This window comes from Paenibacillus sp. JT22N7 (assembly GCF_059383875.1).
This window is the reverse complement of the sequence record NZ_JBXENY010000001.1, coordinates 749041-806711: the sequence shown is the minus strand read 5'-3', so window position 1 is coordinate 806711 and position 57671 is coordinate 749041. Positions and strand designations below refer to the sequence as shown.

Below are 57671 nucleotides of genomic sequence, written 5' to 3'. Positions count from 1 at the left end.
CTGCATGCATCAGCGTATTGCCTTGACGGAAAAATTGGCCAGGCTCTGTCCAATCTCCCCCTTCCGTAGCTCTTGCAACCTTCTCGGTTGCCACACGGGAAATGAAATTAAAGGCTTCCACCGTTTTGGGTTCTTCTAAATTTTGCTTATCTCCTTGGGTAAGACTTGCTTCATTAGAGTACAGCGCCTGTTCCATCAGCCCGCCTTGTGAAAGTCCCCATCTGTCCAGCTTCCCATCGTTATTCGTATCCTTGTTGGCCTCTTTGGCAACTTGAATGAACGTATCCCAATTCCAATTATCTTCATTTACATAATCCTGAAGCGGCTTAAGTCCTAGCTGATTCAGCAGAGTACGATTATAGAAAATGCCAGAAATCAGATCAGACTGATTTTCCGTAAAACCATAGCCTCTGCCTTCATACTGCATAAACTCATTTGTAACCTTCTGGTTGAATACCTTCGTATTTTTCGTATACTCATCAATCGGCCAAATTAAATCTTGTTGGACCAATGTCGGAATCATATAGGCTTTACCCAGTCTGACGATATCGCCCAGTGGCTCGCCTGCCACCAAAGATGCGACAGCTTTCTGCTGATACTCACCGTAGTCAACAGCGACGTATTCCACTTTAAAATTATGCTTCCTCATTAGATCTTCCAGATTTTTCTTGCGCTGAATGTTGTCTGGATTGTCCTCGGATATCGTCATGTCCCACCACGATACGATTTTGATCACCCGTCCGCCCATGTCGAAATCCATCTCTGGCGTCGACAGCTCATCTCCGGTTTCCGTCCCAGCCTCATTAGTTCCAGCTGGATCGGCTGTCTCCAAACCTTCGTTTACGCTTGCCTCTGCTTTTTCCGTATTGCCGTTACCGCCGCTGCTTCCAGTGGCATCACCGCCTGAATTTCCGCTGCATGCTGCCAATGTAAATATCAACATTAAACTTAAAAAAACGACTGCCATTTTTCTCACTTGCACATGGATCCCCCCTGAAAATGGATTACATAAAAAGTTTAGCGCTTACATTTCTGAGCAACAACCTGCCTGTATCTAGATCAATTACCCGCCAAGGTATAGATTCGGATGAAATCGCTTTCTCGCTTTGCCTCTCTCGTTTTCAAATGGTAAACAAATGGTTGAGGGATAAAGAAATGCACGTTGTGGCGAAGCCGCACGTTGAACATAATGGAAACATAATTACTTTATTCGTGCGGAAATTCACCCGCAGACTACTATCTATTATGAAAGTGAGGTTCTTACCGTGTATAAGATATTGCTTGTTGATTCAATGATTCATTCGAGGGAACGAACGCAGAACATGCTTGACTGGAGCCATTTAGGTTTTATCATACAAGCGTATGCGGACAATTCCTCGGACGCCCTGGCTTTATTGGATAGGGAGCCACTTTCCCTTGTTCTGATTAATATTAAAAACACTCAAGCTGATAGCATGCTGCTCTGCGAGCATATCCGCGAGCAGAGCCGTGTTCCCATTATCCTCTTGGAGGGCAGCGATGATTTCCAGTTGGCGAGGAAAGCTTTGGCTTATCAAGTAAGCGATTACATTTCACAGCCCGTTCTCGCAAGCGATTTAACGGCAAGTTTACTTGCTGTAAAAAAAGAGCTCGATTCCTTTTCAGATGATCCACCTCTTGCAGCTTCAGCGCCGCTTCCCTTCAAGAGAAAACCTCATGCTGCGTCCATTATCGATGTCGTGAAAAAATACGTGGAGGAAGAACTGCACCTTAACATTACGTTGAAAAAAATATCAGCCCTATTGCACTTCAACTGCGCTTACTTAGGTCAAAAATTCAAGGATCATGAAAACATGTCGTTTAATGAATACCTCCTTCAGCAGCGGATGGAAAAAGCAAAGCTGCTGCTCGAAAAAACGGATATGCGCATCTATGAAATTGCTAATGAGGTCGGTTACACCGAAATCGATTGGTTCTACAAAAAATTCAAAGCGTATACAGGAGCCAGTGCGAACGAATATAGAAAGCAAATCTCTTAAATTCATCGCTGTAATGGCAAGCATAAAAATACAGGCCAGCTTCCCTTGGGTGAGGAAGCTGGCCTGCTGCATGTGTGGTAACGTTAAAATCCAGCAGATAGATTGACAACCTCGTAATAGGCGCCTTTCGGCCGCTGCTCCGTATCAAACAATAGCGGCCAATTTTTGCGTCCTCTTACCGGGAAATAATCCAGCCACGTATAGTCGTCTGCTGCTCCCCAGAAGGTAACGCCGGTCAGCACATCCCGATATTCGCGGAAAAGCTCAAAAAACTGCCGGTAACGTAGTTCCTGCTGACGCAGCATTTCGGCTGTCGGTGCTGCCAAATCCGTACGTCGGTCGTCAAAGGCGAAGACCGACACATCCATCTCCGTTATTTGCAGCTTCAATCCAAGCGATGCATAACGCTCGATTGCCGTGCGAATGTCAGCCAAAGACGGCTCTGTTAAATTCCAGTGCGCCTGCAGACCGATGCCATGTACTGGCGCTCCCTGCTCAAGCAGCGATTTGACGAGCCGATAAATTTTCTCTCGCTTGCCCGGGTTGCACTCGTTGTAATCGTTGTAGAACAACAGCGCAGCAGGATCGGCTTCATGGGCAAAACGGAATGCTTGGACCATATAATCGTCGCCAATGCCCTCCATCCACCTCGAGGGCCGCAGCCATTCCTCCCCATCGTCAGTGACCGCTTCGTTGACGACATCCCAGCAGTAGATCGTATCGCGGTAACGCTGTACAACTGTCTCGATGTGAGCCTTCATCCGGGCAAGCAGCGTTTCCCGAGCTGCCGAACCGCCGTTTCCATCGTCGAATACCCAATCCGGCGTCTGATTATGCCACACCAACGTATGTCCACGCAGCTTCATGCCATGCTCGCTGGCAAACTGGGCAATTCGGTCAGCCTCCTCGAAGGTATACGTATTTTCAGCAGGGTGAACGCTCGCGAATTTCATCTCGTTCTCCGCCGTTACACTGTTATAGTGCCTCACCAGCAGCTCGCGTTGGCTTACGATTGTGTGACTATTAACCGCAGCACCGATCAGAAAATCATTTTTGAAGCTTCCCGCCAGATTATCCGTCGCATTCATATGGTTCGTCTCTGCCATTCTTCTGCCACCTTTCGCTTCTTTATATGACGACGCTACTTTCCGTTCACGCCCGTCAGCTTCAAGACCCCAAAGCCGAATGTATTCTGGTACGACTGTCCGGACCGATCATTCCAGACGGCCACACTATCGCGGTCTCCGTCGCCATCCTCGTCATTGTTGACCTGTACGTCGAAGCCGATTAGATCTCCGGCTTTTGGCGCCTTTCCGATCCACGCGATAGATGATTCCACTACATAACCATTCGCCGTCCGCTTCGCAGCTGAGATCAGATTCTCGCTTAGTGAAACCGGACTGACACTCTGCTCATTAACGAAGTTAATCCGGTACTGTCCGTCATCGGACTCGTAGTGGCTGCTCGCTGCATTATTTTGATCGATGAAAATTTCCACCGAATCCTGCTCCCACGCATTAGCACTCTTTTTCGATAGCAGCGAGTCCGTTACTTCGGCCAGCACGTACAAACGGCGGCCGTCCCATAACGTCCTGACCTTGGCCTTCGATCCGCTTGATCCATTGACCCAGCGTTCGGTCACGATTGATTTTGCATTTGCCCATACCGCATCAATGCTGCCATCAATGACTGGCGTACCTTTTACAGCTTTAGCGTATTGAGGTCCTTCAACCAGCTGTAAAACACCGAATTTGGACGTATCGGCATCCTGCGAATTCGTCGTGTCATTCCAAGATGTCTTCGTTACTATGCTGCTGGATTTGTCAACGATTCGCACATCAATCCCAAGCTCTTTGCCAAGCACCAGACCGTTTATTGGAACCGCAGCTTCTATTCGGTAGCCGCCAGCCGTCTTGACTGCTATATAATTCACGGTTTTATCCTTATTCGCTCCACTGCGCCGGAATGTATATTTTTTGTCGTCCGCCTCGTAAGACGTTGTCTTGCCATTGTTGGCGTCCATATAAAGCTCGACCGCATCGCTGCCATTCGTCGTTTTATCCAACACATCTACCGTTACATAAAGATACCTTTTATCCCATAGCGTCTTAATCTTGGCAATCGCATCGCCTTCCTTCAGCACGGATATGAGCGGTGCTCTATTCCACGCCTCCTCCAGCTTGCCATCGATCTTCGCGCTTCCCTCTGTCGCCGTTGCTTGCATCGTTTCGACTGGCACCTTGCTCGGATCAACGAGTGCCCAATACGCGAATTTCGCCTGAAGCCGTTCATCGAACAATAGCGGCCAATTATTGCGCGTGACAGGGAAGGTACGGAGCCATGTATTAATGTCGTCCTTGCCCCAGAAGATTACTGCAGTGATCTGGTCCTTGTGCTTCTTAAACACTTCGAAAATTTCCTTGTACCGGTTCGCCTGCTTAATCTGCAGCTCAAGCGGAAACGTATCATAGGAATCCGTGTCATTCGTATAGACACTCATATCCAGCTCCGTGATCTGCTGCTCAATGCCTAGGTCCCGGAAAGCCTGAAGCATATCATCAAGAGACTGAATGGACGGATCCGCAATGCCAATATGTGTCTGATGGCCGACACCGTCCACAGGGATGCCCTTATCCTGCAGGCGCTTGATCAAATCATGCAAATATTGCCGTTTTTCAGGAATATTCGTATTGTAGTCGTTAATGAACAGCTTGGCCTCTGGATCTGCTTCATGCGCATATTCGAACGCCTTCTCGATAAATTCCTCGCCAGCTATTTGATACCATAAGCTGTTGCGCAGGCCGTTCGGCTTCTGGTCACCGGGCTCAAGAACCTCATTTACAACATCCCAAGCGTAGATTTTGCCTTTGTATCGGCCGACTACCGTCTCAATATGCCGCTTCATCCTTGCAAACAGCAATTCCTTGCTGGCTAAGTTGCCGTTCTCATCGTAGAACACCCAATCCGGCGTTTGGGAATGCCAGATGAGCGTATGGCCGCGTAAGGCAATGTCATTGTCTAAAGCGAAATCAACGATCTTATCCGAGCGTGTAAAATCAAATTGTCCTTCCTTCGGCTCGGTAGCATCCCACTTCAGCTCATTGCCTGCGGTCAGACTGTTGAAATGCTTTTGAAGCAGCTGGGCATCTGGCCCGGCAGCATCTTCAATTTCACCCACGAGCAAGGAGGATCCGAGTAAAAAATCATCGGCAAATACATCTTTTAGAGCTGGAATATCCTTTTGAATTTCAATGGGTACCGAATCTGGCATACGCTCAATAACAACATCGTCCACATTAAATTCCAGTTTCGCATGATCTATGGATTCAAAGTAAACACCTAGGGTCTCAATCGGATGGAGCAAGCTGTACGCGCCAGTTAGCTTCACCCAGCCGCTTTCTGTTACCGTTTTGGCAGCAACTGGCTCATAAAACATATTCCCATTCGTTTTCCGCTCAATCATCATAGAGATAGATGAATCAGGCATTCCCGCAGGCAGGCGAACCCAGGCCGAAAACGCGTAGGTTTTGCCAACCTCCATAAACGATGCCAGATCGAGCATCGGACCGTTCCATCCTTCCGCTCTCCCCGTAACCTGAAGACCGTATGCTCCCGAATGGGCGGCCGAGGAGGCAGCTGTCAGACTTTCGTTGCCGCCGCGTCCATGCCAGCCTTGTGTAGTGCCGTCTTCAAAATCCGTCGCGAGCCGTTCCGCCTCGCTTGGCGTCTCTGCGCCAGCTTCCGCATTCGTCTGCTTTGGCAGCAAACTAAGCGACAAGGCCGTCATCATCAAAATGGTAACCAATAACAATGAAATAGAGCGTTTCAATCGATTTTTCTTCATTAAAGACACCTCGCCTTTCAACTTTTATTCCATAAAGTCCCCACTCGGGGCGTGTCATGGCAGCCTTTTAACCAAATCCACCCTGATTCAGCTCCTCCATGAAAGTATAGCGCTTTCATATTTCAGCAACTACCCGTCGATCTTTGTGAATTTACCCGATAAATCATAGATGCTAAAGCGTAGCAACAGGAGAAAAAAGCAAACGAGCGGCCCCTGCGCACAGGCCGCTCGCTCATTTGCTTCATCTCATCCAGTATATGCTCAGTTATACTTCACATCACCCGGTAAAAGCTAGATTGTACTACGTTAGATAATCTTGCAATAACGGAAATAATCGAAATCGACATATCCGCCTGCTTGCTCGGTGGCGTAATTAAACAGCCCAATCCGATAGCCCATAAAATGCTCCAACCTATATTTCATAGGTAAAGAACGGCCGACTCGTATCCATTCCACTCCATTCGCAGAATAGTAAAAGTGAGCGATATCCGCACTGTCCTTAAAATTAAAATCGATTTTCAAATGTATTTGGCTGCCTTCGAATGGACTTTGCTCAACCGCTTCTTCACCGCCGTCGCTCTGATTCATACATGTGACCACATAGCGGTCGCCATTGTCCGCAGCCCGAATGCCTACTGTCCCGAATAAATGCTGCAAGGCAACCAAGCCTGCATAGTCACCCGGTTTCATCTGGGAAACATCCATCATTGTCATCCCGCTGCAGACCGGGCCTTCCGTCCGCTGTGTTAACGTATTGCGGGCATATGCAATACTGCTTGCCGGATTCCCCGTCATCAATCGCAAAAAACCCGGCCTAGCCGTTACGGACCAAAGTCGATTATCCGGGTTATGGTTCCACTGCCAGTTCAAGGCCAGTTTGTTTTCCGCATACTCAAACTCATCGCTAATGACTAACGGTTTAGGCTCCGAATTCGGCAAGTGCACGTCAAATGCTGGGGGAACTTCACCGTCTATGCCGATAACCGGCCAATCATCTATCCAGGAGACAGGCAGCAGGCAAGGGATTCTGCCTACGGCATCATGGTCTTGAAACAGTATTGCAAACCAGTCTTCTGCGGGTGTGTCGACAATGCCGCCTTGCGCGATGCCATTGTTGCGATAGCCCATATCATCATCTAGCAGCAGCTTGCTCTCATAAGGGCCCAGAAGCGCTCGGGAACGGTAGCATAGCTGTCGTCTGCGCCGATTTCCGGTATTCGGCCATTCGATGAAAAACAAATAATAGTACCCATTCAGCTTGTAAGCATGACAGCCCTCGCAGCGCAGCCCAATTCCATCCCGCTCCGTCTCAAACAGCAATTGATCGATCCCGCTCGGTTTGAGAGCCGTCGCATCTGCTGTGAGCTCCGTAATACGGATATCCCCGTTCCCGTGGATGACATAGACGCGTCCTTCGTCAAACAGCATGCTCGGGTCATGATGGAGTCCTGGAATGGCGGAGCGTTCCCAACATCCATTCTCGATATCCGTCGTCTGGTAAACATAGAACTGGTTCATGTCGAGGCTCGAGAAGCATACATAAAACCTGCCGTTATGATGGCGCAAGCATGCGGCCCACGAACCTTTGCCATAAATACCTTTCCCGTCAAGCAAATTATGAGCAGCATTATCCTCGAAAGTATCGAACACATAGTTTACAATTTCCCAATGCAGTAGGTTCTCCGACTTCATAATTGGGCACCCAGGCATCGTGTGCATGCTTGTGCTAACCATATAGAAGGTCGTTCCCACTCTAATGACGCTTGGATCAGGGATATCTGCCCATATGATTGGGTTGGTTATCATCGTCTTGCTCACACGATTCACTCCTCAAGCATTATCGTATTTATATGCTATGCTTTGCTTTCCTTCGCATAAGGATCGATCATCTGAATCGTCCCGTCCTCATTGTAGTGCAATTCTGTAAATTTAACACAGCGCTTGTGATTGACGCCTTCAGAGAGGGAGCTGTCGTGATAGAATAAATACCATTTGTCCTCGAACTGCACGATAGAATGATGGGTTGTCCAGCCGATTACCGGCGTAAGAATGGTCCCTTTGAACGTATAGGGACCCATCGGGTTACGGCTAACCGCGTAAACCAGCTTATGCGTAGTCCCTGTTGAGTACGACAAATAGTACCAGCCGTTATACTTATGCACCCAAGGTCCTTCGAAATATCGTCGATCCTCATCACCAGCTAAAATCGGGCTGCCGTTCTCGTCGAGAATCGAAATCTCCTGTTGATCCTCTTGGAAAGACAGCATATCCTCGCTCAGCAAAGCGACACGCGGACCCAGCGCTGTCTCCCCCTCATTCGGACCTGCTGCGTCTGCCTCGAAGACGCCGTTCTGCCATTTTTCCAATTGTCCTCCCCAAAGACCTCCAAAGTAGATATAGGACTTATCGTCGTCATCCACGAATACAGCCGGATCAATACTGAAACTGCCCGCAATGTAGTCTGGCTCTGGGGCAAAGGTACCCGCTGGTGTCGTGCTTGTGGCTACGCCAATTCGAAATATCCCTTCATGATCCCGAGCGGGAAAAAACAAATAATACAGATTGTTCTTATAGGCAGCATCCGGCGCCCATAGCTGCTTGGAGGCCCATCGTACATCCTTTAGATGCAAAACCTCGCCATGGTCAACAACAGCCGTTTCAAAATTATCTAGGGATAGCACATGATAATCCTCCATCGCGTATTGATCCCCATTATCGTTGTCAGGGCCATCGTGGTCGAGGTCATGAGACGGGTAAATATAGATTTTGCCTTCAAATACGTGTGCAGAAGGATCTGCCGTAAACATATGGGTAACAAGTGGTTGATTAGGTACTGGTGCATGAGACATAGGAATTCTCCTCCAATTCAAGGTCATTTCAAGCTGATATACCGCTTATTCGCCAAACTGCCAATCGTAAAATTTAAACAATGGATTGCCAGGTTCCCCGCAGAACACAAAGTACAAATCGTGCACACCGTCAGCACCCGAGACTTCTGTTTGCCATTCCATCCAGCCCTGACCGGTCATGTTCGGAATCGCGAGCGTCCCAACCAGCTTTCCGTCCGGGGCATTCAAGCGGAGCTCCATTTTGCTAGCCGCACCTACATTCAAGACTGAAGCCTTAAAAGCCGCGGCTCCTTTCCCCCCAAATTCCACCTTGGATAAAGCGAGCCAATCCCCGTTATTAATGTCCGTTACAGCCATTAGCGGGCTTTGCGGATCGTTCTCGCTTGCGATGGCTTCCACAGCAACGCCCGCACTCCACCCCATCGTCACCGCGCCAACACGATCGTAGGGATTAAATGCCTTTACTTGCCGGACACCTTCATAATCAGCATGGATTTCTTGAATCAAACCATCCTTAAACGCAAGCTGGTTCAGGTGCGTGGAGCGATAGCCGTTCGGAACGCCAAGCGTTTTGGATAAGGTCTGGGCATGATAAGCGATATACCAAGCATCATGGAACTGGAAAATGGCATGATGGTTGTTTCCGCCAATACCGAAGAAGTGCACTGGATTTTTGAGAATCGTTCCACGATAAGTCCATGGCCCCATCGGCTTGTCGCTTGTCATATAGGCAATTTCGCCTGCGGGCGGACTCCCCTCCAGGCGAGCGCCATTATAGAAGTTCGAGCAATAGGTATAGTAGTAAATCCCATCCCGCTTATTGATGCCGGCATCCTCGAACATATACGGGGCAGGAATGACGGCTGCCTCGCCGACAACGCTCGTCATATCATCACCTAACTGCATGACGCGCGCAGTATTGGGCATCTCATCCTTCCCCTCGGGAACGCCCCCGCCAAAATAGATATAGCCCTTTCCGTCATCATCGACCAATACGGCAGGATCGAAAAGCCACGTCACATTCTCCACGCCAGGCGTTGATCTCGAAATTAAGGGCTGCCCAATGGGATCAACCCACGGGCCTACCGGGCTATCGCTTGACAATACGCCAATTCCGCTTGCATTGTTGGCAAAATAAAGAAAATATTTATCCTTGCCGTCGATTATTTTATGCGCTGCTGCTGGCGCCCACGACTGCGTGGCCCATTTGGCTGCGCCCTGCGGGCCTGCCACCCGGATTTCGCCATGATCCGTCCAGTTCATCAAATCATCCGAGGAAATAACCGTGATTTTGTTGATGGTTCCATACGTATTTTCTTTCATATTTCCATCTTCGCCATATTCCAAAACATCGTTCGTCATATAGAGATAGACGCGCTTCTCTACTACTAAGGCATACGGGTCTGCTCCAAACTTGTGGGAGACAAGCGGATTGCCTTGTGGCGGCACCTTCCCGAATGCACTCGCGGGCAATAGGTCATTCATTTCATATTCTCCTTGTACGTTCGCTTTCATTTATTCCTGTAGGAAAGGTATCCCGATATTCTTGCGGCGTTATTCCCGTAGCCTTCTTGAAAAAGCGCGTAAACGAATGTGCCGCTTCGTAACCGACGGCGGACGATACTTCTCGAATTTTAAGCTCCCCGTTCCTTAGCAGCTCTCTCGCTTTTTTCAAGCGGCAGCTATCTATATATTCAGATAAATTCACTCCGCGCTCCTGCTTAAAAAAACGGGATAAGTAGGATGGATTAAAATAATTAATTTCCGCCAGCCGAACTAAGGACAAATCCTCGCTTAAATGTTCTTCGATATATCGGCATATACGGTCGATTACACTGGTTGCCCGCTCTAGCTCGCCGTTATGCTTAACTTTGAATAGGCGTTCGGCAATGACATGCAAATAGGCAATCCCCTCCTTCATGGATGAATGCTCATCCAGACGCATCAGTTTTCCATAATCACCGATCTGGTGATAAAGTCCCCCGCGATTAATGGAAGAAAGCAGCACGAGCGCGATAGAATAATAGCTCTCTATCGTTCGGTGAACATGGGCCGTTGCATGCAGCATGCTGGCCGTCAATTCCTCCAGCACTTCACAAAACTTATCTTTCCTCCCAGCCTCAAGATAGGCTTCCATTAACTCTATTTTTTGAGCAAGCATACCGTCTTCTTTCCTGTTTGAAGGCTCAAGCTGCTCCGTGCGATCCATTAAAATAATGGATAATCCGTCGGCAATGGTCATTTGATGCAGCTGGCGCAGCCTTTCATATTGCTGTGTTACCGCTTCCCATTCACAAGAAGCACCGCTTATGGTGAAGGCAATCGTTAAGCCGAGCGATTCCAAGCATGTCTCCTGGATGAGCTCCAGCGTTCCTTCCAAATAACGAATCAAATGATTATATAGCCTCTCCTCGACATGTTCTGAAGGCTGAAGCAGCCATAACAAATCTCCGTGCTTATCAACAATTCCAATATGCCGCGTCTGCTTTGACAAATAGGAATGCCAGATTATTCTGGTGGAATGAACAAGCTCGCTTCTATCGGAGTAAGGAGTCTCAGCTGGATATGACAAATGACCAACTACCATTACAACCGGAATCAAAGGATTCAGATCGATGTTCAGTTTGCCGAATTCCTTGACCAGCACCTCTTGCTCAAGGCATAGAAGGTGGCTTTGTTGCAGAAGATGTCTGATATACTCTCCTTGCGCCATAAATTCAAGCGCATCAACCTGTTCGCGGGATTGCTCGACTAATGCGCTCAATTGATTGTTTTGATGAATCTCTTGAATGACTTCCTGTACAACTTCAGTAACTTTCGCATACCCTTCTGTTTTCAATAAATATCGAACATTGGACATTTGAATCGCCTTATAAGCATACTGAAACTCGCTATAGCCCGTTAGGAAGATGATTTTGCATCTTGGCCAATACATCTGAATCTCATCCGACAATTCTAAACCGCTCATGCCTGGCATGCTAATGTCAGTCAGAACGATGTCAATTCGGGTACGTTTCAACCAATTTAGCGCTTCTTTGCCAGAGTACGCTTTACAGACATCGAGCTTGTCTGGCATCCATTGCTGGAACACTTCATATAACCCATCCGTAATGATGTCTTCATCATCTACGACTAGCAGTCTAAGCAATCTCGTTCTCCTCCTTCAGCTTGATGCGAATGACGACCTTGAGACTATTCAGCTCGCTTCTAGACAGATGCAAACCGCTATTTCTTCCATACGTTAAAATAATGCGCCTATGAATGTTCATCATGCCTGTCATTTCATAAGACTCTGTAGTGCTGTCTAGGCGATGCTGTAAGTCTTCGATCTCGGTATCGCTCAGTCGATTCCCATTGTTCTCCACGATAATTTGAGCTGCAGTCTCATCCAGCTCAAAAGCAACTCGAAGCAGACCATCTTCCGTCATTTTCTCTAGACTATGCTCATATGCGTTTTCGATAATAGGCTGAATGATAAGCCTGGGCACATGGATATTCGCCATTTCCTTTGGCAATTCATCAAATTCCACACGAATCCGCCTTGAAAACCGGAGCTTCTGAATTTCGGTGTACATGCGGGAGTGCTTCGTTTCCTCAGCTAGCAGCACATTATCCTCCCCATTACGGGTAATGAACCTGAAATATTCCCCTAGCATATTTGTAAATTCTTCAATGCGCTCCGTATCTCCGGTTCTAGCCAAGGAATTGAGAATAAAAAAGCTGTTATAAAGAAAATGGGGATTGATTTGAGATTGAAGCTGCTTCAGCTCTGCCCGCTGCATCATCAGCTTTTGCTTGAAATCCTGATCAATCAGTGCCTGCAATTTATTCAGCATTTGGTTGAACCGATTATACAGGTAGCCGAATTCATCCTTTTCCTCATGCTCAATATGAATATCCAATGCCCCTCCTTCCATTCTCCTAAAGCTCTGAACGAGAAGCAGCAATGGTTTATGAACGAATTTATAAGTTGAATAAGAATAGATAGCGATGGCAATGAAGGTCATGATCGCGAATAGCCAAGCCCAGATTACAAATTTGCCCAGCGGTTTGCGTACGGTTTCCTCGGGCAAATACGAAGCGACGGTAACACCCAATTTATCCGAATGTGCTTTGTCAATATGATACTTTTTGCCATCAATAATCAGCTTGGTCGTGCTGGCTTCTTCTACTTCTCTTATATCGCCTTGAAGCCTTCCACTTAATTGCTCGTCGCTCATCAATACAAATCCCGTTGTATCCGAAATGAGAAATGACCCGCTTTCCGGATAAATATTGACTTGGTCCAAGGCATATCTCAGCTTTTCCCTATCTAATTCAATTTGTATGACGAATAGCGGCTCTTCTCCCTTCATGCCGTTATACTTTGAGGTGCTAAGATGAAGAGTGTTCCCCCACTTTACAAGTCGCTGCTCGCTCCTCCCAATACTGAAGCGAAAGTAATTGAACTTTTCAACGTCAAGATCAGAGATCGCATTGCCGAACGAAATTGTTTTGTTAACAGGACGGATATGCACATAAACATCTTTAATATAAACACTGCTATTTTTAAAAGAAGTTAAGCGACGGATCAAATAATTTAAGCTCGCTCTTTTTTCAACATTGTCCATCATTTCCCAAGTGACAACGAGCCTATTCAATTCATTATCTTCCAACAAGTCGAACTCCTGCAGCTCCATCCATTCAATTTCCCGATTAAAGGCTTCCAAATAATTCGATAATTGCGCCTCGGAAGTTCTTGACAGGCCTTCACTCGCATTTTTATAGCTCCAATTATACAAATAGACGCCTAGCAGGATGATAGGCAGAATCACAATGAGATAAATAATGACCTGTCGTATAAATATCGTATTTCGCCATGAATGGGCGGGAAATTTAAGCAAACCAATTCCTCCGATGCTGCTTTAATAAGTGATGAGCAAGTGTCTTGTCTTCTAGCATACAGAGTCGAAGGAGAGTCTTCTTACTTAAAATCACTGCCTCTTTCTGCATACCACTGATTTACCTCCGCTGTTATACGACTCCCGCCCAGCTTATTCCAATCGTCTACAAACCGATCAAACTCGTCTATGGGACTGCCAAGTATAATATTCACGAACGTTTCGATCTGTTGATTATACAAAATGGCTTGCTTCACTATCATCGTTTCCGTTGGAGGCCCTACAAAGCTTTCGTACAATAGCTGATTATTCTTCATGTATTGATCAAGGATCGCAAAAGCCCCATTCGGCCCATAGGTCCGCTCCCATCCCCATCCTGACTCCTTGTTCACATGGCCAGTACGGTAGGCTTGAATGTTTTTGTAGATGGAACTGGCTTCATCCTTTAAGACAGAATGATCGCCGGTTCTTTCTGACTCAGCAATTTGGCGATACGCCTCCAAGTTTTTCATCGCTGGAAAAGGGGTAACCGGTGAAAGCTTCCATACCGGTAATGGAGAGCTGTAATAGGTTTCATATTCAGCCGTTTCCCCCCAGTTTTTCTCCAAATGCAAATTAAAAAGCTTAACGATTGCTTCAGGATGGGGATAAGCTTTTCTAACGGCAAGAAACTGGCTCGTGCTGAACCGCAGCGGTACCATCGGCTCTTCTCCTGACACAGAAACGATCGGAAATGCCTGCCACTCTGCATTTGGTTGAGCAGCACGGCTGGTTTGAGCTAAAAAAGACCCCCATTGCTCTCCATAAAACATGCCAATATGGCTCTCAGCAATTAGCTTTTCTTCTTTCAAACCATCCTTAAGCCCAAACTCGCTATCGATTTGACCATCCCGATACATATTTTGAAGCACCTTTAACGCCTCTTTCACTTCGGGTTGAATCCCGCCATATAAGAGTTTTCCCGACTTGTCCTTGATCCATAGGTTAGGGTAAGCCTCATAGCCTGCCATAAAGCCTGCCAAGCCCATAACGGGATCGAATAAATATTGGGTCACGGCTAGTCCAAACGTATCATTAATGCCATTATTGTCAGGGTCATTTTCTGTAAACGCTTTCGAAATAGCTAAAACGTCGCCCATCGTTTTCGGCGGTTTTAAACCGACTTGCTCCAACCAATCTGTACGCAGCCAAATAAACATCGCCCCTTCAATAGAAGAGCTGGTCTCTGGTATTCCCATCAGCCTACCATCGACCGTTGCCGCTTCGAAAGGGCCCGTCCCTTCTTGGCTTAAAATTTTCTTCGTAAACGAAGAGGCATATTGCTCGTAAGCAGCAGATAGATCTTGAATCAGTCCAGCATTGCTGAGCATCCTCAGCTGCTGCGCATTGACTCTGACGACATCGGGTATATCTCCTGAAGCAAATGCACCGCTTAGTTTCTGATGATAAAGGTCCCCCTTGGCAACCCAATCATATTTAATTTTAATGCCCAGCATCTGTTCATATAGTCGATTCCACCTATTATCCTCAAACGTTTCTTCTGGCAATTGGCTGATTAAATTCTCCAAGCTATCGTCGCTTTCTCTTGCAAAGGTTAATTCAATAGCTGGATTATATTGGCTTAGCGCGGCACCCTGATAGGCAGTCTCTCCTTCAAATTCACTAGATACTTCTTTGTTGGTGCCGCTGCTATAGTCGCATGACGCAAGGAGTTGAACTGACAATAATGCAGTAAGCAAAAGCTTGACCTTGTTCATTATTGGTATTTTCAACAGGTGTGACCCCATTTCACATTTGAAAATATCGATCCATTTCCATTCTATGCTTCTAATTATCCGAATTACGGGCTGATAACACAATACACATCTCTTTATTTTGTTACCCGTCCTTTACTTAAAAAATAAATCATCCGCCCATCTCCTTTATTGGATGATGGACGGATGTGTTTGAAACTTCTTCGTCAGATGAAATAGGGCCGAAATAAACGCTAGTAAGAAACCACATGCTGACACCGGCATGCCTACACACCCGAACAACTCCAAAAATTAGATTAAATCCGACTTCTGCAGCAGCAGCTGCACCATCTTGGCAACCTCGGCCCTTGTCACCTGCGCTTTCGGAGCAAGTATAGCTTCATTTCTACCAGTTACGATGCCCGCTTGTATGCTGTCCGCTATTCCGCTTTTCGCCCAGTCAGCCACCTCCGATGCATCGGTATAGGGCTTTAATAGCTCGCTCGCAGCTTGACTGGAAAGCTTCGCTTTCTGACCGGTCATGACCATCGCCTTTGCTAAAATCGTCATCGCCTGCTCGCGAGTAATTTTCTCTTTCGGCCGGAATGTGCCATCCTCGAATCCTTGGATAAGTCCGTAGGCTTGGGCAGTCATGACCGCGCTGCTGTACCAATCCTTCGCCAAAATGTCCGAGTATGGAGGTGTGCCGCTTTCCAGCTCCAATCCCAGTCCCCTTACAATGATTGCTGCGAATTCGGCCCGTGTGATGGCTGCACTTGGGTTAAACAAATTTTGGCCGATGCCATTAATGACCATTCTTGAGCCCATATCGTTGACGGCATCCTTTGCCCAATGATTTGCGACATCCTTGAACATTACGGGATGATAAATAATCGAGTAGGTGCTGTTCGACAAGCTGTTCAGCAACGCATAATACTTGCCGTCCACCTGAACGATTTTAGTTGGCACATGACGAACTATTCCATCAGGCTCTATTACAATGCCTGTTGTTATTTGGTCCGGATGAATACCCTCTGGAAGAGTAATTGTCCGCTGGACATAAGCATTGAACTTCGTCAGATGAATGACAGAATCTTTATTTATAAAACTAATTTTAAAATCAATTGGCGGTATGACTAGGTTAAATCCCTCCCGAGCAGCCGCATTCTCTACCACTTTTGCCATTTCCTCGGACGCTTCTGCAATTTCAAATTGCATCGTCGTATCTTGTAAATTGATCATGGCCCCCAGCTGACCGATTATCACGTTCCTTTCGATTTGCTGCACAGGCACAGTATAGGCTGCCCGATCGGTTTTGATCTCGATTACAGCTTTCTTCTCTCCTAAGCCTTTTAGCATTTGCGCATTCAACTGCCCGATAACGATGTCGGAGCCGTTATAAACGGGAATCGTAATGACCGCATTGTCCCCCAACGAAGCAAGCAGCTGCTTCAGCTTCTGCTCGTCAAACACAACCGTTGTAACGGTTTTCCCATTTTTATTTGTCACATCGGCAGTTCCAGTTCCGGCACTCACAACCTTGCCGTTGATTAGGATGTCGATACTGCTGCTTCCTGTCCCTGGTGTAGCTGCTGGTGCACCGCCACCGCTGCTTCCTCCGTTGTTTCCACCATTGCTGCCACCATTACTGCCTCCGTTGTTTTCGCCCGTTACCGTAATTTGCGTTACCGCTTTTTTCTCTTTGCCTCCGGCAACAGCAGTTAATGTCAGCGTCCCTAATCCAGCCGACAAGCCTTTAATGGTTACGGCAGCTTTGTTGCTGTCGCCTACGATGCTAATAGAACCGCTAGCCTCCCATTGATAAGCGGGGTTGGTTGCATCAGTTGGATCAAGCGCCGAGTTAACAGCCAATTGCTCATTCACTTTAAGGGTTTGTGCCCCATATGAAATGCTGACGGATTGCAGGGGAATGTTTTCCTCCGTTTCAAGAGCGGTGAATTTCCAATCATCCATATTAAAAAGATTGCTCTCGCCTTCTCCTTTGAACATCAAGAAAACATTGTGAACCCCTTTAACAGAACTTACATCTGTTTTTATCAGCTTCCAAGCTTGCTCCCCGCCTGTAGAAGCCGCATCAAGCGTACCTATAACCTCACCAATAGGACTATCTATACGAATCTCAATTTTCCCGCCTACGACTGAAGCAATATTGGCTTCGAATGACCCGGCCCCATCATTGCCGAAATCAACATTCGCAACCGCCAGCCAATCCCCGTTATGAATATTTGTGACATTCAGATTAGGGTTTGTGCTTTGGCTGCCTGGCGCTTCAAATATTTCTGTCAAAATGCCTGCTTGCCATGCAATTGTTTCTGCTTCCGTTCTTTGATAGGGATCGAGCGTTTTCAGTTGAGCGACACCTTCCATATCAGCTTGAATCTCTTTCATTCGTCCATTCTCATAAAATTCAACCTTATTAATATGAGTGGAACGATAGCCTTTTCCGTCCCCTATAGAAGCTTTGCTGACGGTCTGCGCATGGTAGGTAACATACCACTCTCCATTAAACTCGAAAATAGCATGATGGTTATTGCCGCCAACCCCGAAAAACGTATACGGATTTTTCAGAATTGGGGCGACATACGTAAACGGCCCCATAGGACTGTCGCTCACCATATAAGCAATTTCACCTGGAGGCGGTGTGCCTTCCGGATGAGTACCCGCAAAATTCGAACAATAGGAGTAATAATATTTTCCATTATACTTATGAATGCCGGAATCCTCGAACATGAAAGGCGCATCGATCGTAACCGCCGACCCTACTGTACTGATCAAATCATCACCCAGTTGAATTACTCTGGCGGTGTTGGGATGAGCCATTTGTTCTGCGGTCGAGTTAGGTTCACCAGGAATGCCCCCGCCAAAATACAAATAACCTTTGCCGTCGTCATCAACCAGTACTGCCGGGTCAAACAGCCAGACGACGCCGGGAACGCCAGGCTTATTTCCGGTTATCAACGCTTCTCCGAGCGGATCAATCCACGGTCCGAGCGGGCTGTCCGCAGTCAGCACGCCAATTCCTCCTGCACCATTAGCAAAATAAAGGAAGAACTTATCCTTGCCGTTTATTTGCTTATGAGCAGCTGCCGGCGCCCAAGAAAAAGTCGCCCAGTCCGCAATGCCGCCCGATCCCGCCACTGGAATTGCGCCATGATCCGTCCAGTTCACCATATCTGCCGAGGAAATCACATGTACTTTATTCAAATTAGCGAACGAATTATCTTTAATATTTCCGCTGCTATCATATTCGAAGGCGTCACTCGACATATAGATGTAAACTCTTCCATCAAAAACTAATGCATACGGATCAGCTCCCAGCTTGTGGCTCATCAGGGGATTGGAGTAGCCCGGGATTTTCGCGAGCGCTTTCGTATCTAACTGCTTTAATCCAATGCTCGCTACTGCATCATGAACGTTGTAAACGACATTTCCGCCTTCAACAGCAATGTAGTCTGTGCGAATGAAAACGGTACGATCAGATGGCACAAATCCATCGACCTTCAGCTTGATCGTCGCAAAAAGGTCGGAGGATGCGTTGGCGAACTTCACCTTGTCCCCAGATACATGCAGCTGAAGATGATGATCGTCATACGTATACGCCCCCTTTCCAGTCAGATTGTCAGCATTAAACGCAACATCGGTTACCGTTAAATAATCAGGGATGTTGAAGGACGCTGAAATCGACTTATACCCCTCATCCGGAAGCGCTTCCATCTTTACGGGTACGGAAAGCTCCATATTCTGAACGCCAATAACATCCGGCACATTTCCCAAATCTGCTTGCAGGACGGTTGCGGCTGAATCGGTTCCCGTCAGCTTGTCGGCTGCTCTAAAGTAATCAAAATCTACATATCCGCCTGTAGTCTTGGTAGCAAAATTAAACAATGCGAATCGATAGCCCATAAAATGATCAAGCTTATAGCTCAATTGAAGGGTATTTCCTATTGCTCGCCATTCAACGCCATTTAGACTATAGTAGAAATTGGCTTTATCGGTAAAATTCCTATAGTCAAATTCGACTTTTAAGTAGACTCTGTCCTGTGTGAGTGGAATACTTGCCAACTCTTCTGCTGTTCCTGAGCTTGCATTCACCATAACGAGGGATTTCAAATTCCCCTCCATTTTCACACCTACAATTCCATAGTCCTTCTGAAAAGCGGCGAGACCAGCAAAATCTCCATTTTTCATTTGGCTTATATCCATTGCCACTTTGCCGGAGCTTTCTGGCCCAAACGTTCGTTGGGTAAGCGTATTTCTAGCATTTTCGATGCTTGTGCTCTTCCTTCCGTTCGTAAGCCGCAAATAGCCTGGACGCTGTGTCAACGACCAATGATTTTGGTCCGGGTTATGGTTCCACTGCCATACTAAGGCAAGATTGGAGCCATTGTAGTCATATTCTCCGTCGTTTGTTTGGTCCACACCTTCGGCTGGAGTAACGTCAATGAGTGACACGTCATCCACATAAAAATTCATCAAATCCTTAACCGGATCTTGCTCAGCTGTCCAGGATGTTTCGATGAAAATAATCGGCTCATGAAGCTCGGCATCTGCCGGGATGGTGTAGGTGCCTGCAATCGTTCCCCATTCCCCTTTGTTTACCATAGCTGATCCCATCACCTTGATCGTTGTCCAATCTCCATCCTGCATTGCGATATTAAATTGCCTTCTAGCAGGAAGCGAGTCGTCACCTTCATATTTTACTTTTGCTAAAAATTTATAGGTGCCGCCAGCCTTTACTTTACTGGCAAGCCGTTGCTGAACCCCTGCCCCTGTAGCCTGTCTGCTGCTGACGTGCATGCTGTTGGAGCCGCTGTGATATACGCTGTCTGTTACCGTAACAATGGCCTGATCATGAGCTGTCCATGGGTCTTGACCTTCTTCAAAGCTGCCGTTGAGCAGAAGCTCTTGTCCTTCCTCTGCGGAAAGCTGTGCATCTAGGCCTGAAATTTGTTGCATAGCAGCCGCATTCGCTGATGAACGGCCTAATGCATTAAATTGTGAAGCTCCCACTCTCTCTGCGTTCTGGTAGAACTCATCGGAAGCTGCAAAATTGCTGTTCGCGCTTACTCCGCTTACAGGCATTTTAATGTTTTCCGGAATTGTACCGTTGACGCCGAACACCGGCCAATTATTTTCCCAAGCAACGGGTACCAGAAACGGTATTCGTCCTACTGCGCCGTGATCTCTGAACAACAGGCCATACCATTTGCCGTCTTTCGTGTCGACAATGCCACCCTGTGCAGTTCCTTCGCTTAATGCAAGTCTTCCCTCATATGTACCATCGATTGTTGAGGCGCGATGGACGATTTGAACACGAGGTGAATTTTTAGGCCATGCGATATTGAATACATAATAATATCCATTTATTTTTTGAATGTGAGAGCCCTCTGCAGGTAAACCTACGTTCTCTATTGTGCTTGCTACCAAGCTGGCGTCGGGGATAAGGATTTTGTTTAGACCGCCGACTTTAATCGCAGTCGCATCTGCGGTAAGCTCAATGATTTTAATATCCCCGCCGCCGTAAACCATGTACACACGCCCATCATCATCAAACAGCAACGACATATCATGAAAAACCCCGTCAAGCTCGGATCTGGTCCAAGGCCCTTTTTCAATATCGGCCGTTTGATAGATATAGGTTTTACCGGTACTGTATGAAGAAAATGCGACATAATAGCTGCCATTATAAAACCTTAAACTGCTGGCCCACGAGCCTTTGCTATAATCGCTCTTTCCATTTCGAAACGTCTGCTCGTCATTATCAGCCAAAATATCATACACATAATTGACGATTTCCCAGTGTACGAGATCAGTTGATTTCATAATTGGTACACCTGGATTCATATGCATAGTCGTACTGGACATGTAATAGACGTCGCCTACACGAATAACATCTGGATCTGGAACGTCAGCCCATAATAATGGATTTTGAAATGCAGCCTCTTCCTGCTGAGCGAATATGAAGGTGCTGGGCAATACGTTTAGCCATAATGTAAACGCTACCAATAATGCAAATGACTTTCTGAACATTTTTTCGTCTCCTCCTTCAAATGATCGTTTCTGTGTTTATCATAAAATAATCACCTTCACTAATCGATGTTTTTTTATTTTAAAAGTGAAAATTATTATTAATTTATTTCCATTTACCATTATTTGATTTAAAAAAAGAAATGAAAAATAGAGAGCAGCACAGTAGCTAATCCGCTCTCTTATCTCCTACATTTTCGAATGGCCTAAGCAAGGTTGTCCCTTTTTTATATGTAATCGCTTTCAAATTTACTCTTTTATTATCGACTAAGTATCAGACAAAAAACAACGTTCATCTTTTTACATGGCCAGCATTCCTTTTCTTCTTGAGCTTCAGGCAGCGGGCAAGGAAAACTTGTTCAGCAAGGTTCAATCGTCTTGTATACTTCTTCCGCTCTACTCCTGCCACCGAATATCCGCCTCATAATACTTCCGCCCCACCGGCCGCTTGCGCAGCTTCACACGAAGCTCGCCGTCCTTCACAATTGCTCTGCATACGCGTGGGCGCACTCCAACAGGCAGCTTAATCATTTCCTTCCTATTGCCGGGCAGCCCTTCAACGCGCAGGCGGTCTTCCTTTACCCATAAACGAAGCTCTTCCGAGCGCACATGTGCGGGAAGCGGGTATTTGACGATGATAAATTGCTCGCTCTGGGAAAAAGAGTACGGCGAAGCTTGCTCCGCAATGGCTCCGGCAGCTTCAGGCAGCGCTTTGGTCATCATTTTGCGCACAAATTGCTCCACCCAGTCCGGCTCGCGCAGCACATCAAAGCCTTTAGGCAGCTTCTGCCCTTCTACCCAGCGTTCGAGCTCATCCCATTTAGAATCCATCGTTTACCTCCCACCTCCCGGCCTATCTCCACTATATGCGCCGCCCAGTTAGGCGGATACCTCTTTAGCTGCTTCTGCGGCAAAACAAAAGTAAAGGAGATATGGCTTTTCAGTATTTGCAAATATCGCTGTTCTCAACATATACCCAGCAGGGAACCTCTGGGCGAATGCCGCATACGATATTACAACCATACGCTTAGCAGCAAGGAGGTCTTTGCTATGCCCGCTATAGTCGGATTCGTAAAAATCGTTAGCGTCGGCTCCAGCTCCATCGTCCAGTTTGGCGACGCCGTGCAAATGTCGCCCTCCAGCACTTCCAAAACCTATGCTGGCTCAGGCTCCTTCCTTACCGGCAGTCTGACGAATTCAAACAACGCCGTAAGCGCCACGAATACGCTTGATCCAGACGTACAGGACAGCTCGCAAAATGAAGTTGCGAGCGGGGTCAATGTCGTATGAATTGGACCGTTCATCAGACGATTACGATTCATCAGCTCCGCGTGGACAGCGTTTCGAACAGCTCTGTCCTGCAAATTGGCAGCGCAGGCTCCATTCGCTCCTTGTCCCAGCTGTATAATACGGGCGGCTTCACGGGACCAGCCGCCCAGCTGGGGGGCGAAAATCCGCTTTCCTTCGTTCCGCTGCCCAATCCGACCTAAGGACAGGAGGTTTCAACGATGCAGCAGCAGCCGAATCAGCTGTCGCCATGGCAGGCCTGGTCGCTTGACGTCGCAAAGCAGCTCCAATGCCAGCAGGAAAGCATCACCGCGTTGGAGCAGCAGCTTGCGGCCATCTGCGAGCAGCTCAAAAAGCTTGAAGCGAAACCTACTTATAATGTGGAAAATTTGCAGTACCATTTTGACCAGTTGAAGGTAGAAAAGCTTGAAGGCACGCTCAATATCGGCATGACTCCACAGGGATCGCCGAATATGAATGGCGATATTGAGCAGATGGCCATATCCAAGCCGCTCGTCTATCCCGCTCCGCCTAATGATGCAGCTCAGCCAACAGATCCCTATGCTCCGATTCAAAATGATATGAATCAGTATATCGACAATGAAGGCGCACAGAAGCTGATGCAAATGGAAAAACAGTTTTGCATGCCGCTTGATCCCCATCACCGCAGACTCATTCTGTCCGATATCCGCAGCCAAATGCCTGCCCGCATCCAATATTACGCCAGGTCACTGCCCCGCCAGGATGGGGTTAGCGAGGAAACCGCTGCCCAGCAAAACCGAGCCGAGGTGTTCGCCAAAACCGCTCGCGATGCCGATGCGGCAATGCTTCAATATATGCAGCAATTACAGAATGGAGGCGTAAGGAAAGCCCATGATTAAATTTGTCGTACACAATGATTGCCTAAGCGTTGGTAAAGTTGACATACTTGGCATATCCAGCGCATCGCATTTTCAAATCGGCGATAGCGACTATGTTACGCTTTATTCCATTTTTGATACACCGCCTGAATCCGTAATCGTTGGTCCACTCGCACCTTTTCCAGAACCAGGTGGCGCCAGCAGCGCGGAAGGGGAAGGCTCGGAATGAGCTACCCGATTCGTACGGCTGAGGTTGGCGGTTTGACGATTATCAGCGCCTCGGGAGCGGCCATCGTCCAGCTCGGAGATCGCGGGCAATCGACGCCGAAGCTTCGTGCGCTTGCGCTGCAGCGGGAAATTGACCACACTCGGGCGGGCGATGTTTATTTTGAATCATATGATTTATTCACCCAGTCGTTTCCAATATTTGATGATTTTGATGGCCCAGCTAAAGACATCATCCATATTAAGCGTACCAATCATTGTCCGCGCATCGTAGTGGGCTGCGTTTATATTATTGCTATGGGCTCATCATCGAGCGTACAAGCGGGAAATGCGATGGAAACGATCGCCGAATCGCGGATTAAACATATTCGCCAGTTCAAGCGTCCTATTCCAGTACCAGGCATCGGCTGCCCGCTTCCTCCGGTCAAGCCTGCGCTGTATAGATGAATGGCAGCATAGTAAACAGCTGTGCTGTACGAAATACCCGCAAGGCAATATGCCCTTGCCAAGCTTCCGTTTTTTCAACTAGGCATTAGCTGAAATGCGAATGTGACGGTACAAACGTCCAATTTTTCCACACGCCTCCGGCATACATTAACCATGTGAACAAAAGCTTCACACTAACAAAACCATTCAGGAGGTTGTTAATAGTGGGATACCCTGTAGCAGGCGCTAACGTAGGTTGCGGTCCAATCGCGGGTGCCAACAGTTGTTGGACAAATACGGGCACAATTCTCGTTCTCTTTATTTTGCTAGTTATCATCTTGCGTACCTTCTGCTTCTAAGCTTATTCACACCATTGCACGTTAGCGCATATTGATATGGCTTGCTTTAAAGCCAGCTTCATTTAAGCAGAACTAGCAATAAAGGGGTAGGAGGATACAGACACGGCAATAACCGGCAGGGGGCATGGGGCCCTGCCGGTTATTGCCCGTGCATGGATAACTACTCCTCGGAAACACGCGCCGCAATCTCTTTCGTGATCTCATCCCCGCCCTGCAGGCGCCACTGCTTGACGAATTCATCAAAGCTGTCCAAGCTTTGGTCGCCAACAATGATTTTCAAATAGGTCTCGTTCTCCAGCTGCTCCAGTGCGGCCCATTTTGTGCCCATCGCTGGTGTTGCGCCGTAGAAAACGCTGTTTACTTTAATCATGGGTGTTTTTCGAATGACACCGACGCCATATTCGTAAGCTGCTGCGGGCTTCCATGCATCCAAATTTTTCTTCGGGTTCTGATGCTCGGTTTCCGTCATTTCATACAGCTGGTAAGAGTCAGGATCAAGCGTCGATGGGTCAAGCTTGCCTTCCAGCACGCCTTGCAACTTATCATAACGGTTGTCTACCGCATCCGAATAATCAAGCAGCAGGTCGAACGGATAATAATGGCGCAGCTGCACGCCGGACTGGGATGCATATTCATCCAGCCATTGGGTTTCCTGAATGTTCGGGTCTAGCCGCCGCTCCAGGCGGGTAAATACATTGAGCAGCTTAACGACCGCCTCAGGATGCTCATAGCCTTTACGCACAACGAGATAACGATCCGTTACCGGTGCGGTATGTGTCACATACTCCCCGTTCGCATCAACCGGAGCCGCATAAGCGCGCCACTCTGCTTTCGTATTCTGGGCTACTGCCTCTGATAGCGGCCAATAAGGCATCCACCACGGCCCAAAAAACATCCCTGCTCTGCCATCCACAATCGGCTCCTCCGACTCCCGATACAGCACAAACTGTTTGTCGATCAGCCCTTGCTTGTACCAATCGGCCAGCTGGCCGAGCGCAGCTTTGCTCTCCGGTGTAATCGAGCCGTATACAACATTGCCATCTGTATCCCTCGTCCAATTTTTCGGAAACGCATGGAACGAATGAAAAATAGAATCAAAGCCGCTTGGATTCGGCTTCTGCCCGAATACGACAATTTTGTCTCCGGCTATACCGACGGTATTCGCCTTTCCGTCGCCATCAGGGTCACGCTGTACGAAGGCTCGGGCGACCTCTTCAATATCGCGAAGCGTCTTCGGCGGCTCCAGCCCTAGACGATCCAGCCAATCCTGGCGCACCCATAGCAAGGTGACCGCATCCATCTCAATTGCCACATTGGGCAGGCCGTAAAGCTTGCCATCACGCGAAGCCTCCTCCAGCGCCTTGCCGCCAGATGAAGCATAAATATCGCGTACCAGCTTGGAGCTGTATGCCGCATACGTACCCGTTAAATCCTGAATCATGTCGTTGTCGATAAGCTTCCGCAGCTGGGCGCGGTCAACGACCATTGCATCCGGCATATCGTTGCTTGCAATGGCAAAGCTGATTTTTTGCTCAAAGGCATCGTCACCCTTCGCTTCCCAAGCATGAACCACCTTTATATTCGTCAATTGATCCAAGTAGCGGGAAATGGGGTTGTTGTCATTAGTGTCGCTGCCGGATAAGCGGGATTCGGGTATTTTGAACCCTACCCGAACGCTGACCCGCTCTGGCATGCTTCCATAAGCGAGTGGCTCCGCGCTGCTGTCTGCCCGTTCATCCCCTTGCAAGCCGCTCATCTGCGCTGGGCTATTATTGCCTGTACACGCGCCGGTCAGCAGCAGCACAGCCATTATAAGCAAAGCTACTCTCGCTTTCATTGCTCCCCCTCCATTTCCCCTTGGATTGCCGCCGTCTCAACCGCCGCTTGCTCTTTGTATGCTAATAATAACCGCCCATACGCACTCGCTCGGCACGGAACTCGCTAGGCAGGCTGCCTACCAGCTCGCGGAACAGCTTGCTGAAATATTTATCATCCTCAAAGCCTACAGCGCAAGCAATTTCGTAGACGGGCATTTCTGTCGTGAGCAGCAATTCTTTCGCACGCTCCATTCTTATGCCGCGAAGCATAACGCCAAAGGGCATCCCGGCAAAACGGGCAAAGCAGCCGCTAAAATAGCTCCGGCTCATTTTCACATAATCCGCCACATCAACCTGATTAAGCTTGCCGGCCGCTTCGCGGCGAATATAGACCGTTGCACGCAGCATGCACTGAAACACCTCTTTGGATAGCGACAGCGCAAGCATTCTGCGCTGGGCATAATCCGAGAAGCGGCGCAGCCAGCTTTTAAAGTCCTGCCAGCAACGCGAACGCCCTAGCTCCGCGCGAAGCCCTTCCGCCTCACTTGGGTGCATGAGCAGTGCGGCCCAGCTCTGGCATAAGCTTTGCCCCCATTGCATCAGCTGCTCCTCACTCGCCCGCAGCCCCTCCAAGCGGCTTATGAACGTTTCCCAAGCAGCGGGGTAAAGCGCCCAGCGCAAATCAGCCATATCAGCATCAAGCAGCAGAAGCTGAGCCTCCTGATCAGTGGATGCCGTAAACTGCTGAAGCTCGCCAAAGCTCATTTGAATTCTGTCATGCTGGCCGGACGCCTTATAAAACATCACGGCAGCAAAGCGATCCTCCAGCAAACGCTTCACATCAGCGAGTTCCTTTTCTTGCAGCCCCGTAACGACAGCATAATGAAATCGGCCCTTTAACAGCTGGGCCAGCTCCCGCTGCCATTCGGAATCTGGGGTAAGATGCGGCAGCGGGATCAGCCATAGCCCTTTCAGCTCTAGCAGCGTAAAATTTTTCAAGACAGGCAGCCGGCACAGCTCTTCTTTCCCTGCCCCTTCCTCTAGCGGATAACACACCAGCGCAGCATCCGCCTTCATCCGCTCCGCTGCGGAGCTCAGCTCCGCCCCCGAGCGAAAGCTGTTTTCCCATCGAAAGCGCTGAACGATTCTTTGCATCACTTCATCCGCTTTATCGGGCTCGAGCAGCGTCTTCACAATATAATCAATGGCCCCCAGCCGCAGCGCCTCCTGGACATAATCAAACTCATGATGGCAGGTCAGCACGACGCTGCGAATAGTGGGAAAGCGCTGCTTAATTTGCTCGATCAGCTCAAAGCCGGATAACTGCGGCATCGTTATATCGGTGAATACGAGATCAACCTCCGTATGCTCCAATAGCTCAAGCGCTGCTTTCCCATCCCCCGCCTCGCCAACGATCGAAATGCCGAACATTGACCAGTCGAACAACGAAATAAAGCCTTTGCGCACCAAGCGCTCATCATCGACTACAATCGCTTTAATCATCGAACTCCTCCTTCGCTTTACGTGGAATCACGATGGTCACTACCGTTCCTTGACCCAGCTCGCTCTCAATGCGAAACTGCATCTGCCCATTATAAAATTGCCGCAGCATTCGGTTCACATAGGACAGCCCAATGCCAAGCCCGCGCTTCGCCTTGCTGTCGTCACCAGACAGCAGCTTTGCAATCGTCTCCGGCTCAATGCCGGAGCCATTGTCCTCTACCCGCAGCAGCATCTCCGCGAGGCCGACAGGCTCAATTGTAATAACGATGCGCCCAGTACGGTCGCTCATCCCGTGGTAAATGGCATTTTCGACGAGCGGCTGCAGCAGAAAACGCGGAACCGCAACCTGCAGCACCTCATCGGCAACGTTGAGCTGAAATTCAAATTCATAATCATAACGAATGCGCTGCAGCTCCATATAATTCGTCATCGCTTCAATCTCTTCATCAACGGTTACGATCAAGCTTTGCTTGCCCAAATTATAATGCAGCACCTTGACGAGCAGCGTGACCAGCTTATCAATTTCCTTCTGCCCGTTCATCCGGGCCAGCCACTGTACCGTATTGAGCGTATTATGCAAAAAATGCGGATTAATCTGGCTCAGCAGCTTTTCAATTTCGAATTGTCCTTTTTGCTTTTCCTTGTTGGCAACCTCAGCAATCAAATCATTAATCGTCGTTTTCATATTTTGAAAATTATTAAGCACGAAGTCGAACTCCTCGACATTGGTAAAAGAAACCGGGCTTGTGCGATTTTCCGCCATGCGCACAATTTCTACATTGACCTTGCGCAGCGGCCGATAAATTTGCTTCCAAATGAACAGCGCCAGCAGCAGCGCAAAGACGAGTGTGGAGCAAGCCAGCACGAGCATTTTACCCAGCCAGGCATACATTTCGCTGTTAAAGGCCGATTTGCTGACGACGGCTATAAGCTGCCAGCCTTGGGCGCTTGGATAACGGAACAAATGATAATCCGCCACCTCCTTATGCAGCTCGGGAAAACCGGCATCTACCGCGTCCCGCACCTGCATCGGCATGCTCTCGTCCTCCATATACGTCATGCTGCCCTGCTCATTGACGAGCACATGTGTAACCTTCATACCGTAGGTCTGCTGCTGCAAAATACTGCGAAATAAATTGTAATTCGTTTCCAAATAAATATATAGCTTATGCTCGCCGCCTACCCGAACGATGCGCTGCTCGGAGAACACCATATTGCTGCTGGAGCTGTACTGCGTTGGATGCGGCCCATAATAATCCGCGCCATTATAATGAATAAACAAGGGCAGCGCTTCGCTGTCAAAGTTCGGATTCATTGCCAAATTGGAAAACAACACCGGGTTTTCTTCGCCTGGCATAATGTAAGCGGTCAAGCCCAAATAAGGGTTCGTGAAATTAACGAGATTGATTTTCTGATCAATGGCGGTCATCATTTGGGATTTGCGTGAAATTTGCCGCTCCTGCAAAAATTCAGAAACCTCATCTACGATTTGGCCATCGAGCGCAAATTGCTTGGAGGCAAAGTCAAGATTATTGATAGCGTTTTCAAGATTTACCGCCTCTTGGCCCAGGCTGGCGCTAATTCCGCTTTGAATTTTGTTGGAGAAGATCGCATAGATGGAGGAATACGTCAGAAAGCCGACCAGAACGAGCGGCAGCAGGCAGCCCAGCATCACATAAAAAATTAAGGTGCGCCGCAAGGAACGGGCCGCAAAGCGGTTGTGAAGCACCGGCTGTTGTGCTGACATCGCGGGCTGATCCCTCTCTTTCGGACATGTCGCTGACAGTGCTATATTTTTACGTTCATTTACTATAGTTAGAAAATCTTGTTATTATCTTACGATTGGCTTGCCATTTATGCAAGGGGGGAATGGACGCTTTTCGCGATTTTCTTTGCCACCGGATTTAGTCGTGGTCCCATTCAATCATGGAGCGTTCAAGCCCGAGTTTGCCGCAGGACGTAATTAGCCCCGCCAGTTGGCGGGGCTATGAGCTATTCAACAATGAGATCCTAAAACCTTTAGATTCTATGCTGCTATTGCCTACTGCTTATTACCCTATTGCCTACTGCTTGCGATAGCCGAATACTTTCTTATTTTGCTCAACGTTCCACGCCAGCACGTCATCATAGCCAAGGCCTTTCGCCTTATCGAGCATTTCCTGGCGCAGCTTATTGAATTCAGCTTCATTTTTCGCAAAAATCATTTTCCACGAAAATTGCTTGATTACCTGTGCCACTTGGCCGCGCTTCTGCTCCAGCTCATCGCTGATGACGGAAGGCGGTGTGCCAGTGAACAGCGGACGCATGATGGCAAGCTGATTATTTTTCTCCAAATAATCCTTAGCCGTCAGAGCGCCGCCCATCGCAGCTCTCCAGTCTTGATCAAGCTTCGTTGGCGATTTCTCAAGCGTTGACTGCCATAGATTATAATCGTAAGGCTCGCCATTGTCGGGATTAATATTCGTATTTTTGAAAGTAGAATTGTTCAGCTGGCTCATGCCATCCTTCCACGTACCGCCGCCAAACTCCTCTGGTACTGCTGTATCATTTGCTGGCAGAGCCTGCTCGCCGAATGCAGTCAGAACCGGCTTGCCATCCTTCAGCTCCCAGTTAAGACCTTCTGGTCCATTAGAGGAAATCATATTGCCTTCTGGGCTGTACAACCAATCGATGAGCTCCAGAACGCGATCGGGGTGCTTCGTTTTTGAGCCAATCGCCCAAACGCGGTTGCCTCCATAGGGGTCATAGCCATAAGAGAACGTCCGCTCATCCTTGAACGGAACGAGTGCAAAGCCTTTTCCTGCTGCCATATGCTCAGCGGTATTGTACGTATCATCGAGCCATGGGAAGAAGGTGAACAGCAGCTGGCCGTCCTTCATTTTGTTCACAACATCCTCAAACTTCTGCGTCATGGAATCTGGGTCAACAAGTCCCATTTGATTGGCGTCAAAATAAAGCTTGAGTCCGCGCATATAATAGCCATCTTCATCCAGCACGCCTTGATATTCGTCCTTGTCGGCCGAAACGAGCGAGAAGCCGCCAGGATTAAAGCCGTCGCCTTCGTCAAAGCCGTGAATGCCTGCCCATGCTTTCGTCAGCACCATCATATTGCCATCCCAATCCGCCCACATCGAGAATGCATAAGTTGGTCGCCCGGATTCGCTTTTCGGCTCCAGCTCCTGCATTTGCTTGAGCACGGGCAAATAATCTTCCATCGAATTGATTTCCGGTCTGCCCAGCTTCTCATACAAGTCCCAGCGCAAATTCGGGTTGTAGGTCAAATCCTTCGCCTCGGATGGGCCCGGCTTGTCGTCGCCAACATCAAAGCCGATGCCGTAGACGCTGGAACCGCCGCCAAAGTTCGCTTTATTTTTCTCAATCGCCTTCGGAGCGTATTTCAAAATATTTTGGCCCTTGCTGTCCAGCAAACCATCCTTCGTCCAATCCACCAGCATGCCTGCTTTGATTGAATCCAAATACTTCTGGCCATCATCGCCGAAAATAACTAAATCGCCAAGATTGCCTGCCGCCATCATCGTGGCGAATTTGACGTCGCCGCCGCCTTCGAGGTTCGAAGCAATAATGTTCAAATTAATATTGAATTTATCTTTAATGACTTTGGCAAACCAGCCCGTCTGTTCGCCCGAGAAATTGGACAGCATCGAGAACACATCAAGCGTAATTTCTTCTTGCTGGCTGCTGCCTGCCGTCTCGGTTGCTCCTCCAGCTGATGGTGCCGTGCTGGCCGTATTGCCTGGCCCATTGTTCGTGTTCGATGTACAAGCTGCTGTCGATACGATCAGCATCGCCGCCAGTAACAGCAAGGAAAATGTTTTACGAAATGATTTCAATGCAGTTGCCTCCCTTTTTTTTCATGCTTATGCTTGACCTCCGACTTCGGCAGGCCACCCCCTTTCAATGAGATCACTCCTGGGGTAAAATACATTCCCGACCCGCTCTTAGCCTTTAACAGCGCCAATCATAATGCCTTTGACAAAATACCGCTGGAAAAACGGATATACGAACAAAATCGGAAGGACGACAATCATCGAAACCGTCGTTCGAATGGACGTCGCGGTCTGCTTGTTCGTCAGGTCGATATTGCCTACCGCGCCTTGGGAATTGCGAATAATCGCGGCGAGCGAGGTCGACTCGTTCAAATACTTGTACAGTACAAATTGCAGCGTAAACAGCTTGCTGTTCGTCATAAGGAATACGGTATCGATAAAGGAGTTCCACTGGCTGACCGCCGAAAAAATCGCGATGGTCGCTGCAATCGGCGTAATGAGCGGCATAATGATTTTGCTGAAAATAACGATATAGCCTGCCCCATCCATTTCCGCCGACTCCTCCAGCACATCCGGTATCGATTCCACGAACGTTTTGACGAGAATGACATAAAACGGCGAGACGACTGCAGGCAAAATATACGCCCAAAAGTTGTTCGTCATATTCAGCTTCATCATAATGATGTACCACGGAATGATGCCCGCATTAAAATACATTGTGATGATGACAAAACGGTACCAGAAGCTTCTGGCCCACATTTTGCGCTTCGTAAATAAATAACCGAGAAAGGCCGAAGCCGCGACGGTGAGCAGCGTGCCAATAATCGTTCTGCCGCCCGATACAAGTGCCGCCTGCGCCAAGCCCTTTAATTGCAGCACCTGAATATAATTGTCAAAATGAATCATTTTCGGGTACAGGGTAACCAGTCCCCTGGCGCTAAGATCGTTGCTGCTGATCGTATTAATAAACAGGTAATAAAAGGGAAACAGGCAAAGCAGCGTAAACAAGGTGAAAAATCCATAGTTGCAAATATGGAACAACCAGTCCCCAAGCCGGCGTTGCGTATGCATGCGCCTCCTCCTTTCCTCTTGTTCAAATTAGATGATCGATTCCCCGCGGACGATTTTGGACAGCTGATTAGCGAAGAACAGCAATACAATGCTTATAATCGATTTGAGCATGCTGATCGCCGTTGCAAACGAGAAGTTGAAGCCGAGCATTCCCGTGTTGTACACGTACAGGTCAAGCACCTCGATATGATCTTTGTTAATCGCATTTTGGAAGACGAAAAATTGCTCCATGCCGTTGTTAATGAAATTAGCGATGGAAAGCAGCAGCAGTACAAAGTACGTCGGCATCAGCCCCGGAACGGTAATATGCCAGATCATCCGGAAACGGCCCGCACCATCTACCTTTGCCGCATCATATTGCTCCTGGTCAATGGAGGAAATGGCTGCGATATACATAATGGCTCCCCAGCCCAGCCCTTTCCACAAGCCCCACAGCGTCATCGCCAGCCAAGTGTGGTCGTCCTGCGCCAAATAGTTAATGCCCATTTCCTGAAAACCTAGGGCAATCATCCATTTATTGACGACGCCGCTATCTACCGAAAACATCATGAAGGCTATCGAATAAACAAGCACCCAGCTGATGAAATTGGGCAGCGTCGTGAGCACCTGTACCGTTTTCTTATACCAGGTTGTACGAATTTCAGTGAGCATAATAGCAAAAATAACGGGGAACACCGACGTTAAAATGCCGAGTGTACTCATCGCAAGCGTATTGCGCATCACCCGCATGACCTCTTGCGTCTGGGTCGGGTTGGAGAAAATCGCCTTAAACCATTGCAGGCCGACGAACGGCGTCTCCGATAACGGAAAACCTGGCCGATAATTGTAGAAGGAATATAACCAGCCGTATAGCGGAAAGTAGCTAAACAATAAAATCAGCACGAGGAACGGAGAGGCAAATAAAAATAAACGGAATTTGTCCGGTATCAAGCTGCCGCTTCGCCGAGACATCGAGCTTTGCGGACGGATAGCCGCCTTCATGTAATCCCTCCTGTAAAGATGTCGCAACCGCATGCCAGGCTTCCCGCTTCGAGTAAGCGCTTACTCGAAAATGAATCCACCAGTACCCAGCGGTTGATCTTGCCTTTAGTTTAGCGTGAATAGCACTTCAGCAGAGAGTGACAGCTGTTTCAGCTCGAGAGAAAGTCGTTTGGGATATTTGCACGAAATTCCCCCTGCAGTGAACCAAATTCTTACCTTTTCCTACCTGGCCTGCCGACAAAATAAAAAACCACATGGCGTTTTACACTCCCATGTGGCTTGAAAATTTTAAAAACAATATTTTTGCAAGGCGTGGTACACACCATCCTCATTATTTGACAACGTAATATCGTCTGCCAAAAGCTTTAACTCTTCCGGAGAATTATCCATCGCGATACCAAGCCCAGCAGATTCTAGCATCGTTATATCATTATAGTAGTTTCCAATCGCTAAAATTTCCTCTTTCTTTATCCCCCTCAGCTCGGCTAAGTTTTTCAAGGCATTACCCTTATCAGCTTGAATATTCAAAACATCTATAAAGGTATCCGCCGATCTTGTAATATTGAGCTCCTGGCTCAACAGGCTTAAATCAATTTGCAATTGATTTAATTGCTCACTTGTACCGATACAAGTGAATTTTATTAACGGATCTGCCAGACGATCAAATTGCGGGAGCGTTCTAGGATGAATATAAAAACTGGCGTATATATCGCCTATTTCTTTACTCATCTGCTCTACTTTATCTACATAAAGATCAAACGGCGTATTAATATCAAAATGAATTTGGTGTTTTCGGCAATAGCTCATAAAGCTTTCAAGCTGCGGGGCATTTATCGCATATTGATTAATAATTTGATTACTTCCAAAATCAATCGTAATCGCTCCATTGAACGTGATGCCCACACCATTTATGCCAATGATGTCCGTATAAAATTTTGTGCTTGTCGGCCCTCTGCCGGTACATAATACGACTTCTGAGCCTGACGAGGAAAGCTCCTTAATGATGTTTATACTTTTTTCAGAAATCATATGATGATCATTTAATAAGGTGCCGTCCATATCAATTGCGATTAACTTATACATGGCTGAAAAATTCCCTCCAGTTAGTCCTTATTTCCATTGTGCACATCTCTGGCTTGCCAATGCGCCCTCGAGCTTCCATTTGCGCTTGACTATTATATATAAAAATTTCATAAATTTCCACTATTATTAAATCAGCCTGCATACTTCTCCTTTACCTCCGTCTTGGAGGGGATGCTGCCTGAATCCACTTGTTTTCTTAAAGCGAAAAAGCCAATCAAAGCGATAAACACGGAACATGCAGCAAACACATACATATAATTCCCGCCGTAATTTTGCTGAACCGCACCGCCTATGGACCCTCCCAAAATGCCTGATACGCCTAAAAAAATCATAGCCAGCAGCGATTGGGATGTTGTTCTAAATGCTTTAGGCACCACTAAAACCATATAATTTACGGCTGATGCCCAAAATAGGCTGTAGGTTATCGCTTGAAACAACTGCAACGCTAAAATGATATAAGGCTCGGTCGTATACACATAACAAACCCATCGAATGATATAAAATAAAGACGCCACAATGATCAACTTTAAGGGATGGAACCTTTTCAATAGTTTAGCCGACATATAAAAACCTATGATCTCGCTCAAGCCAATGATGGCCCAAGCCCATGAAATCATAGAATCACTTGCGCCGATTTCTTTAAAGTATATGGAGAATAAAGCATCATTCATTCGGTGGGGCACCGCTAAAAACAATAAAAAAATCAAAAAGACAAATATTTTTTTATTGCCTATTAACTGTACGAGGTCTTTCCAATGAAATCGGCTGCTCTCCTGTCCGTCTACTTCATTTAAATTAAATAATATAACGATGGCGGCAAGCCAAATAGGAAAATAGATTTTAATTAATGCGTCTAATCCTCCGATACGTTCAAAATAAGCGCCAAGAAATACAGCGACCATACAAAAGCCGATAGAGCCCCACAATCGGATCGTACTGTATGTACTTTTGAATTTTTCAGCCATTTTCACAGTCAGCGTATCTACCAATGGAATGGCGGAAAGGAAAAACATAAATAAAGAAACGACAAAAACAACCGACAACAGCTTGCTGCTTATATAAAACAAACCAACTGCACTTATTCCTGTCAAGCCCCATAAAAGCAATAAAATCCGTTTTACTGCATGCCATTTATCACTAATGTAACCTACAATGGGCTGAAGAAAAATTGCAAAGAAAGGGCCTACCATAAGCAGCAGCCCAATTTGAGCGATGCTAAAGCCTCTCTCTGAAAGCAGTAACGGAAGATAAGGAAGCAAAATTGCGAAGGTCGAAAAAACTAAAAAATTTAAAGCTTTAATTTGCATCATTACTCTACCCATTGTCAACCTCTATCCTATGCTAGTTTGTCTTACTGCACAAGCGCAAACGGCTTTGCCGTCCTCTGGCGGCAAAGCTTTCGTTTCGAGAGTGGAATATAGAGAAAGGATAACGAAATGATATACTTTCCTATATTTAAAAAAAGAAGCCAATTTTAGGCTGAAATGACTTCTTTTCATTTAATTCCTTATTTCCCATACACATTTAGATATTCCTTAATTTTTGTCACATGCTGCTCTTTATCGGCAGCATCGGACATGTAGGCTACAACATCTGTTATACGAGCTACGACGTATATGTTCACATTATAGGCTTTGCTTGCTTCCTCCAATGCGGATAATGCCGTTTCGGAGCCTTTTTCTTCTCTATCCAACGCAACTAGAAATGCCGTTAATTGGCCTCCCTCGCTTTCGACGAGCTGCTTCGTCTCTTTAATCGTTCTGCCTGATGTAAGCACATCATCGACCGCAAGAATTTTTTTGCCAGCAAGGGATGCGCCAATGATATTTCCGCCCTCGCCGTATTGCTTCTGCAGCTTGCGATTGAAGGCGAAACCAACATTAATGGCATCGTTATTATGCAAGGTCAGTGCTGTAGTTAACGCTATCGGTATACCTTTGTAGGCGGGCCCAAAAATAATATCGAATGGTATCTGTTCCTTCACAATCGTATCTGCATAGAAGCTTCCCAGCCGCGCTAACATCGCAGAATCATTGAAGGAACCAAAATTAAAAAAGTATGGGCTTAATCTTCCCGATTTCAATGTGAATTCACCAAATTTAATGATGCCATCATCGACTATAAACTTTGCAAATTCCTTACTAATATCTCGCAGCTCATTCACCTTCCATCTCTAAATTAACGTTTAGGATAAAACATTCGATTTCATTTGTAAGGAATCAAACGTTTTATTTTGAATCGTTTGCTGCAGCTCGGAGCGATCAAGCAGCGTTATATTTTTTTCAACAAGCCATTCGTCATCGTAAAACTGGTCCAAATAATTGATGCCCGTATCCGGGATAATCGCAACAGCAGCTTGTGAATCACTATTATTCAGCCAAGCCAAAGCCGCTACTACCGTCAAGCCGCCAGATCCCCCGATTAAAATACCATGATGTCGAGCAAGCAAACGACACATCGATATCGCTTCCTGGTCGCTGGCAATGCACACCTGATCCAGCACTGAAATATCTGTATTATCGCTTCTCCAGCTTAGTCCTACACCATTAATCAAATAAGGAGAAAATTTTTCTCGGAACACAGCCGAACCCGCTACATCGCAAGCAACAATTTTCACATCCGGCCGCTGCTCTTTCACATATTTCCCAATTCCGCACAGATGCCCGCCTGTGCTGACTGCGCCAATAATAGAATCTACCGGCAAATCCACGATTTCCAATGCGGTCGTTTGAGAATGATATTGCGGATTTTGCGGATTATCATATTGGTTTGTCCAGTAAGCATTAGGAAATTGTTGAAGCAGCTCCTGAACCCGGTTCAGCCTCGCTCGTTGAAAGCCGCCATCCGCTGCTGGTGAAGTGACCATGCTGATTTCTGCCCCATAAGCCTGGTACCACCTAAGCAAGCTTTCGCTTACTTTTGGATCAACAACAATAATGACCCGAAACCCATACACAGCCCCTAGCATAGCCAGAGATTTCCCAAGATTGCCTGAGGTAGATTCTACTAATATACTGTCATGATTTAATTTTCCTGAAGCAAGAGCCGATTTCACTAAGCCAAGAGCCGTTCGATCCTTGATGCTAAAATTGGGATTAAAATAATCCAGCTTTAAATATAGTCTTTTGCCCTTAGGAACTAAATCATCAGCTAGAGCTAGAACCGGCGTATTTCCGATGCATTCCGTAATATTGTTATATATCATTGCGTCACCCCACAATTTTAATTAAGCTATCACCCGTAGTCAGTATTTTATTGCCGCTCTGCAGCACGACGATAGGATCTTCTACATGCAAGGCTCCAAGACCAAATTCATAATAAGGGGTCTCTATGGAAAGAACCATTCCTTCTTCAATAACATCATCGCTTGCTGGGGATAAAATAGGCAGTTCGTACGGCTCTAGGCCAATTCCGTGTCCAACATGATGCCTTCTATAGCTTTCAAAGCCTGCTTCATGAACAGCATTCATCGTCAGATGGAACACATCCTTGCCCTTCATCCCCGGCTTAACCCTTTTTATCGCCTCTTGCTGCCCTTTATGCAGCGCATTATATTTCAAGTATTCGGCTTTAAGCTCCTTGTAGGCGAAAACTCTGGCAATATCCGCCCAATAACCATCACATACAATGTCGCAATCAAACCATAAAATATCGCCTGGCATTAGACGGTTGTCAGCACTAGGCTTTCTTTGCCCGCCAACAGCATGTCTGCCCACTTTAATCATCGGCAATGTAGCTATAGCCCCTTGCTCTGCAATCGAGCATGAAAAAATTTTGACAATTTCCTGTTCGTTAATGCCCTCATATAGCTGATCAATAACGGTTTTAATCGCGTTCTCGATACAAATAGACGAATAAGCAAGCGCCTCTATTTCAAAGCTCGTTTTAACCGCCCTAACGCTTCGGATCACCGCCGAGCATTCAACCCATTCAACCTGCGGGAGCTTGCTTTTAATCATCGACAAGCGGCTTCCTCTCATGCCATCCTCATCAATCCCTACTCGTTCACTCGCGAGATTAAGCTTATGGATTAACGCAACAAGACCCTCTTCGGCATTTGAATTTCCATTATCATGATTTGATAAATCGTTCAAGCGCTGCTCGTCTTCCGTTAATGGGGTGTCTGCTGTATATTCCCGATAAAAGGTACCATAGGTTATGACTTCTCCAATGGGGACTCTCGCATCTAAAATCTGGTCAATCTCACCAACGGAATGCACAATATGAACCTTATCGGGAGCACAGCTTGTAATGACTGCGAAGCATTGTCCAAAATAAGGGTTCAACGTTTTGACTACAGGCTCAAATCCTGTAAAATATTTTATATTTTCTTTGGTAGCCGCAACAATGGCCGACAGATTATGCTCTTTCATTTTTGATAATAATCGCTCCGTATTAAACAGCATCATTCACCTCATGTTTTATTCGAACTCTAATTGCTCAACCAGCTTAATAACGGCAGGGGCAAGCAATCTATTATCGCCTGAGTCCACCCAATCCACTTCACTAATTTCCGAACACGGCACGATATGTCCAGCCCAGGTTGCTGTATAACAGATGAGCTCAACGTTGGCATCCTCTTTATAGGCAGGCCCTATTACCGTTGTCAAATGTTGAATGCTTTCCCTCTGAACTTCTATATTCAGCTCTTCTTTCAATTCCCTTACTAGAGCTTCCTGCGGGTCCTCTCCTGGCTCTATTTTCCCACCGGGCAAATACCACAGCTCATTATCCCTAACCCTAACGAGAAGCAGCTTGTTTTTATCCTGTTTTACAAGGCAGGCACAGCTAATCATTGTCATGCAGCAGCACCCTATCTACCATGTTGATCATGTTTTGCTTGTCATAATTTATAAAATGTCCTGCGGCAATTCTCATCGGGTCCCCGGCATGAAAAAATTCATAGACTAACTGTCTTTGCCCAAAGCCATCACCGGATGCATCCCAAGCGAGATTTAATAATTTAGTCCGGGATAACGCATCCGTCTCACCTGTAGTAAGCGCACTCCCCAAGTCGCTTAAATCCGAATTAAGAAAATCCTCATAATGCGGGGTAGACAACATGGAACCAGCGGCAAGAGATTGCAAGGTTTTAACCATCGTTTCATACATTTTCGGAAAATTATAGCGAATCGCCTGAATCGCGCTAATGCTTGGCGTTATGATTCCTTCCTCACTTATCGTTGCCTCTGCCTCACTCCATGCGATGCTCGCTTTTACAAGCTCAACATAGGAGGTTAGCTCTCCTAACTTTTCTTGAATATTAATAAATCCATCAAGCTTCAGCATCTTCGCCAGTTGAATGGAAATGCCTGTGAGGAGCTCCGCTTTAGATAAACCTCGCACAATACCTTGATGCCCCGTATGGTTTCTAGCGAAGGTTTTATCGTAGAATAAATTTGATTTAGCAACATCTCTAAACACGAACACCTTGTCCCAAGGAATAAATACTTCATTTAAAATCAAATAAGCATCAATTTCATCAAAAGCGTTAGCTAGCGGGTGATCAAAGGAATGATAGGCTGGATTCACCATCGGTTTTCGGCAAATAATTTTCACGCCTGGGTAATCGATTGGCAAAGCAAAAGAAACCGCGTAGTCCTCGTCACCCGGCTTTAACCCTGGCATATTAAAAATGAGCAATTCATCTGCAATTGGCGCCAAGGTTACGATCATTTTTGCCCCAGTAACGACGATTCCTTTTTGATCATGGCTTACGATTCTCACGGCCGCATATTCATTGATTTGGGAGCCAAGAGGCAAAGAACGATCAATTTGCGGATTAATAGCCCCATGCCCTACAAATAAGTTATTCTCTTTCACATATTGATAGTAAGCTCTCATATTTTCCGAGAAATTAGCAAACGGATTGCTTCCCAGCTGCTTAGAATGAGCATATAACGTAGCTAAAGCGGCATTGATAAAATCTGGCGTTCTGCCCAACATCCCAAAGGAAATATCCGCTACAGCCTTGTAGGATTTTCTTTTCCGCTGCAAATCCTCGATTGTTGAAGGGACTAGCAGGCTAATTGCGGCATTGTGGCTGCCATCGTTAAAACAATGAATATCGGATTGTTCTTCCTGCAAATCATAATACTTTTCAATACAACCAATCGCACCCGCAAAAGCCGGGTTTGTCGCTACATCCACTTGAATCCCGTTTAAATAAACAGAATTTCTCCCTTTCATTCTTTTCAAATAGGCACTTTTAGCTGAAAATTCATAGGTTTGCACGTTATTCAACACCTCTTACATTATTTTTTACCATAAAAATCTTGATAATTAGTTTATAAAAAATCTAAATTAAACATAAAATAAAAAATAGATAATTATAGCAAATTACATATGTAATGGTAATTTAATTTTATGAAAAAGTCTGTCGAAATTAGCTGTCGAATATAGACTTTTTTTGTCGTAATTAGCTTTGAAAATGGTTTAAAACGATAAAAAGCAGCCGCTCCCGTAATGGAAACTGCTGCTTTTTATCTATTTATCGCGAAAACTAAAGCCATTCTATATGTCATGTAAGCGTTTTATTATTTGTAAATATACGACATTTATATTGATGGTACAGACAAACTTTCCTGTATATAACAGCAGATCTTCCCGTCAGAGCAGGATGCGGTTTCCGCAAAAAAATAGCAGGACAAAGAACGATTGCTGCGTTCTTTATCCTGCCGGAATTGCTTATGAATGATACTTGATAGATTTAGCCCTTGAGCTGCTTATACTTCTCTGCGTATTTGCTAACGCTCTGAATGAATGTCGCATGCGACCAAGTGAGCGGTGCGACCGAGAGCGGGCTGCCGTCGAACGGATTCAGCTGCTCTGCCAGCAATCCGCTGGATAATGCATGATCCACGACCCATTGCAGCGTCTGCTTCGGCCCTTCCAGATCATCCAGCTTCTGTGCAGAAGCAATTTGGTAATTAGCGACCCATAGCGTGCAAATAATCCACGGATTGCCCGGAATTTTATCAATATCGCCGGTTTGCTGGAAATAATAATCGTTCGTATACCGTGCATGTCCGCCGACGTCGGTCTGGATTTTCAACCCATCTCTGATCGCATTCATCGTCCGAACAACTTTATCATCATCGACCGGCAGCACGCCAAATTCCCAAATGCCGAATACGCTGCTCTCCAGCGTCATATCCTTCACCCAGCCATTGTCCTTCTGAATAAGCCCTCGCGCGAACCGTCCGCTTTCCTCATCCCACAGTTGTGTCAGCATGCCGTTCTTAATCGTCTGGGCTGTATTCCGGTAATGGTCGCTGCGCTCATAATCGCCGAACAGCTCGGTGAAGAAGGCTGCCGCCATTAAGCCGCCATATACAGAAGCGACGGTATAGGTCCAGATGCCATAACGCTCTTCCCACAGGTCATAGCTCGGTTTAGGCAGCGACAGCTCAGGCTCTATATAGCTGCTAAGAAAGGTAGCTGCCTTGCGAATCAAGTTGCTGTACAAGGACTGAGGCAGCTCAATGACTTGATTGCGCAAATAATCCTGCCATAACGCGAACAGGACGAGCGCCGTCTCGTCTTCCTGAATCGGAAGCCGCTGGCTGCCCTGTACGATATACGGATGCCAGCTGGAGCCGACCGTTCCATCCGGATTGTATTTGTGATACAAATAGCCATCTGGCGCAAGCGCTGCTGCGCAAAAATTGAAAAATGGCGCAATAACGCTCTGGTAGCCGGCAAGCGACATCGATTCGGCGATTAATGCGCCGTCACGCGGCCACATGTAGCTGTAATGGTCACGATTGTATTGCAATATATCCGTATCATTCGCCGCCAAAATCGCGCCGCGCTCATCTACCTGCGTGCGCACGATGAGCAGGCTGTGACGGAACATGCGGCTGATGCTCTCATTTAAATCGCCCAAATCGCTCTCGGCTCTTCTCAGCCAATGATTCCAATAGATGACGACGCGGCTAAGCAGCTTTTCTGGGCTATTATCAAGGACGTATTGATTAAGCTCCTTGACCTCCTCCAGGTTTTTGCCAATCGACATCCAATAATAAAACGTTTTTTCGCCGTCCCCCGGCACATTGGCACTGAGGCCAATCGTACTGTCTACGGAGCCTTGGGCAATCGTATTGCCCATTAGCACGCCATCCTCTGCATCACGCCAGGTGCCTTCCGCAGAGTGGAACCGTTTGATTCCCGTCGAATATTGCATCAAGCCGCCTTCATCGCTTGAGCCGCTGAACATAAAATAGTTCGAGCGCTTGTAATGAAACAGCGTATTATTTTCCGGGTAATACGCAGCTGTATCGCCTACCTCCGAGCCATCGATCATCAAATCCTGATGAAAAAACAGCCTTGCCTCGCGGCCATCATTGCGTAAATTTCGTACGACGACCCGCTTAATATAAATGCATTCGCGCTGATGAATACCGTCATTCATCTGCAGCTCAACACCAAGCCCAGCATGTCTGGCTATGATGTTCGTAACGAGCGAATCGTCAATATACCCAAGCTCAATGTTCCACTCGGGTTCATCCAGCCAGGAGAAGACGCCGCCAATCCAAATGCCGAAGCGGCAATAGTGGCCGCCCACATGATTGAGCTGTCCCACATAAGGATAATAAATATCGCGGATGTAACAGGTTTGATCCAAATTCACTAACAGCTTGCCATTGCCAATTACAAGGTGACGGGGCATGGTTTGTTCTCCTCTCGCTGTAACAAAAGTTGATGATATACGGCTACGTAGGCTTTGGCCGAGCGATTCCAGCTATAGTTCTCCTTGGAGACATTGTCTATAATTTGCTTCCAAGCCTCTGGATTCCGGTATACGCGCAGCGCTCTGCTAACCGTACTCCAATATTCATCGGCATCATAGCCCACAAAGCTGAAGCCATTTCCTTCACCAGTATATTCATCAAAAGACTGGACGGTATCCTTTAATCCCCCGGTTTCCCTAACGATCGGGACAGCACGGTAGCGCAGCGCAAGAAGCTGGCTAATTCCGCAAGGCTCGAAGCGTGAAGGCAGCAAATATAAATCAGCTCCTGCGTAGATGCGGCGAGCGAGCCTCTCGTTATAGCCAAGCTTTACCGCAATTTTGTCAGGATAACGCAGCGCAAACTGCTGCAGCAGCTGCTCATAATGCCACTCGCCCGAACCAAGAATGACGAGCTGGATATCCTCCTGCAGCAGCTGTTCAAGCCTTGCCGTGATGAGGTCCAGCCCTTTCTGCTCTACAAGCCGGTTGACCATGCCAATGAGCGGAATTTCCTCCGATTCCGGCAGTCTGAGCTCCTGCTGCAAATCGAGCTTGTTTTTCCGTTTTCGGCTAATTGAATTCCGGTATGGCGTATGCAGCGAGGAATCCTTCATCGGATCATAGGACTCATCATCAATCCCGTTTACAATGCCCAAAAGATCGCCTTCGCGATGCCGCAGCAGCTTCTCCAGACGCTCGCCATATTCACTGCCCTTGATTTCTTCCGCATAAGTATGGCTGACTGTTGTCAGCTTATCTGCGTACACGAGGCCACCCTTCAAACAGCTGGCTGCGCCATGAAATTCCAGCCCATCCGGGCCAAAAGCTTCATCGCCCGCTCCCGTTAAATCCTGAAGCTGCTTGATGCCCAGTACGCCCTGATATTTCAGATTATGGATAGTGAAAACGGTGCGGATATGTGCCCATTGTGCCGCATATTGCGTCTTGAGCAGAAACGGAATGAGCGCGGTCTGCCAATCATGGCAATGGATGACATCCGGAAGCACATCAATAAAGCTTAGCGCCTCCAGCACAGCAAAGCTAAAAAACACAAAGCGCTCAGGATCGTCTCCATATCCATATAACCCTCTGCGCTTAAAATAAAACTCATTGTCGATCAAATAATAGCAAACGCCTTCGATTTCTCCACGGAATAGCCCGCAATATTGATTGCGCCAGCTAAAGGAAACGTTGAAGGAAGCGATTTGTTCGAAATATTCCAAATATTCTGCTGGAATGTCCTCGTATTTTGGTAAAATAACGCTTGTGCCGATTTGACGTTTAACCAATGCTTTGGGAAGAGCGCCTGCAACGTCGCCCAAGCCGCCGGTTTTTGCGAGTGGCGCGGCCTCCGAAGTTGCAAACAAAATATTCATTTTTTTCTCCTCCTGTTTCGCTCAAAAATGGAGCTGGCAGAGGCTGCGACACGCTGCAGAAAAGTCCCAGCTTAGCACCCAGCCTCATACCTGCCTATTTCCTTTAAGTTAGATCGTCTTGCGCTTGCCTGCCAGGAAGGGCAGCTTCTCCGCTCCTCTTATATCCCGGTTGCAATCGACTCGTACATCCTTATCCAAAATGCTATGCTGAATCAGGCTATTTTCGCCAATGATGCCATTTTGCATAATGATGCTATTGCGAATGACTGCCCCTTTGCCAATATGGACACCCCGGAACAAAATGCTGTTCTCCACGGTCCCTTCAATGCGGCAGCCATTGGCGATTAATGAATTATTAACTTTGGAAGATTCCAAATACCGCGCCGGCGGCTCATCCTTAACCTTCGTAAAGATCGTGCCTGGCTGGAAAAACAGCTCCTTCCATACTTCAGGGCAAAGCAGATTCATGCTATTGGTAAAATAGCTTTCAAGCGTATTGACTACGCCCAAATAACCATCGTATAAATGTCCATAAACCCGCAGCTTGTTCAAGCGGGAGAATATCGCATGGCGTACGAGATGATCCTGCCCTTGGGCGAGCGAGGTTTCTACGATTTCCATGAGCAGATCCTTCTTCATCACATACATTTCCATCGAGGAAATATCGCTCAGCATGCGCCCATAGTTTTCCTGAATCGATGTAATTCGGCCATCGCTGCTCATCTTGACCTTGCGCGCCTTGCCGGCCAAATCATGCTGCTTCTTGCACACGATTGTAATATCCGCCCCGCGTGCCTCATGCTCATCAATAATCGGATTAAAATCAATATTGCAAACCATATGGCTGCGCGTAATGACAACATACTCCGTCGTTGAGCGGTTGAAATAATCGCGATTTTGATAAAAATGGTATAAATCGCCGCGGCTGATTTCCTGCAAATCATCCGTAGCTGGCGGCAAAATAAACAACCCGCTCTGACGATTGTTCAAATCCCAATATTTACCTGATCCAAGATGATCCATAAGTGAGCGATACTTCGTATGCGCAAACACCGCTACCTTGTTAATGCCAGAGTTCACCATGCTGGACAAAATAAAATCAATGAGCCTGTAGCGTGCTCCAAACGGCACGGTCGCAAGGCAGCGGCTTTGCGTTAAATGCTCCAACTCGTCCGACTCGTGGATTAAATTGATAACGCCCATTATCCGGTTGCTCATGATGGCTCCACCTCCAGCAATACGTGATCATTCGCAACGAACTGTCCAACAGCTACGACGGTAATCGCATCATCCTCCGGATCGCCAATCTGCACGCCGTCTTCGATTACAGCGCCTTCGCCGATAATTGCCCGATAAACGCGTGCCCCTTCGCCAATTCGCACATTCGGCATAATGACGGACTCGCTCACCTCACTGTCCTTCTCCATCTGTACGCCATAGAAGAGAACGGAACGATCTACCCGCCCTTCCACAACGCAGCCCTCCGTCACCATAGATGATTTCACCTCGGCGCCCGCCGCTACGTATTGTGCCGGCCGATTGGGATTGACAGAATAGATGCGCCAATCTTGATCCGATAGATCTAGCGAAGGCTCCTCTGCGAGCAAATCCATATTCGCCTCCCATAGGCTTTCAATCGTGCCGACATCCTTCCAATAGCCGCGGAACGAATAAGCGCTGACGATGAGGCCATCCCGCATCATAGCCGGAATAACGTCTTTGCCAAAATCATTGCTGGACTGGCGGTTCGCCTCGTCATAAATCAAATACTTTTGCAATACCGACCATGTAAAAATGTAGACGCCCATCGAGGCGATATTGCTGGTCGGCTTCGCAGGCTTTTCCTCAAATGCAGTTATACGGTCTTCATCATCGACATGCATGACACCGAAGCGGCTGGCTTCCTTCCAATCTACTTCTATACCTGCTATCGTTACATCCGCCCCGCACCGCTTATGATGCTGAAGCATCAGATCGTAGTCCATCGTATAAATATGATCGCCGGAAATGACCAAGACATAGCTTGGATTATATCGCTCAATAAACTCCATATTCTGGTAGATTGCGTTGGCCGTGCCCTTGTACCAGACGCCGCCCTTCTGTTTCACATGCGGAGGAAGAATAGCCATGCCGCCATCGCTGCGATCCAGACCCCAAGGCGTTCCAATGCCCAAATAACGATTGAGCTCAAACGGCTGATACTGCGTCAATACACCTACTGTATCGATACCTGAATGCGTGCAATTGCTTAATGTAAAATCAATAATCCGATATTTCCCGCCGAAATAAACGGCAGGCTTGGCCAAATCCTTCGTCAGCACTCCAAGACGTTTTCCTTCACCCCCTGCAAGCAGCATTGCCAACATTTCTTTACGAGCCATGGACACCAACTCCTTATTCATGAGTGTCCCCCAGAACCTAGATGAGAGAGCAAGGCGATAGCGGGGGAAAATGTGATGAGATGCAACATTTGCAGCCGTGCCCAGCAATCGTATCGCTGACGAAATAAGGTTATCCCTTATCCCCGAGTCCCGGGTTTATATGACTTGTCGTCTATGAAAGAGCGGTTGCAACCCGGCTCTGGCACTCCGATTTGATAGTTGGAGCAGCATTTTGGAGTAGTTGGCTTTAACAACAAACCCTTGCCACATCATAATTAGGATATGACAGATTGTCCGGCAATATGAATATATGCCAGAATAGAACTGGAAAAGAGCTTCCGTCCGTGAGCAGACAAACTATGGAGTTAAAGTGAATAGGAAGCAAAGAGCAGCTTAACTGTGATAATTTCGTATGCGAGAGTTCTACATTTGCGGTGGCCTTGCCATTGAGTGAAATAAAGCTGTAGTGGGGATAATCATCCTGTTATTTGGAATGCTGCGATTGACAAGGTCTGCTCCTTCCTTTTAAATTGGACAAAAGCGACGGTTGCCTGATTATTTGTGAGGTAAATGGGGCCAAGGGCCCCATCTTGCAGCTAGTTATATTATACATCTTTCATAGCCAATTGAAACCTTAAATTGCTGATTAACTGACTGATAGAAGATGAAAATGTATTTATTTTATACTGTACGGGTTACGCGATGAATGTAATAATGTTTAGAGCAGTATCCCTTCGTACTGGCGCTTTTTGTACAGTTTATCCATTTACAGTTCGTTACAATTTTCGTTCTACGAGGCCGGATGGTGAGAGGGTCGCCATGACGCATAAGACGCTGATGGTGCATGGAGCATAATTCTCTGGCTTTGACGGGTTTGGTGCAGTTCTCAATGGTGCATTCATTATTCATGGTGTATCTCCTCCGGAATCAAGCCTTTTAAAATATTTCCCTATATATTGATTATTTTAACAAGGAAAGCGACAAGTTATAAAGCGCGCTGAGCGCCCAATAAGCTGCAATAATCGGACAGATAACCATCTATCCGCTAGCTATATGCCTGCTAGGCTTGCGAGTTTAATTAATTAAACACTAGACCAATGTGAAACGGTTGTCGCCGTCCTTGGGCGGCGCGGCGCGTTTCATTCCGAGAAATATAGAGAACGGATAGTATTAGGATATGCTTTCCTATATTTCAAGCGTAAACGGCTGTCTTTGTCCTCTGGCGGCAAAGCTACCGTTTTGTCATGAAATATAAAAATTTATTAGTGTGCAACTTATAAATTCTTATATTTTAAAAATACCTTACATACATGCCGCACTGCTGGCTCAAAGGAGCGAAAACGATTGACGGTTTTTGAAAGAGTGTTTCAAATGATGGACAGTCCTGCTGCTATTATCCGATCTGTAAAGCATTATGGCTTCTTCATGGATGTCAATGAAGCTTTCATTCGCCTAACAGGTCTGGAATATGAATCTTTGATAGACAAGCCGGTAGGCGAGCTGGTAGAGAACTGGTCGCTCAAGCATTTCAAGACCAGCACAAAACGAGAAGGACTGCTCCACACCTGCAAGCCGGGAGGAACGCCCGTCATGGTCGAGCATAACAACCTGAATATGCTTAACGAAGAGCGCCAGGCATTATCACTCATTATACTGACTGATTTGAGCTCCCATCATTGGATTGAACGACAATTCGAGACGAATACGGTGCTGTTTAGCGGCATTCTCGACGCCAATTATCAGGTGCAGTTTTTGAAAGACCCCTTCCCCGCCTATTTGATAGCCGACGGCCATTTGAATGGAGAATCTTTTCTGGAAATTGTGGCCGAAAGCGAGCATATGCGCCTGCTACATATTTTGGAGGAAACGCGAAAATTCAAAAAAACAAACCATATTACTGTAAAAACAACCAAAGTCAATGGCGTAGAGCTTGAAGTAAAGATTACATTCACACCCATCTTTGACGGGTTTGGACGAATTAAGGAATACGCCTTCATCGTGCTTGATTTGCAGCCTATTAACACGCATGAGTATATTGATTCCAGCATGCGGCTGAAAATTTGGATGGCAAAACGCGACATAAGCGCAGGCCAGCTTGCAGCTGCCACCGGTATTTCCATCCAGACGATTTCCAAGCTGCGCAATGGAAAAATAAAAATGCCCCAGCGGCTTACGGCTGAACTGATTGCCTCCGAGCTCAAGGTGGACTGTTTAGAGATTTGGCAAAAAATACGCAAATAAGGGATGGTCCCCTTCAGGACCATCCCTTATTTATATACTATTTGTTATTAAGCGGTTCGGCTAGCTGCGCTTTGTCCAGAAAGCTTGTCGGCTCGCCCATGTAATACAGGTGCAGCTCATGCATCGCTCGCGTACAGGCCGTATAAAACAGCTTGCGCTCGTCTTCCCGTCCATAGACTAAGCTTGAAGCATTATACAAAATGACAGCATCAAACTCCACGCCTTTAGCCAAATAGGAAGGAATAACGACAGCCCCCTGCTCGAACGTCGACGTTTCTTTAGCGATTAAATTTATATCTGGCACGATCGCGGACAAGGCTTCAAAAGCCTGCCTGCTTTCCTCCGCTGTCTTGCCAATAACGGCAATCGAGCTATTGCCTTGTTTCTTGAGCGCCTCGATACGCTGGGCAATTTGCTTCGTCAGCTCTTCCTCGCCAGCAATAGCGGTAATCGTTGGCCATGGACCGCTGCGGTTGAACGGAATAATCCGCTCCCCGCCCGCAATAAAGCTGCTAGTAAATTCAGAAATTTGGCGGGTTGAGCGATAGCTCCTCTCCAATACGACGCGCTCGGTTTCCTGCTCCTCATACATGCCCGACAAGGCATGAAAGCTGTCGCCGACTACAGCATGGGCGAAAATCGACTGGTTCAAATCGCCAAGCGCCGTAATTTTGCTGCTCGGGAATATTTTCTTTAAATAATGGAATTGGAACGGCGAATAATCCTGCGCTTCATCGACGAACAAATGCTTAACCGACGTATTCGTCTGGAAGCCCTCAAGCAGCTCCTTCAAATATAAATAAGGCGTGGCATCCTCATAAAATAATTCCTTACGCGCCAGCTTCTCCGCCGTGCCTTCGCAGATCGCAGCCCAAAGCTGCGGATATTCGCCCTCATGCTTGTTTGTTTCATGAAACAGCTGGCGATACACCTCCGGCATATCCAGAAACTTAAGCCGTTTTACCCGGCTGCGCAGGCGCTTAAAGCGCTCCTGTACAATGATTGCCGCCAGACGGTCGCTCTCCCGCTTATGGTCATCGAAGGAATTTTGCGTAAATCCTTCCTTATCCAGCAGCTCGCTGTAAACTGTATTATACGTTTCGTTATCGAGCAGTTCCATCTCTTCTTCTACCCAGCGCTTGCCCCGCTCCTCGCGCCCGAGGCGGGTCAGCTCCTTGAGCAGCCACTCGGCGGTCATGCGCAGACGGTTCGGAATCGGATGAGAACGATTTTGGCTGTAAAAATGCTCGTGTATTGCCTCGGCTGTAATTAACGTGCGGCCGCGGAACTTCATCGCCCGAAAGCGCAATCCCTTCTCGCCAAGTGAAGCGGCATACCGATCAATCAGCCCAATAAAAGCAAGGCTTGATTTGTAGCGAATCCCTTCAATGCGTGCATCATATTCGCTGCCATGAGCGGCAGAGAGCGTATACTCCAATTGGGAGAATGGGTCCTCCAGATCAAAGGTTTGAACAAGGCGATGCTCCAAATACTGCTGATACGTCGTCTGCTGCATATTTTGCTCGCCGAGCTCCGGCAGTACGGTTGCGACGTAGCTGTTAAACATCGGATTTGGCGAAAAAAGGACGATTTGATCGGCATTCAATGTACCGCGATAGCGATAGAGCAAATAAGCTACCCGCTGCAAGGCAGCTGAAGTTTTACCGCTTCCCGCCGCTCCTTGAACGAGCAGCAGGCGAGCCCGCTCATTGCGGATAATTTGATTTTGCTCGCGCTGAATCGTCGCCACAATGCTTTTCATTTGCGAATCCGACTGCTTGCCTAGCACTGCTTGCAGTATTTCATCGCCAATCGTTACGCCCGTGTCGAACATGCCTTCAATTTCGCCCTGACGAATAATATACTGGCGCTTCAGCGTCATTTCTCCGGAAATTTGCCCACCTGGCGTCTCATATTTTGCAGGTCCCGGCGAATAATCGTAATAGAGGCCGGAAATAGGTGCACGCCAGTCATAAATTAAGTAGTTGGCTCCGCTTTCGTCGAGCAGGGAACCTACCCCCAAATAAATCGGCTCAATCGCCTCGCGGCTCTCGCCATCCTCTACAAAATCAATGCGGCCGAAATACGGCGACTGTGCCAGCTTCTTCAGCAGCCCTAGCTGCTCCATTGCCACGCGGCGCGTCCGTTCCCGTTCCGACAGCAATTCAGCCTGCTGCTTCAAGCTGGCATGCGTCTCCGCAGATTCGGCAGAATCCTCAAAGTTGACCGTTACGTCATCCCAGAAGTTTTTACGAATGTCTACAATGTCCTCGCGCAGATCTCCAGCCTGATCCTGCAAGCCGTCGATTTGCTCCTTGACCCACTTCGTTACCCGATTAACTCGCAGCTGTTCCTGTTCAAGCTCATAATTCGGCATCATAGGTCACGCTCCTTTATATATAAAAGTAGTACTTCCGCAATTGTATAAATAAGAAATAAACATTGCCCGTCTTAAAACAAGCGATTATAATGGCAAAGGCAGAAATATAATCATACATGCTGCATCGCAGCAAAGCAAGCCGCGGTTCGTAAACTCCCGCGTTATCAAAACTAGGAGGTTTTTTTCACATGTTCAACTTGTGGTTCGGCGTTCTTTTTATGCTCGCCCACTTCACGCTTTTTCTCATTTCCTACCGATTATTCGGCAAAGTCGGCATCTTTGCCTGGATTGGCATGGCGACCGTTGTCGCCAATATTCAAGTCGTCAAAACCGTTGATTTGCAATTCGGTACGCTGGCCATCGTTATTACGCTCGGCAATACGATGTATGGCACCATCTATTTGGCATCCGACCTGCTCAACGAGAAATATGGCGAAGCCGATGCCAAAAAAGCGGTCTGGTTCGGGTTCTTCACCTTAATCGCCTCAACCATTATTATGCAGATGGCGCTGCTGTTTAATCCAGCCGAGCCCGGTGTGGAGGCGCAAGCAGCGCTTCAGACCATATTCGGCATGCTGCCGCAAATTGCCCTTGGCAGCCTATGCGCCTATTTTGTCAGCCAATTTCTTGATGTGAAAATTTATTCGCTGCTCAAGCGGCTGTTTCCAGCCCGCAATCAGCTGTGGATACGCAATAACGGCAGTACGATTATTAGCCAATTCGTCGATTCGCTTATCTTTTGTACGATCGCCTTTGCAACTGAATATGAGTTCGATGTGTGGATGTCGATCTTCCTGTCCACCTATGTCATTAAGTTTCTGGTGTCCGTTTGCTCGACGCCGTTTCTATATGCAGCGCGAAGCTTCACGTTCAAGAAAGAATCGATTTAAGTCCGTAATGCAAGGTGAAACGGCTGTCGCCATCCTTTGGCGGCGCGGCGCGTTTCATTCCGAGAAATATAGAGAAAGGATTGCGCTAGGATATCCTTTCCTATATTTCAAGGTGAAACGGCTGTCGCCATCCTTTGGCGGCACGGCGCGTTTCATTCCGAGAAATATAGAGAAAGGATTGCGCTAGGATATCCTTTCCTATATTTCAAGGTGAAAACGGCTGTCGCCATCCTTTGGCGGCAGGCGTACAAATAACCTCCCTTCTGCCGGGAGGTTATTTGTACGCCGCGGCGCATTTTATTTATAAAAGCCGATGTCATCCAGCATCACTCGGCCAGGCGCTCCGGAAAAATAAAACATTATCCGCTTAATTTCCGTTCCAGATGGCCAGCCGCCTGCCTCGGCAAACCGTGCCACTGGCAAGCTGTAGGTTTGAAACACCGATTCCATGCTCGCTTTATATTTCCCCTCTTTCATTCGCTTCTCAAGCCAAGGGACAATAGTAAACTGCGTTTCGAAGGGCAGCGGAATATCGTTAAAGCTGGATAATGGCAAGCGTACCGCCTCACCATGGGCAGGCACAAGCTCGAGCTCGATTTGAGGTACAGCTGCCGCATCACCCGCATTCTCCACGCCCGTATTTTCCATTGAAAAGCTGAACGTATCCAGCCCTTTGGAAACGACAGCCTCGCTATACGTCGCTGCAAGCTCCAACGTATACGTGGCAGCAGCGTCCCATTCCAGCACAGCGCCTCGCGAGCCCTTGTTACGATTGTCGCGGTCCTTCGCTTCCGACTCCTCCCATACGTTGAAGCCTTCGGCGCTCAGCTTGCCTCCGCTCGGCAGCGTCAGCTTGTCCACATCCTCTTCATAACGCGCTGCCGCGAGGAAGGAAGCATCCTCGTATCTGCTCACATAGTCGCTGGAGGAAGGGAGCCAGTCCCGCGCCGCTCTGTTATTTTCGAACAATGGCTTATAAGCCTTGTTGCCGTGCAGCGTCGCTTCCAGAAAAGCCGCGATATACACTTTAGCTGCCTGCTGCTGCTCCGCCTGCGTCATCATGTTGTGCTGATTGAGAAACAGGCCGCCAGGAACCCGCTCATCCATCATGCCCCAATCGGAATTAAAGCGGCTGTGGTTCGCCTCGGACATATACAGCGACGCTTTAAAATACGGCGAGCCCAGCGTAAAGCTGGTGCGAATATACTGCCTGTCCCCGTAAAAGCTGTTGACGTCGCCATCCCTTGCGCCTTGCAGCGTCAAATAGCTGACATCTTTAAGCCGCGCCGATGCTTTGTCTACCTCCTTATCCGTCGGGGCCAAAGCGACAACCGAAGCAAAATCGACCTCGGCGATGCTGGCAAGCCCTTCATCCTTCGCAAACCATCGCTTGTAATCCACTGCCATCGCTACCGCTTGGCCGCCGCGTGAATGCCCAATGAAAGAAACCTTGGAAAAATCCACTTTGCTATAAAAGGGATTATCCGTCAGCGTGCTGAACGACTGGATTTGCTGAATATGCTTGAGCATAATCCATGCCCGCATTTTCATATCCTGCTCGGGTATGCCCGACCAGACCGAATAATTAAGAAAGTTTTCATCTACCGATATCGCGATAAACCCCCGGCTCGCAAGCAGCTCGCCCAAATAGGCATAGCCTGCATCCGAAAACTCCTCCATTAAGTGATTGCCATGCACCATGAGCACAAGCGGGAACGATCCATCCCCTTCCGGCATCCACACTCTCGCATTTAATGGAAGCCCGCTTTGGTCAAAGCCCCAAAACTGCTGCTTGAGCCACGTCCACTTTTTAATGTAAGCCGATGCATCTACAGAAGTCGTTAGCAGCTCCGTCTGCGCGCCATACTCGCTGCGCTGCTTGTCGCTCCCGCTCCCGTAGGTAAAGGTGCGATAGCTGTAACCGCCTGGCAATGCCGGATTTTCCGCATCAATGAGTGCAACCGTCGACGCGTCTTCCTGGCTCATATCCAAAGCCCCATCCGCAGATGAATCGGTTGACCCCATGTCTGCGGCAGGCGCTGCATCATCAGAAGCTCCGCGCAATTGACTCGCTGCAACGTTTACAAAAAGTGCTCCTGCTACAACAATGCCTGCTATGGCGAGCCCTCGGCCGCGCAGCCTCAGTATTTGCCCGAGCAGCATGCCCGCAAGCGCGCCACAAATGGCATACGCCGCGGCAAACAATGCTGACATGAGCAAGCCAAATTCAGAATAATAAAAAATGAAATAAGCTTCTAACCCCACATATAGGAAATACCCGGCAAACAAGCGGGGAAGCGGTACAAAAACAAGCGTTAGCAGTACCGAGCATAGCTGCGCAGCTGCATACAAGGCCACCGTATTAATCAACACAAAACCGCCGATATCCACAAGCGTCCCAAGACCCGTCGGCATGCCCAGCGCAACTAGCACCATCGCAAGCGTCCCGAATATCACCAGCCCCGCCGAGCCATGGTAGAACAGCGTCCGGTCATAGGCGAGCCGCTGCTGCATTCGCTCCTTTAACCACTGGGCCAACCGCTGCCGTCTCGGAAGCTTCGGAGGCGGCACAATGCCTAACGGCCCCAATGCTGTATTCACTTGCGATCAGCTGCCTTTATAAAAAGCCAATTGCGGTTTTCGCGCTGTTCAATTTCTACAGGCACACCGAAAAAGTCGCTCATGCGCGCCGATGAAAGCACCTTGCTCGTATCCCCAGCTTCAAAAACCCGGCCATCCTTGATCAGCAGCGTCTGATTGAAGCAAGGCAAAATTTCCTCCACATGATGCGTCACATATATAATAGTCGGCGCGTCCGGCTGCTGTGCCACCTGATGGATCATCTCCAGCAGCTGTTCTCTCGCAAATACATCAAGCCCGGTACAAGGCTCGTCCAAAATAAGCAGCTTAGGTGCAGCCATCAGCGCCCTTGCAATGAGCACCCGCTGGCGCTCACCCTGCGAGAGCGTGCTGTACGTGCGGTTCATCAAAACTTCACAGCCGAGATTGCGCATCAGGGAAATCGCCTGCTCTTCATCCTCCTGCAGCGCTTGATCATACAGCCCTATCGTCGCAAATTTTCCGCTTAAGACGATTTTGAAGGCGGTATCCTGACCATACAGCTTCTGCTGAAGCGATGTGCTGACCCAGCCTATGCTTTTGCGCAGCTCACGCAAATCGTATTCGCCAAATTTATGCCCCAGCACTGCTACAGAACCTGTCGTTGGCCAAATATAGCCGTTAATCATATTTAAAAGCGTCGTCTTCCCGGAGCCGTTAAGACCTAGCAAACACCAGTGCTGACCCGCCTCAACCTGCCAATCAATCCCCTGAAGGACGACTTTTTCTTCCCGTTCCCAAGTTATGTTATGAATGTCTATGATCATTGTTCTCATCCTCCCATGTAGTCTAAATTATATGTAAATTGGCTCTAACATTCAATCCTTCCACAGCACGCGCCTGCTGGGATGACCTTATGCCTCCCCCCGAAATGAGCAATGTGGACGGGAACATGGTACAATAATAGCAGCAAGAATGATATTAGGAGTGATGGATCGCATGCAGCGAGATATGATGAAGCAATGGGCGCACTTTTTTTTAACGTATAAATTCGCCTTGGATGAAGTGGAGACGAAGCTGAATATTTTAAACGAGGAATTTCAATTTATTCATGACTACAACCCGATTGAGCATGTCAAAACGCGGATTAAAAATCCCGAAAGCGTCATGGACAAGCTCCGCCGCAAAAATATGGATATTAATTTGGAAAATGCGAAAGAGCACATTCGAGATATTGCTGGCGTCCGGGTTATCTGTTCTTTCTCCACTGACATTTATCAAATATTGGAAATGATCAGCCAGCAAACCGACGTTAAAGTAATTGAAGTGAAGGATTATGTGCTCAATCCGAAGCCAAATGGCTATAAGAGCCTGCATCTTATTGTAGAAATTCCCGTCTTCCTGACGAACCGCATTGAAAATGTGCTGGTAGAAATTCAAATCCGCACGAGCGCGATGGATTTCTGGGCCAGCCTAGAGCACAAAATTTACTACAAATATAATGAAGGCATTCCACCGGAAATTCAACAGCAGCTGAAGGAATCCGCCGACATGATCAATTTGCTCGATAAACGCATGCTCGCTCTGAATCAAGAGGTACTTAAGCACCGTGAATTTGCGATAGAATAATCGCAAAAAAAAGCCTCCGGCACCGCTGCATAAGCGGTATCCGGAGGCTTTTTTTCAAGAAGATACAGGTGATGCATCGTTCGGTTGAATCATATAAGGTCAGGTTATGGCCCGGTACAATGGAATAATAACAACAGCGAGCACAAAGGCGATTAGGCCAATTGTGACTGCCCATGATCCAAGTCCCTTCGCTCCTTGACGGTACGCGACAAAGCCGAGCACCGCTGCGGCTGCACCCATAAGCGCAGGCCATAAAAACCAGGAAGCGATCGCAAACACCAATCCGACCCAGCCCAGCGCAGTGCCTCCGGTGCTCTCCCTTACCGTATCCTCGCCTTCACTTTTGCTTTCGCTGCGCGGAACATAAGATACGGGAACAGGTACTCCAGCGGCAAATTCCCCTGCCATTTCTTCATTAATATTACGGCTTTCATGGTTTATTTCTTCATCGGATAACAATGCTCTATGATGACGCTCTTCCAACGCTGCTTCGTGGTTTTGCTCCTTCTCCCCATGACTGCTGCTTTCCGTTTCAACCCAGCGTTCCATTTGGGATCACCTCCACATTTAAGCTTTGTCTTTCGCTTCCAACGATTTTAGCCCAAGGCTTCTGCACCTGACAGCCATCCCCAACTGCCTTAGCGCGCTTTAAAGGTATGGCAGCATGTTGCAGACGACTTCGCCGCCTGGTCCTGATGCTGCAAGCCTA

43 protein-coding genes (2 of these 43 only partly in view) are annotated in these 57671 nt (G+C 47.5%); 10 read left to right on the top strand and 33 right to left on the bottom strand.

What is annotated here, in order from left to right; translation table 11 throughout:
* A protein-coding gene (locus AC50Y5_RS03520; RefSeq protein WP_494858451.1) for an extracellular solute-binding protein crosses the window boundary here: on the bottom strand, positions 1 to 982 show its 5' portion. 431 nt of this gene lie to the left of the window's left edge; the window shows 982 of its 1413 coding nt (coding positions 1–982); it begins with the start codon at positions 980 to 982; the stop codon falls past the left edge of the window.
* 283 nt (positions 983 to 1265) lie between these two features.
* On the opposite strand from AC50Y5_RS03520, the gene AC50Y5_RS03515 reads away from it, so the two are divergent.
* Positions 1266 to 2018: a response regulator transcription factor gene (locus AC50Y5_RS03515; RefSeq protein WP_056029168.1), complete on the top strand. Its 753-nt coding sequence runs from the start codon at positions 1266 to 1268 to the stop codon at positions 2016 to 2018.
* Between the two features lie 83 nt (positions 2019 to 2101).
* On the opposite strand, the gene AC50Y5_RS03510 is transcribed toward AC50Y5_RS03515, so the two are convergent.
* From AC50Y5_RS03510 to AC50Y5_RS03465, 10 genes are all read right to left on the bottom strand, one after another.
* Positions 2102 to 3106: an endo-1,4-beta-xylanase gene (locus tag AC50Y5_RS03510; protein ID WP_494858797.1), complete on the bottom strand. Its 1005-nt coding sequence runs from the start codon at positions 3104 to 3106 to the stop codon at positions 2102 to 2104.
* Positions 3107 to 3159: 53 nt separating this feature from the next.
* Positions 3160 to 5862, bottom strand: a complete 2703-nt coding sequence (locus AC50Y5_RS03505; RefSeq protein WP_494858449.1) for an endo-1,4-beta-xylanase — start codon at positions 5860 to 5862, stop codon at positions 3160 to 3162.
* A gap of 306 nt (positions 5863 to 6168) precedes the next feature.
* Positions 6169 to 7680, bottom strand: a complete 1512-nt coding sequence (locus AC50Y5_RS03500) for a glycoside hydrolase family 43 protein (RefSeq protein WP_056029174.1) — start codon at positions 7678 to 7680, stop codon at positions 6169 to 6171.
* 35 nt (positions 7681 to 7715) lie between these two features.
* Positions 7716 to 8711 carry a glycoside hydrolase family 43 protein gene (locus tag AC50Y5_RS03495; RefSeq protein WP_494858447.1) on the bottom strand — a complete coding sequence of 332 codons (996 nt, stop codon included), beginning with the start codon at positions 8709 to 8711 and terminating at the stop codon, positions 7716 to 7718.
* 45 nt (positions 8712 to 8756) lie between these two features.
* A complete protein-coding gene (locus AC50Y5_RS03490) occupies positions 8757 to 10196 on the bottom strand; it encodes a glycoside hydrolase family 43 protein (RefSeq protein WP_494858445.1) in 1440 nt (479 codons plus the stop codon).
* Position 10197: 1 nt separating this feature from the next.
* Complete coding sequence (locus tag AC50Y5_RS03485) at positions 10198 to 11859, bottom strand: response regulator (protein ID WP_494858443.1); 1662 nt, start codon at positions 11857 to 11859, stop codon at positions 10198 to 10200.
* Positions 11852 to 13594 carry a sensor histidine kinase gene (locus AC50Y5_RS03480; RefSeq protein WP_494858441.1) on the bottom strand — a complete coding sequence of 581 codons (1743 nt, stop codon included), beginning with the start codon at positions 13592 to 13594 and terminating at the stop codon, positions 11852 to 11854. Before AC50Y5_RS03480 ends, AC50Y5_RS03485 begins: the two co-directional genes overlap by 8 nt.
* Before the next feature lie 80 nt (positions 13595 to 13674).
* The gene (locus tag AC50Y5_RS03475) at positions 13675 to 15348 is read right to left on the bottom strand and encodes an extracellular solute-binding protein (RefSeq protein WP_494858795.1); all 1674 of its coding nucleotides are present in this window, start codon (positions 15346 to 15348) and stop codon (positions 13675 to 13677) included.
* Between the two features lie 288 nt (positions 15349 to 15636).
* Positions 15637 to 21375 carry a family 43 glycosylhydrolase gene (locus AC50Y5_RS03470; RefSeq protein ID WP_494858439.1) on the bottom strand — a complete coding sequence of 1913 codons (5739 nt, stop codon included), beginning with the start codon at positions 21373 to 21375 and terminating at the stop codon, positions 15637 to 15639.
* Positions 21376 to 21768: 393 nt separating this feature from the next.
* Positions 21769 to 22203 (bottom strand): Hsp20/alpha crystallin family protein, encoded by a 435-nt coding sequence (locus AC50Y5_RS03465; protein ID WP_056029191.1) that lies wholly within the window; start codon positions 22201 to 22203, stop codon positions 21769 to 21771.
* Between the two features lie 219 nt (positions 22204 to 22422).
* Between AC50Y5_RS03465 and AC50Y5_RS03460 the strand changes: the two genes are divergently transcribed.
* From AC50Y5_RS03460 to AC50Y5_RS03435, 6 genes are all read left to right on the top strand, one after another.
* Positions 22423 to 22662, top strand: a complete 240-nt coding sequence (locus AC50Y5_RS03460) for a spore germination protein (RefSeq protein ID WP_056029193.1) — start codon at positions 22423 to 22425, stop codon at positions 22660 to 22662.
* Complete coding sequence (locus tag AC50Y5_RS03455; protein ID WP_046229874.1) at positions 22659 to 22862, top strand: spore germination protein GerPB; 204 nt, start codon at positions 22659 to 22661, stop codon at positions 22860 to 22862. The genes AC50Y5_RS03460 and AC50Y5_RS03455 overlap by 4 nt, the downstream gene beginning before the upstream one ends.
* A gap of 18 nt (positions 22863 to 22880) precedes the next feature.
* Positions 22881 to 23540, top strand: a complete 660-nt coding sequence (gene gerPC, locus AC50Y5_RS03450; protein WP_056029197.1) for a spore germination protein GerPC — start codon at positions 22881 to 22883, stop codon at positions 23538 to 23540.
* Entirely contained in the window at positions 23533 to 23748 is a 216-nt protein-coding gene (locus tag AC50Y5_RS03445) for a spore germination protein GerPD (RefSeq protein ID WP_056029200.1), read from the top strand. Before gerPC ends, AC50Y5_RS03445 begins: the two co-directional genes overlap by 8 nt.
* Entirely contained in the window at positions 23745 to 24191 is a 447-nt protein-coding gene (locus AC50Y5_RS03440) for a spore germination protein GerPE (RefSeq protein WP_056029203.1), read from the top strand. Before AC50Y5_RS03445 ends, AC50Y5_RS03440 begins: the two co-directional genes overlap by 4 nt.
* A 245-nt stretch (positions 24192 to 24436) precedes the next feature.
* Positions 24437 to 24529: a dihydroorotate dehydrogenase gene (locus AC50Y5_RS03435; protein WP_099521728.1), complete on the top strand. Its 93-nt coding sequence runs from the start codon at positions 24437 to 24439 to the stop codon at positions 24527 to 24529.
* Positions 24530 to 24689: 160 nt separating this feature from the next.
* Here AC50Y5_RS03435 and AC50Y5_RS03430 read toward each other — a convergent pair whose 3' ends face one another.
* The 17 genes from AC50Y5_RS03430 to AC50Y5_RS03350 all read right to left on the bottom strand — a co-directional run bounded on the left by AC50Y5_RS03430 (position 24690) and on the right by AC50Y5_RS03350 (position 47263).
* The gene (locus AC50Y5_RS03430; RefSeq protein WP_056029208.1) at positions 24690 to 26366 is read right to left on the bottom strand and encodes an extracellular solute-binding protein; all 1677 of its coding nucleotides are present in this window, start codon (positions 26364 to 26366) and stop codon (positions 24690 to 24692) included.
* A gap of 61 nt (positions 26367 to 26427) precedes the next feature.
* On the bottom strand, positions 26428 to 27849 hold the full coding sequence (locus tag AC50Y5_RS03425) for a response regulator transcription factor (RefSeq protein WP_056029212.1): 1422 nt from the start codon (positions 27847 to 27849) through the stop codon (positions 26428 to 26430).
* A complete protein-coding gene (locus AC50Y5_RS03420) occupies positions 27842 to 29596 on the bottom strand; it encodes a sensor histidine kinase (protein ID WP_056029215.1) in 1755 nt (584 codons plus the stop codon). Before AC50Y5_RS03420 ends, AC50Y5_RS03425 begins: the two co-directional genes overlap by 8 nt.
* Positions 29597 to 29912: 316 nt before the next feature.
* The gene (locus AC50Y5_RS03415) at positions 29913 to 31700 is read right to left on the bottom strand and encodes a type 2 periplasmic-binding domain-containing protein (protein ID WP_235533023.1); all 1788 of its coding nucleotides are present in this window, start codon (positions 31698 to 31700) and stop codon (positions 29913 to 29915) included.
* 108 nt (positions 31701 to 31808) lie between these two features.
* Entirely contained in the window at positions 31809 to 32708 is a 900-nt protein-coding gene (locus AC50Y5_RS03410) for a carbohydrate ABC transporter permease (protein WP_056029218.1), read from the bottom strand.
* A gap of 27 nt (positions 32709 to 32735) precedes the next feature.
* Complete coding sequence (locus AC50Y5_RS03405; RefSeq protein WP_177217903.1) at positions 32736 to 33689, bottom strand: ABC transporter permease; 954 nt, start codon at positions 33687 to 33689, stop codon at positions 32736 to 32738.
* A gap of 288 nt (positions 33690 to 33977) precedes the next feature.
* Complete coding sequence (locus AC50Y5_RS03400; protein WP_494858433.1) at positions 33978 to 34772, bottom strand: Cof-type HAD-IIB family hydrolase; 795 nt, start codon at positions 34770 to 34772, stop codon at positions 33978 to 33980.
* Between the two features lie 131 nt (positions 34773 to 34903).
* Complete coding sequence (locus AC50Y5_RS03395) at positions 34904 to 36094, bottom strand: MFS transporter (RefSeq protein ID WP_494858431.1); 1191 nt, start codon at positions 36092 to 36094, stop codon at positions 34904 to 34906.
* 185 nt (positions 36095 to 36279) lie between these two features.
* Positions 36280 to 36936 (bottom strand): orotate phosphoribosyltransferase, encoded by a 657-nt coding sequence (gene pyrE, locus AC50Y5_RS03390; RefSeq protein ID WP_494858429.1) that lies wholly within the window; start codon positions 36934 to 36936, stop codon positions 36280 to 36282.
* A gap of 21 nt (positions 36937 to 36957) precedes the next feature.
* A complete protein-coding gene (locus AC50Y5_RS03385) occupies positions 36958 to 37977 on the bottom strand; it encodes a cysteine synthase family protein (protein WP_056029233.1) in 1020 nt (339 codons plus the stop codon).
* Between the two features lie 4 nt (positions 37978 to 37981).
* A complete protein-coding gene (locus AC50Y5_RS03380) occupies positions 37982 to 39178 on the bottom strand; it encodes a M24 family metallopeptidase (protein ID WP_494858793.1) in 1197 nt (398 codons plus the stop codon).
* A gap of 15 nt (positions 39179 to 39193) precedes the next feature.
* On the bottom strand, positions 39194 to 39574 hold the full coding sequence (locus AC50Y5_RS03375) for an NUDIX hydrolase (RefSeq protein ID WP_494858426.1): 381 nt from the start codon (positions 39572 to 39574) through the stop codon (positions 39194 to 39196).
* Positions 39561 to 41006, bottom strand: a complete 1446-nt coding sequence (locus tag AC50Y5_RS03370) for a 4-hydroxyphenylacetate 3-hydroxylase family protein (protein ID WP_494858424.1) — start codon at positions 41004 to 41006, stop codon at positions 39561 to 39563. Before AC50Y5_RS03370 ends, AC50Y5_RS03375 begins: the two co-directional genes overlap by 14 nt.
* Positions 41007 to 41481: 475 nt before the next feature.
* Positions 41482 to 43443: a glycoside hydrolase family 15 protein gene (locus AC50Y5_RS03365; RefSeq protein WP_494858419.1), complete on the bottom strand. Its 1962-nt coding sequence runs from the start codon at positions 43441 to 43443 to the stop codon at positions 41482 to 41484.
* Entirely contained in the window at positions 43425 to 44882 is a 1458-nt protein-coding gene (glgA, locus tag AC50Y5_RS03360) for a glycogen synthase GlgA (RefSeq protein ID WP_494858417.1), read from the bottom strand. The genes AC50Y5_RS03365 and glgA overlap by 19 nt, the downstream gene beginning before the upstream one ends.
* A gap of 108 nt (positions 44883 to 44990) precedes the next feature.
* A complete protein-coding gene (gene glgD / locus AC50Y5_RS03355) occupies positions 44991 to 46100 on the bottom strand; it encodes a glucose-1-phosphate adenylyltransferase subunit GlgD (protein ID WP_056029251.1) in 1110 nt (369 codons plus the stop codon).
* On the bottom strand, positions 46097 to 47263 hold the full coding sequence (locus AC50Y5_RS03350; protein WP_056032723.1) for a glucose-1-phosphate adenylyltransferase: 1167 nt from the start codon (positions 47261 to 47263) through the stop codon (positions 46097 to 46099). Before AC50Y5_RS03350 ends, glgD begins: the two co-directional genes overlap by 4 nt.
* 1344 nt (positions 47264 to 48607) lie before the next feature.
* On the opposite strand from AC50Y5_RS03350, the gene AC50Y5_RS03345 reads away from it, so the two are divergent.
* Positions 48608 to 49504 carry a PAS domain-containing protein gene (locus AC50Y5_RS03345; RefSeq protein ID WP_056029254.1) on the top strand — a complete coding sequence of 299 codons (897 nt, stop codon included), beginning with the start codon at positions 48608 to 48610 and terminating at the stop codon, positions 49502 to 49504.
* A 37-nt stretch (positions 49505 to 49541) separates the two neighbouring features.
* Here AC50Y5_RS03345 and helD read toward each other — a convergent pair whose 3' ends face one another.
* On the bottom strand, positions 49542 to 51881 hold the full coding sequence (gene helD / locus AC50Y5_RS03340) for an RNA polymerase recycling motor HelD (protein WP_494858791.1): 2340 nt from the start codon (positions 51879 to 51881) through the stop codon (positions 49542 to 49544).
* A gap of 191 nt (positions 51882 to 52072) precedes the next feature.
* Here helD and AC50Y5_RS03335 point away from each other — a divergent pair, with 191 nt between their 5' ends.
* Complete coding sequence (locus tag AC50Y5_RS03335) at positions 52073 to 52774, top strand: queuosine precursor transporter (protein ID WP_099519731.1); 702 nt, start codon at positions 52073 to 52075, stop codon at positions 52772 to 52774.
* Positions 52775 to 53071: 297 nt separating this feature from the next.
* Here the strand turns inward: AC50Y5_RS03335 and AC50Y5_RS03330 are convergent, their stop codons facing one another.
* Complete coding sequence (locus AC50Y5_RS03330) at positions 53072 to 55375, bottom strand: alpha/beta hydrolase (protein ID WP_494858414.1); 2304 nt, start codon at positions 55373 to 55375, stop codon at positions 53072 to 53074.
* The gene (locus AC50Y5_RS03325) at positions 55372 to 56160 is read right to left on the bottom strand and encodes an ABC transporter ATP-binding protein (RefSeq protein ID WP_494858412.1); all 789 of its coding nucleotides are present in this window, start codon (positions 56158 to 56160) and stop codon (positions 55372 to 55374) included. Before AC50Y5_RS03325 ends, AC50Y5_RS03330 begins: the two co-directional genes overlap by 4 nt.
* 172 nt (positions 56161 to 56332) lie before the next feature.
* Between AC50Y5_RS03325 and AC50Y5_RS03320 the strand changes: the two genes are divergently transcribed.
* On the top strand, positions 56333 to 56962 hold the full coding sequence (locus AC50Y5_RS03320; RefSeq protein WP_341278386.1) for a GTP pyrophosphokinase: 630 nt from the start codon (positions 56333 to 56335) through the stop codon (positions 56960 to 56962).
* Positions 56963 to 57061: 99 nt separating this feature from the next.
* On the opposite strand, the gene AC50Y5_RS03315 is transcribed toward AC50Y5_RS03320, so the two are convergent.
* Entirely contained in the window at positions 57062 to 57511 is a 450-nt protein-coding gene (locus AC50Y5_RS03315; RefSeq protein ID WP_494858410.1) for a hypothetical protein, read from the bottom strand.
* 89 nt (positions 57512 to 57600) lie between these two features.
* Positions 57601 to 57671, bottom strand: the final stretch of a protein-coding gene (locus AC50Y5_RS03310) for a DUF1540 domain-containing protein (RefSeq protein WP_056029269.1). Its footprint extends 139 nt past the window's final position; the window shows 71 of its 210 coding nt (coding positions 140–210); the start codon falls outside the window, past its right edge; it ends in the stop codon at positions 57601 to 57603.

Bases quoted from the DNA above. Each gene is read 5' to 3' on its own strand.
- AC50Y5_RS03365 (WP_494858419.1), bottom strand. From the start codon at position 43,443: ATGCCCCGTCACCTTGTAATTGGCAATGGCAAGCTGTTAGTGAATTTG.
- AC50Y5_RS03470 (WP_494858439.1), bottom strand. From the start codon at position 21,375: ATGTTCAGAAAGTCATTTGCATTATTGGTAGCGTTTACATTATGGCTA.
- AC50Y5_RS03455 (WP_046229874.1), top strand. From the start codon at position 22,659: ATGAATTGGACCGTTCATCAGACGATTACGATTCATCAGCTCCGCGTG.
- AC50Y5_RS03320 (WP_341278386.1), top strand. From the start codon at position 56,333: ATGCAGCGAGATATGATGAAGCAATGGGCGCACTTTTTTTTAACGTAT.
- AC50Y5_RS03405 (WP_177217903.1), bottom strand. From the start codon at position 33,689: ATGAAGGCGGCTATCCGTCCGCAAAGCTCGATGTCTCGGCGAAGCGGC.
- AC50Y5_RS03460 (WP_056029193.1), top strand. From the start codon at position 22,423: ATGCCCGCTATAGTCGGATTCGTAAAAATCGTTAGCGTCGGCTCCAGC.
- gerPC (WP_056029197.1), top strand. From the start codon at position 22,881: ATGCAGCAGCAGCCGAATCAGCTGTCGCCATGGCAGGCCTGGTCGCTT.
- AC50Y5_RS03495 (WP_494858447.1), bottom strand. From the start codon at position 8,711: ATGTCTCATGCACCAGTACCTAATCAACCACTTGTTACCCATATGTTT.
- AC50Y5_RS03335 (WP_099519731.1), top strand. From the start codon at position 52,073: ATGTTCAACTTGTGGTTCGGCGTTCTTTTTATGCTCGCCCACTTCACG.
- AC50Y5_RS03465 (WP_056029191.1), bottom strand. From the start codon at position 22,203: ATGGATTCTAAATGGGATGAGCTCGAACGCTGGGTAGAAGGGCAGAAG.
- AC50Y5_RS03445 (WP_056029200.1), top strand. From the start codon at position 23,533: ATGATTAAATTTGTCGTACACAATGATTGCCTAAGCGTTGGTAAAGTT.
- AC50Y5_RS03410 (WP_056029218.1), bottom strand. From the start codon at position 32,708: ATGCATACGCAACGCCGGCTTGGGGACTGGTTGTTCCATATTTGCAAC.
- AC50Y5_RS03420 (WP_056029215.1), bottom strand. From the start codon at position 29,596: ATGTCAGCACAACAGCCGGTGCTTCACAACCGCTTTGCGGCCCGTTCC.
- glgA (WP_494858417.1), bottom strand. From the start codon at position 44,882: ATGAATATTTTGTTTGCAACTTCGGAGGCCGCGCCACTCGCAAAAACC.
- AC50Y5_RS03385 (WP_056029233.1), bottom strand. From the start codon at position 37,977: ATGATATATAACAATATTACGGAATGCATCGGAAATACGCCGGTTCTA.
- helD (WP_494858791.1), bottom strand. From the start codon at position 51,881: ATGCCGAATTATGAGCTTGAACAGGAACAGCTGCGAGTTAATCGGGTA.
- AC50Y5_RS03430 (WP_056029208.1), bottom strand. From the start codon at position 26,366: ATGAAAGCGAGAGTAGCTTTGCTTATAATGGCTGTGCTGCTGCTGACC.
- AC50Y5_RS03440 (WP_056029203.1), top strand. From the start codon at position 23,745: ATGAGCTACCCGATTCGTACGGCTGAGGTTGGCGGTTTGACGATTATC.
- AC50Y5_RS03490 (WP_494858445.1), bottom strand. From the start codon at position 10,196: ATGAATGACCTATTGCCCGCGAGTGCATTCGGGAAGGTGCCGCCACAA.
- AC50Y5_RS03325 (WP_494858412.1), bottom strand. From the start codon at position 56,160: ATGATCATAGACATTCATAACATAACTTGGGAACGGGAAGAAAAAGTC.
- AC50Y5_RS03400 (WP_494858433.1), bottom strand. From the start codon at position 34,772: ATGTATAAGTTAATCGCAATTGATATGGACGGCACCTTATTAAATGAT.
- AC50Y5_RS03380 (WP_494858793.1), bottom strand. From the start codon at position 39,178: ATGCTGTTTAATACGGAGCGATTATTATCAAAAATGAAAGAGCATAAT.
- AC50Y5_RS03510 (WP_494858797.1), bottom strand. From the start codon at position 3,106: ATGAATGCGACGGATAATCTGGCGGGAAGCTTCAAAAATGATTTTCTG.
- AC50Y5_RS03315 (WP_494858410.1), bottom strand. From the start codon at position 57,511: ATGGAACGCTGGGTTGAAACGGAAAGCAGCAGTCATGGGGAGAAGGAG.
- AC50Y5_RS03350 (WP_056032723.1), bottom strand. From the start codon at position 47,263: ATGGCTCGTAAAGAAATGTTGGCAATGCTGCTTGCAGGGGGTGAAGGA.
- glgD (WP_056029251.1), bottom strand. From the start codon at position 46,100: ATGAGCAACCGGATAATGGGCGTTATCAATTTAATCCACGAGTCGGAC.
- AC50Y5_RS03375 (WP_494858426.1), bottom strand. From the start codon at position 39,574: ATGACAATGATTAGCTGTGCCTGCCTTGTAAAACAGGATAAAAACAAG.
- AC50Y5_RS03395 (WP_494858431.1), bottom strand. From the start codon at position 36,094: ATGGGTAGAGTAATGATGCAAATTAAAGCTTTAAATTTTTTAGTTTTT.
- AC50Y5_RS03425 (WP_056029212.1), bottom strand. From the start codon at position 27,849: ATGATTAAAGCGATTGTAGTCGATGATGAGCGCTTGGTGCGCAAAGGC.
- AC50Y5_RS03475 (WP_494858795.1), bottom strand. From the start codon at position 15,348: ATGAACAAGGTCAAGCTTTTGCTTACTGCATTATTGTCAGTTCAACTC.
- AC50Y5_RS03505 (WP_494858449.1), bottom strand. From the start codon at position 5,862: ATGAAGAAAAATCGATTGAAACGCTCTATTTCATTGTTATTGGTTACC.